The organism is Brochothrix campestris FSL F6-1037 (assembly GCF_000525915.1).
GTDB classification, from domain to species: domain Bacteria; phylum Bacillota; class Bacilli; order Lactobacillales; family Listeriaceae; genus Brochothrix; species Brochothrix campestris.
Genome location: NZ_AODH01000001.1, coordinates 57,672 through 102,121, shown reverse-complemented (window position 1 = coordinate 102,121; position 44,450 = coordinate 57,672). Strand labels below are relative to the sequence as shown.

Here is a 44,450-nt window from a genome sequence, read left to right as displayed (position 1 = left end):
GTAAGAACAAGCGTATATTAGGACAATCAATTGAAAAACGTCCAGACATCGTTGATGTCCGAGAAGAATTAGGGCATTGGGAAATTGATACTGTTGTTGGTCTGAAAAATAAAGCAGACGCTGTTTTATTAACATTGACTGAGCGTAAAACACGATTTGAATTCATACTCAAAGTCGAAGGAAAACAAGCATCTTTTGTGAATAAAGCCCTCTTACAACTAAGGAAACAGTGTGGATCATATTTTGGAGCCCTCTTTAAAACCATTACTGCGGATAATGGCAAAGAATTTTCAGGCATCAATGAGTTGCTCAAAGATACACTGGCTATTTATTTCACACATCCTTATTCCTCTTGGGAAGGTGGCACCAATGAAAATCATAATGGAATCATTCGAAGATTCATTCCAAAAGGACGTTCTGTCAGTGATGTAAGTGATCAACTTGTCCAACGGATTCAAATAGGGATGAATAATTTGCCACGTCGGATTTTAGGATTTCAAACACCAAAAGAGCTATTTTTAGAAGAAATTACAAAACTTCAGCTGTTCACAAATTAAAAAGTAAACTTACTATCATGATTCGGCACGTGGTGGCTAACTTATGCCTGCAATTCATGAAACTTTTATTTTTACCTGTTTATTGGCAACAAGCTATTCCTAAAATTGGTGTCAATATGGTGTATGCCAGAGAACTGCTATTGCTTTATAGCGTTTCTTGGTTATTATTACAACGGCGAGATGTATTGGTGGTGAGGCGAAAAAAATGACACGATCGTCTTGTATGGTTTGTTATTTGCGATTAGTTTAACCGAACAACAACTGCCCGGCCAAGGAATTATTACAACAGGTGCGATTTTTTTCAGGACAGATTTTTACTAATAGATAACATCCTCTGGCTAGGTTATCTGCTAACTAGTGGAATCGTTATTTTTAAAACATCGATAAATAGTGAAAAACCTGTGTGTTTAATACGCTTTCGACATCGAACCGCGTTATTTTGGTACGTGACAACCCACAGATTGATGGATGTGTTCATCTGCTTAATCCCTAATGGAATCGTACGCGTGATCACAAGTGATATAACGTTAACAACGGTTAAAGGAAGTTTACAATTTGGATTAGTATTATGCGCACTTATGTTGCTGATTTCATTGGTTAATGGCCTTGAAAAATGGTGTTTTCGAGGTGTTCTTTTGGTGAGCGTGATGATAAGTTGGGTGCATCAATCGGCGGATATTACGTCACAGCCCTCGGTTGCGTTAATTTTGAGCGTGGGCGTGTTATTAGAATTATCTTGGGTTGTTTTTTTTAACCAAAGATATCTAAAAACAACAAAAAAAGGAACTTCTAGCAATAGAAGCTCCTTTTTAACTGTGCTCTTTTCGTTCACGTCGTTGTTCAATGTAGCGTAATAAACTGATGATAAAACCCATCTTAGCAACAAATAGAACTGAGCGGCCCCACCAACCTTGAATATAGTTAGCCATATCAAAGCAAAGATGAAAGACGATAACAGCTCCGGTTAAACTGAGCCATAGCAATGTTTTATTCAAGTTAAAAGTGCTCCTTTCGTTAGTTAGTATGGTTCATCGTTAGCGAGGCTTAAATAAACGACCAAAGCTATCACAAAGATGAGCTGTGCACTATAAATAACGATCGTGCCTACTCCCCCTGGTATGAGCTGATGAAGGTTGAACAAAAGATGGTAGCTGAGTACGGCTGTACTAATAATGAGTAATCCTACGACTGTTTTTTTCATTAAGACACTCCTTCTTGCTATGACCAACTAGTACTGTTCATTTGCATCATTTTTGGCACAGGTAGCAGTTCCCCAGCAATCGAGCTGTTCAATTAAGGGAAATAAGCTTAAGCCATCAACGCTCAAACGATATTCAACTCGGGGTGGACTTTCATGGTAATCAATTCGTTCAATTAATTGATGAGAGGCAAGATCTTCTAACGAGCGGGTGAGGACGGTATTGCTAATACCAGTCACCTGACGTTTTAATTCGTTATAACGGATTGAACCTTTTCGACCGATACACCAAATGATGTTTATCCGCCATTTCCCACCAATTACAGCAAGGACTTTAGTAATCCCATCAGCTGTTGCTATAGAAGTTGGATGCATGAGTAGCTCCTTTGGGCTAGTTTAATGTAACGCTTAAACCTATTACTTAAATATAATATTAATAGTGCTAAAATGCAAATTTATTCCGCGTGTTACAGGCACAAATAAGTGCGTACTTGTGAGATTGTACACGTGAGAGTATACTTTATTCGTAGTCTTGTCGGACTAACTTTTTGAAAGAAGTCGGTGTTGTTATGGAGTTAAAGGCGAGTATTAAAGGGAGGTCTGCTGTTCGTCATTACGATGAACAATTTGCCATCCCGCAGATTGAAATTGAACGGTTGTTGCAATTGAGTTCACAATCACCATCGGGACATAATTTACAAAGTTGGCGCGTAGCGGTCGTTACCAATCAAGAAGTGCGTGAAAAAATCAAGCCGTTTGCCCATAATCAAGCACAGATTGTAACCGCTTCAGCCTTACTTGTTTTTTATGCAGATACACATTCGGCTGAGCGAACAACTGAGATTTACACCCAAGATATGGTCGAAGGCTTTATACCTGAAGCTCTACTCCAAGGAAAGATTGAGGCAGCTGACGCGTATCACGCGACATTGTCGGCTGCGCACCTCGCTGAAAATGCCGTCATTGATACCAGTTTGTTCGCGATGAATTTTATGCTCCTCGCTCACGAGCAAGGCTATGATACAGTCCCGATGCGTGGTTTTTCACAGGCAGCGATTACTGAGCTTATTGCTGTGCCAACGCATTACAAACCAACTTTATTGATGGCGCTAGGAAAAGGGATAAAAGAAGCGCATCAAACGTCACGACTCAGTGTCAATCGCTTTACCCGTTATATTGAATAATAGTAATCAAGCAAGTCCTCGCAAAAATGCCTCGCAAAGCCCCGTGTAAGCTGAAAGTGAAATCAGCTCGTTCAACTTTTCCATGAAATATCATAGAAGTTAGCTGATTAAACGAGAGGATATAACAACGTTTCTTTTCAGTCAAGTCATCTTGCAGCCAAAGTCACTTGAACTAACTTTCAAAGTAAAATCAGTTTAATTAGACTTTGTCTACAATCCGGGACCGGTAACGGTCCTTTTTTTATTGTTTAGGGTGAAAAAGTCGAATTATCATGAACATTTAGACAAGGTAATTGTCTTTACAGTTAAATACATGTAAAATAAGGGTATGCGTTAAGATTGAGGTGAAAGTGATGCTTGAAAAAACAACCCGAATTAACATGCTCTTTGCATTTTATCAACGACTTTTGACAGAAAAGCAGAGCATTTATATGACCTTATACTACGAAGATGATTTCTCACTTGGTGAAATCGCCGAGGAATATGAGGTGTCACGTCAGGCGGTCTATGATAATATTAAGCGAACCGTCAAAATTCTAGAAACGTACGAAGAAAAACTTGGCCTCGTTGGTATTTTCAAACAACAAAATGAACTTGTGGCCACGCTGCGGGCTCGACTGGTCGAAAAAGACGTCGCAGACACCGAAATTACAACCTTATTAAATCAATTAGATGAAATCAATTTATATTAGGAGGTCCGACAATGGCTTTTGAAGGATTATCAGAACGATTACAAAATACAATTGCAAAAATGCGCGGCAAAGGAAAAATTACTGAAGCCGATGTGAAAGAAATGATGCGTGAAGTACGTCTGGCGTTACTTGAAGCCGATGTTAACTTTAAGGTCGTAAAAAGCTTTGTTAAAACAGTGGGCGAACGTGCCATCGGACAAGACATTATGTCGAGCTTAACACCAGGGCAACAAGTTGTTAAAATTGTTAACGAAGAATTAACAGCGTTAATGGGTGGGGCCGAAAGCAAATTAACGATGAACAATCAGCCGCCAACCGTTTTAATGATGGTCGGCTTACAAGGTGCGGGTAAAACAACTACTACTGGTAAGCTGGCATCACTCTTACGAAAAAAATACAATAAAAAACCGTTGCTTGTGGCAGCCGATGTGTACCGTCCAGCGGCAATTCAACAATTGCAAACCTTAGGAAAACAACTTGATATGCCAGTTTTTACATTAGGTGATCAAGTTAGCCCAGTTGAGATTGCCAAACAGGCGATTGCCCATGCCAAGGCAGAACATTTAGATTATGTATTAATCGATACAGCGGGTCGTCTGCATGTGGATGAAACGTTAATGAATGAATTAATCGACGTTAAAACAGTCGCTCAGCCCGATGACATTTTACTCGTTGTCGATTCGATGACAGGACAAGATGCAGTTAACGTAGCGAAAAACTTTGATGAAACACTCGACTTAACCGGTGTTATTTTAACTAAATTAGATGGCGACACCCGTGGTGGAGCAGCACTCTCAATTCGTTCAGTTACTGGGAAACCAATTAAATTTGTCGGTATGGGTGAGAAATTGGATGCGCTTGAACCGTTCCATCCTGATCGCATGGCTTCGCGTATATTAGGAATGGGTGACGTCATGAGTCTCATTGAGAAGGCGCAAGCGAACGTTGACGAAGAAAAGGCAATGGCACTTGCGAATAAGATGAAAGACAACTCCATGACGTTTGATGACTTCCTCGAGCAATTGCAACAGGTAAAACAAATGGGACCATTAGATGATCTCTTGAAAATGATTCCCGGCATGAATAAAATGAAGGGCGTCGAAAACATGTCAATCGATGATAAACAAATGGCCCACATTGAAGCGATTATTAAATCGATGACGACAAAAGAACGAGCAGAGCCAGCGATTTTAAATGCGAGTCGCCGTCGCCGTATTGCGACTGGTAGTGGACGACCAGTGCAAGAAGTGAACAAACTCGTGAAACAATTTGAAGAGATGAAAAAAATGATGAAACAGATGAGTGGTATGGGCGGAAAAGGCGGTAAAAAAGGGATGAAGGGACTTATGAGTGGTCTCGGAAACAATTTCAAAATGCCTTTTTTAAAACTTTTTTAACTTTTTTTTTAAGATGTAAAGAAAAAATACTTTACAAGCAGAAGAATTGGTGGTAATATTAATTCTTGTGAGATACAAATTATGGAGGTGTTATTCAAATGGCAGTTAAAATTCGTTTAAAACGTATGGGTTCGCGTAAGTCACCTTTCTACCGTGTCGTAGTTGCAGATTCACGTTCACCACGTGATGGTCGCTTCATCGAAACAGTAGGAACTTTCAATCCTTTAACTCAACCAGAAACAGTTGTAATCAATGAAGAAGCTGTTTTATCATGGTTAAGCAAAGGTGCGCAACCTTCTGATACAGTACGTACTTTATTATCTTCAAAAGGAATTTTAGAAAAATTCCACAACGCTAAATACTCTAAATAAGATATTAAGCAATCATATTTAATGAAATCGTCCACATCATTTATATTAATTTATGATGTGGGCGATTTTTTTAATTTAACCAAAGAGGTGATCGGATGGATATTTTACAACGGATTCAAGTTAAACGGGTTTTGACGACAGAATCACTCGAACGTATTCAACTATCTTTTGAGCTAAAACGAAAGCAACTGCAGATGGAAATCGAGCAATTACGGTTTCAACAAAAAAAAGCAACTACATCTTTCGAAGCATCCGCAAGATAAAATCACGGCCTACTTTGCTAATGAAATTACTAAACGTGAAGAACAGGCAGCAATTGTGTCTTATGAGACAGAACAACTCGCCGTACTGCCGCTCGGTACAGAAATTATCGAACGCGAAGTTGAGGCGCTTGTGCCGATTGCTGTCGGTGACACATGGTCCCAAGTGCTACAAGAGCAAGAAATCATCATTAAGGATGATATTATAATTGAAATTAGAACGAGGTGAGACACGATGACAGAATATTTAAATGTAGGTAAAATTGTAAATACACATGGTGTTCAAGGAGAATTACGTGTGCTTAGTGTGACCGATTTTGCGATGGAACGTTTTGCACCAGGCAACGAATTGGCCTTATTTAAACCAGGCGAACAAAAACCAACGAGGGTCAAGATTTTGACACACCGTCAACATAAAAACTTCGACCTCATTACGCTTGAAAATGTGTACAACATTAAGTTAGCGGAAGAATTGAAAAACAGCGAGCTTAAAATCGAACGTGATCGCGTACAGGCTTTGCCTAAAGGTGAATACTACCATCATGAAATTTTAGGTTGTCAGATTGTTGGCGAAGATGGGACGGTTGTTGGTGTCATTAAAGAAGTGTTGTCAACAGGGGCGAACGATGTGTGGATTGCTAAAGGTGCTAATGGAAAAGAACAGTTAATTCCGTTTATTCCATCGGTTGTGTTAGATGTCAATGTCGCAGACAAAATCGTCACGATTGAAATCATCGAAGGACTGTTGAACTGATGAAAATTGATATTTTAACGCTTTTCCCCGAAATGTTTAGCGGCGTTACTGGCTCTTCAATCATTAAAAACGCGATTGAAAAAGGGTTGGTTAATGTCGATGCAACGGATTTTCGTCCGTTTTCAACCCATCGTCAAGGTCATGTTGATGATTATCCTTATGGTGGTGGGGCCGGAATGCTCCTAATGGCACAGCCTTTATTTGACGCTGTTGCGCATTTGAAAGCAGAAGGTGTCAAACCACGTGTTATTCTGTTGGATCCCGCTGGCGTGCCTTATACGCAGAAATTAGCAGAAGAACTCGCGCAAGAGGAACAACTGATTATGATTTGTGGGCATTACGAAGGGTATGATGAACGCATTCGCGAACATTTGGTGACCGATGAAATTTCGATTGGTGATTATATCTTAACAGGTGGTGAAGTTGGGGCAATGGCGATTATGGACAGTGTTGTCCGCCTTCTTCCAGGTGCTTTAGGCAATGATCAGTCAGCGGTTACCGATTCGTTCTCAACTGGCTTGCTTGAACACCCTCATTACACACGTCCAGCCGATTTCCGCGGTTTAACAGTGCCTGATGTCTTAATGAGTGGTCATCATGCCAACATTGAACGTTGGCGTCATGAGGAGTCGCTTCGCCGGACAGCATCGCGTCGTCCGGATATGTTGGATGTGTATCCTTTAAGTGACGCTGATTTAACCTTTTTAAAGGCTGAAGTACTATATGATCCGAACAAAAAAGAGCAATAAAACTGAATTTTTTTTTACTTTGAAAGAAGATATACTTGTCAGCTGTTAAAAACTGTGATAATATAATATGGTGACTGAAGATATCAGTCTATTAACGATGTTCCGCTGTGCATATTTAGGGTGCAAGAATGTCCGTTGAGGAGGAGAAATAATAATGCATATATTAGAAGAAATTACTCAAGGTCAATTACGTACTGATGTTCCAGATTTCCGTCCTGGGGATACTGTCATCGTACACGCGAAAGTTGTCGAAGGAACACGCGAACGTATCCAACTTTTTGAAGGTGTGGTTATTAAACGTCGTGGTGCTGGAATCAGCGAATCTTTCACTGTTCGTAAAATTTCTTACGGCGTAGGTGTTGAGCGTACATTCCCTGTACACACTCCACGTATTGCTAAATTAGAAGTTAAACGTCATGGTAAAGTACGTCGCGCTAAATTATACTACTTACGTGAATTACGTGGTAAAGCTGCACGTATCAAAGAAGTACGTCGTTAAGAAGTGCTCTTTTGAGAAGACTCCTTGTTTACAAGGGGTCTTTTTTTTGCCTTTTGATAGTGCTAAATGACTATTTTGGTAAGCATGTTTGATAAGCCTTTTTTAATTCGTTTCGCTAAAATATAAAAATGAAAAATGAATGGATTGACACGTTTTTTACTGGTAAAATAGTTGAGCAGTCTACTATTAAATTTAGCTAAAAGGTATATAATAAAGACATAGTTACAAAGGTGAGATAAAGTCAGTTTATTGGTGCTGAATTGTAAATCGACGTAATCACTGCTGTAATCAAGCTTGTAAACACGTGATTATGTTGTTTTTATGAACGATAATAACACAGTGTCATTAAACTAGTTAATTGTGACTGCTTCGGTGGCGGTTAACTAAGGGAGGCTCATCATGTCATTAGATCATCATACACTCGAAATACCAGCAAATCTACAAGACTTACTCATTACAAAGTCAGAAGCTATCTATCGCAATGTCCGCTCATCTTACATGAAGGTTGGCACACCTGAATTGATTTTTATGGCGACATCGACAGCAGATGTTGCCAATGTTGTTCAGTACGTTGCCAAATTGAAAAAAACAGACGAACATTTAGCGTTTTCAATACGCAGTGGCGGACACGGCATGTCAGGTTCATCAACAAATCAGGGTGGGGTCGTGCTTGATTTATCAAAAATGCGAACTGTGGAGTTGATTGATCGAGAGAAAAAGCTAGTGCGCGTGCAAGCAGGTGCAGATTGGGGCACTGTGGCAAAAGCGTTGGCACCTGAGGATTTAATTATCTCAAGTGGTAACTTTGGTGATGTCGGTGTCGGCGGCTTAGCAGCTTCAGGCGGCATTGGTTATTTTACCCGCAGCCATGGCTTAACGATTGATCACATAAAAGCAGTGGTTTTAGTAACGGCTGACGGAACAGTACATACGGTCGATGCAACGCATGAGCCCGATTTGTTTTGGGCTATCCGTGGTGCAGGTTCTCAACTTGGTGTCATCACTGAATTTGTTTTTGAAGCGACACATTTACAATCTGATACGAAAGATGCAGCTGTTATCTATCAACGATTGACCTATACAACCGATGATGTTGCTCAATTTGTGACGGATTGGGGAAAATGGGCAACAGCAGCACCGCGTGAAATGACGAGCTTCTTAATGATACAAAAAGCAGGAGTTGGTAGTTTCAATATTAGTGCGAGCAATGTGTGGTCGACAACCGATACAGTGAAGGCAACACCTGTGCTAGAGAAAGCAGCGGCAATTGCACCTTTAATTGAACATAACGCCACCATTACTCCGTATCCGACAATTATACCTCATCCGCAGTCCGAACACGGTGGTCAACAACGGATTCAAATTTGGAATGGGTTGATTGATAAAGCCGACCAACAACTCGGTGAAGCGATTGCTGAAGCCTTTAAAAATCCATTAACATTAGTAATGGAACTACGCTCAATCGGAGGGGCAATGAATGATGTTGCCGTTGAGGAGACCGCTTGGGCTGCAAGATACCAAGAAGCCTTTGTGAGTGTGTGGATGATGCCGGGAGAAGAAACAGAGCAAACAAAAGCCTTTGCACCAATTGAAAAATTAAGTACCGGTGTTTACGGTGCCTATTCGTCAAATACGAGTCTTGCGATGGCGGATAAAGCTTGGCCAGGACAAACGGGTGAACGCCTGCGACAACTAATTGCAAGATACGACCCGCAACGGTTATTTAATCAAGGGATTCATTTGTAAGTGAATGAGTTGATTGAGAGATCCTTCTTGGTCATAAAAACTAAAATGAATCGACGACTTTATCTCCTCTCAACTCGGATGCTCATTTTTATTAGGCGAAGCTGAAATTATCCTGAGAGTAGTAAATGAATTTTTCTAGCATCGGATCCGTAAATCGTTAGTGATTTACGGTTTTTTTAATTTCCACCGTTTGTTACTAAGGACAATTTGACAGCAATACTTTTTTTGAATGAGTCAAAAACAATTTGTTAGATGGCCTCTAAAACGAGACTTTTGGTCAGTAGATTCCTTTTAAATAGGTCAATAGATTTATCGTTGACACCTCATTTAGCCGCATGTATAATCTTCATTTAGTAACAATTATCCGATTGTTTAAACGATAAAGGTTTATTATATTCGTGAAATTTGTTTGCTATTATACATAATTTGATGAGAAGAGGAGAAAAAAGGATGAAATTTTTTTTCAAGGCAATAATTATTTTTATAGTGACATTGGGGGGATTAACTGCTCCATTGGTAACTGCATCTGAGACAATTATCATCAGCAACACAAAGACTGAAATGCCAAATAAAGCGGTAAACAGCGAACGTTTCGAACAAAAAGGTGCAGCTGAACGAAGGGCATTGCCAGCAAATGAACGAGTGGTTGTCGAAGAAATTGAAAAGTATTTAAATGATGCGGATGTAACAATACCAAAATCACGCTCTGTTAGTTCCGCGGTAGAAAAAGTAATTGCAGGGTTAGCGTTTGATGTGGCAGTGAGACGTAACAATAGCGTTATTAGTGTAACTGACTTTTTTGGTTTAACATCAGGGGTAAAAGAAAATAAATGGTTTGAAGGATTAAAAAACAAAAGCGATCGCTACCAAACGGTTTTTGATAAACCGACCAATAAGAATATCAAACTACATGCGTATTACATCGATAATAAATCAGCTAAAACGGCTTTAGTTCAACACGGTTATCGCTCACAACCGATAAATATTATGGCTGAAGCTAAATTATTAAGTGATTTAGGTTACAATGTTATCGTTCCAGATGCTCGTTCACATGGTAAGAGCCAAGGCGAATACATAGCTTTTGGTGCATATGAAAAAAATGATGTGAATGGTTGGCTAGAACAGGAAGCAGCGATAAAACCTAATCAAGAATTTGTTTTGTTAGGCGTATCAATGGGAGCAGCAACGGTAATGATGAGTCAAGATACCATTAATCCTAACTTAAATGTTAAAGCGATTATTGAAGATTGTGGTTATTTTTCAATTGAGGAACAAGCACATGATGTTATGCACATGGTTACAAAATACCTCCAATATATTCCACTTGTAAATATGGTGGACTGGTATGCTTTTGAAAATCGTCTAGTCGATTCGTTGAATGATAATTATGTCAAACCAAAGTTAAAAATTGATTTATATGATATTTCCCCACTCAATTCAGTTGAAAATTCGACAGTTCCGAAATTATTTATTCATGGAACAAAAGATACATTCATTCCACCTAAGGCTAAAACGGTCTTGTATGGAGCTGCGGCTGGCTACAAAGAACAATTAGATGTCGTAGGTGCCGGACATGCAGAAAACCTTGAAGTTTCGGGTCAAACTTATATCGCGAAAGTAACGGTTTTTTTACAAACAGTGGACAATATATCGACTTTACGTGCTGAAATTGCTCCGACAATCAATCTATTGAAAAACAGTGCACTTGTTACATCTCAAACAGGAATACCAAACTGGTTAATGAGTAGTGATAAGAAAAACTATCGGAGTAATGTAGACTCGAAAATAAAGATATCTAAAGAACAGCTGTTCACATTAGATGCGAACAAAGATAGTCAGATAACAAAAATGACAAATGGATCATTACGTATGTTTTTATTTAAGCAAGACATTGGTGCATTCTTAAAACAAGATTTAGCAGGTGTTGCGGGTGAGAATTATTTGTTAACTTTCGATTCACTGAATCCAAATACGGCAGAATTCAATACTCAAACAATGAGCTTTGGTTTAGGAGACCAATCGAAAAATAAAAATCCAACAACTAAGGGAACTGTGAAACAAACAATGAGTTATACAGCGAAACAAACAGGGATGATGCCTATTTATTTTGGAACTCACTATACAAAATTTAATTTTTTAGGTAGCGGTTATGTCCAAATATATTTTTCTAATTTGAAAGTCATCAATACCGATATTATACCTCCACGTCCAGTAACGATTGATTCAGTTATAAATCAATCAAATCAAACAATTATAACTGGTGAAGGCGAGAGAAATACGGTAGTGAAACTAGTGAATGAAGATAAAAAAATCGTTAGTGAGGTAACAACAACAGCTGAAGGTGAATTCTCAATAACGCTACCAAAACAAACGGCAGGTACAATTATGCATCTCGTGAATCAAGATGTAAAAGGAAACCGTAGTGAGTCTAAAGTTATCGTCGCAGTAGAATAAAGCCTCTGCTATTTGTACAAAAACAGACGAGCAATGTTAGAAAATTAAGAGTGGCAGCTGTATACCGAGGTGAATTGGGTGCGGCTGTCTTTATTTAAATGAACAATTCAATTGCAATAATTGTGGAAAATACCACAAATTTTGCGAGGGTATCCATTTCGAGCGTGGAATCCATGAAACCTTACAGGCACAAGGGATTTGAACGGTTTATCTAAAAGGAAACCGTAGGTACTACACCTACTAATTAGCGTTCTTTTATGATATGCTCTAACTTAACAGTTAAACAAACCATCAATCAATCGTGCTACAGGTAAATGATACTTGATAGAAATGTGCCAAACATTTATGACAGAAAATTCAAAAAACAATCATTTGAAATGATTAACAGAGAGACTAGCAACCTGGGATTTCCAAATCAAACACTGGTAATTAGAAAAAATTCAGTCAGATTGATGTTTAATATTCAGACGATGAATCCCTCCTTCATTCTATCCCAGACAAAAAGAGCAGTTAACGAAGAACTGAAGTATTTCAAAGAATGAACTCTAATATAATGATTACCTAAAATAATACAAAAGTAGATACCATCATATATATTTATCGTACGATTAAAAAAAGTTGTTTCTCAAGTAGAAATAAAAGTTTTATACTCACTTCATAACACGTTGAGGGTAGGCATCAAATAGTTAAATTAAATAATAGATATAAATAATTAATTTTTCTGGGAAAGGACGAGACGAATGCTAGATAATCGATATTACACATTTTTTAAAAAGTATATGAAACATTGAACTATACTAGGACAGCAGAAGCCTTACATGTTACACAGTCAACAGTATCACAACATATCGCCTATTTAGAGAAAAAAAAATGGTGTAAAGTTATTTCAAAATATTAATCGTAGAACGGTTGCTTTACCTGCTGCAGACTATTTATACGAACGAACAAAACAACTGGCAAAAATATCGATGGAATTAGTCAACAAAATTAATACTACGACTGAAGAAGCCAATCGACAATCTTAATTAGTTAGGACGTAAAACTTTACCGCGGTCAGTTATTGCCGTTTCAAATGCAACTCGTTTACCAAAGCAGTAAAGAAAATCAGCAGGGATATAAGCATTTCTGGTGAATCCTATGATATGACTAATTGAATTGACATTTAATGTTATATACAAACTTTGAGATAACTATTTACACCTAACCTAAAAGCGTTTGTCACTCAATTATAACTAAAAAGAATAGTATCATAAGTAATGATTGTTTTTGTAAATAGTTATAGTGACTTATACTGATGTAGAAGCTATTAATGTAACTAGGTAAAAGAATAGCTCTCTATGTTGTTCGATAACAATACGTTAAAGTAAGCTAAGGAAGGGAGGACGTTGATCAATCGTAGAACATAGAAAAACACTAAAAGGAGCAATATAAAATGACGAAGAAAAGATTTAAGAAAAAAATGACAAAAGTAGGAGCAGCGACACTCGCAACTGTAATTGGTGTGAGTCCCTTAGTACCGTCTGCATCTGTCAATGCAAACGAGACTAAACAAACACCGATAACAACGACACAAAAGAACACTCAAAAAAATGAGGCGAAAAACAAAGGTGCTTGGTCGTGGTGGGAATTACAACGAATCGGTAGTGGTAACATTACTTTTACAGAAGGACATACTGGTGGGATAATATTTGAAAAATGGTTTAAGGTAGTAGATGTCTTTACCGGTTCAACAACACCACCACCAATTAAGAAAAAGTGGTATGAAGGAAACATTGATTTTAATAAGCCGGGTACATATCCTATTACAATGCATGTCTCGTTTACTAATTTACAAGCTAATCAGAAAATTGCAGTAAATATTGTGATTGTCGAATCAGCAGCATCTAAAAAAGCAGAGACAGCAGTAAAAGCGTTATATACGAATAGTTCAATGACTTCGATACATGGTAATCTCACACAAGCACTTTTAGATCAAGCAACGACGTTAGCAAATGCCGTTCCAGTTGACTCGAAAAAACAAACGTTCCTAGCGAACATCGCCAAGGCACAAAATCAATACAATGTTGATCTAGAAAAAATTGCAGGCTTAAAAGATGAAAGTAATGAATACTTCACATCGACTGACAAAACACAAATTAAAAGTGAAGTAACGCTTGAACAGTTAAATGGATTTAAGAACAAGATTGCAACTGTTATAAATAATAACGAACGCGCAGCATTGATGGCGGAACATAGTAAACTAGTTGAATTGTATGACGCAATGCAGGCAAATAACTTGTTAGCTGCAACAGATAAAGTAAATGAATTGTTCTCAGATGATGAACATTCAACAATCGGACAAGATGTAGATCAAGCAACAATTGATACTGTGAAACAACTTGTTGCGGATACGATTGTACCAGGATCAAATAAAGATAAGTTAGAAGCTGAAATTGCAAAAGCACAACAATTACTCGATGATAAAAAGGCAAATATAGCAGCACATGAAAAAGCCAAAGCAGCGATAGCGGCTTTATATGCCGATGAGAAACAGACTTCAATTCACGGTAAACTTACACAAGACATGATTAAATCAGCGTTAGCTTTAACAAATGAGTTGCCAATGAGTGATGTGAAGACGTCGTATTTAGAGGCTATTGTAAAAGCACAAGAACAGTATGATTTAGATATGAAAAACATCGAGCAAAACAAAGCAGTAATTGCTGAATACTTTACATCGAATGATAAAACGGCAGTAAAAGAGTCAGTAACTAATCAACAATTAGAAACGCTTAAAGCAAACATCATGGAAGTGAAAAATGATGCGGCAAGGGCTTCGTTAAATGCAGACCACTCACTGTTAGAAAAATTATTTTATTCACAACAAATCGAAATTGCGAAGGCAGCAGTCGACGTCCTTTTTGCAAACGATGCGCATACTGAATTAGCAATAGAAGCAACACAGGCAATGATTGATAAGGCTCAAGAAATTTTAGATAATACAACGATGACTGTAACTGTTCATCAAAAATTGACTGCAGACATTCAAACGGCTCAAACGTTATTAAATGAAAAAACACAGGCAGCAGCTGACATGAAAGCAGCACAGGAGGCAACTGATGCCTTGTTCGCAGACAAAGAGCATACTCTTTTAGCTGATAATGCTACTCAAGAAATGATTGACTCGGCCAAAGAATTAGCTGACAAATTGCCAGTGGGTAAAGATAAAGAGGTCTTGAAAGAGGAAATTGCAAACGCTCAAACTTTATTAGATGAAGCCATTCAATCATCAACAGACATGAAAGCGGCACAAGAGGCAACAAATAATCTCTTTGCAGATGAGGCTAAATCTTCTTTAGCGGATGATATTTCACAAGCAATGATTGACTCGGCTAAAGAGTTGGTTAATAAATTGCCAAATGGTAAAGAGAAAGAGTCATTATTAGCTGATGTTACTCAAGCCCAAGCATTACTAGATGAGGTGACGCAAGCAGCTGCCGATTTGAAAGCCGCACAAGAGGCAACAAATAACCTCTTTGGTGATGAAAGTAAGACAATATTAGGAGAGCAAACATCTCAAGAGATGATTGACTCGGCTAAAGAATTAATCAACAAGTTACCTGAAGGTAAAGATAAAGAAAACTTAGTAGCTGATATTGCTAAAGCTGAAACATTATTAAAAGCTGCTATTGAATTAGCTAATACGAGTATTAATGCCATTGATTTTAAAATTGGTGAAAGTCGTTATGTAACCGGTAAATTAACGGGTACATTAATTAAAAAAATCGCAATTGAAATTAACGGTGTCTTAACGAAACAAATTAATGTGCAAGGGGATTCCTATCAATACTGGGCATCGAACTTAATCAATGCGGCATCAGATAAGGTAGCCATTGTTGGTTTTGATGCGAAAGGCAATGAAGTGAAACGTGCGGTTGTAAACGTAACAGAAAATACAGCAGATGATGCATTTGTAGAAGCTACTACGTTTGTTATTGGTAAAGATAACTATGTGTATGGAAGCTATACAGGAGCAGTCTCACATGTGGCATTACGTATTAACGGTGTGTTAACACAAAAAGTAAAAGTAAGTGATAATACAATTAAATACTATGCTAAAGATAAAATTACAGATGCCGATGCTAAAGTGGAATTGGTTGGTTATAATGTAGCTGGTCATGAAGTGAGTGCACAACTTGTTAAAATAAGTACAACTATTGCAACGTTATCTGTAGACGGATACCGTATGGGTGCAAGTCACGTGACAGGTACGTATACAGGTGATGCGAAATATATGGCGTTAATTGTTAACGGCAAGATGACACAAATGATTGGTATTAAAGATCAAACTTTTAAATACTATGCAAAAGATAAGATTAAGAGTGGAGACGATGTTCGTGTTGCAATTTATGATGTAAACAAAGTTGAGATACGTAACAACAACTTAAGTGTCATTCAATCGGAGGGTGATCTGCGTTTATTAGATTATAAATTCAATAACTCTCACATCGAAGGGACGTATTCGGGGGATGTTGTGAAAGTGCAAGTCAAAGTTAACGGAGTGATCCAATCAACGATTCCTGTAAAAGAAGGTGCCTTCAAGTATTACGCTCGTAATCTTATTACAGACTTATCAGATAAGGTCACGGTACTCGGTTTAGATTCTGGGAATAATATCCTTACAGAGAAACAATTAAATGTTATTAAGTAAATACAGCTAGATATAAGCAAGTGGCACTACTTCCCAGACTCATTAGCATTGTTGCAGATAAAGACTGCCGTAGTTCAGTCTTATCATCTCGTAAACAAAGTCATAGTAATAGAATTCAACAGAAAATGAGGTCTGTTTCGACTTTTTCTACAATCCGAAAGGGATGATGTGACTAACACATCATCCCTTTTTGATAAGCTCATCACAGTCTATATGTATTTGTATTTCTTATTGTTATATGATTAATCATTATTTTACATTATTCATAATCAGAAATATAATTAAGTGGTACCCCTTATTTAAAAAGTGCTACTGTTCAATCAATGTTTATAAAAAGAATGGAGTGAAGAAATGAGTAAAAAAACGATACTGCTTGTATCATTGCTATGTTTGTTCTTGTTATCAGCCTGTGGAGTTACTTCTGAAAAAAAAGAACAAAAGAACATTGCAGCGGAACAACAATTTAAAACAAAGACGATTGACAACATCGAAATGAAGTTGAAAAAAATCAGAACCACTGAATCAGGTAAGAATGATAAGAAAAACATTGTAATGTTCACCTTATCTTTCAAAAACAATGATCAGATGGCAGTAGGTATCGGTGGAGGCGATTTTAAGCTTAAAGTTGGTAAAGATACATACAACGTGTATGCACCAGGAAATAGTATTGGTCAAGAAATCGCAGTGAATGATAAGGTTTCAGGAGATGTTTATTTTGAAATTCCAACTTCTGTGACGGAGGCAATCTTAGTGTATATGCCAATGAAAGAAATTTTAGGAGAATGGAAGGTTAAAATACCTGAATCTGAGTAAACAATTTTTAAAGTAATGTCACATCTGAAATGATGACATTACTAACTTTTAAAGACAAAAAAACTATAGAATATGAGGATGTAAAAATGAAAATAGTAACAATGGGATTAGGATATATTGGATTACCTACGGCTGTTATGTTTGCAAATCATAACCAAGATGTTGTGGGGGTAGATGTTAATTGTCTGACTGTCGAACAATTAAATCGCGGTATTTTACATATTGAGGAGCCTGGGTTGCAAGAGGAGCTCAATCATGCACTTGCCTGTGGAACGTTTAAGGCGTCATTAACGCCAGAAAAGGCAGATGTTTTCATTATTGCAGTTCCGACTCCGAATCATAACGATGACTTAAAGTCCTGTGATTTGAGTTATGTTGCGAATGCGATTAAATCGATTTTACCGTTTGTTGAAGTGGGTAACACAATCATTCTTGAATCGACGGTCGCACCGCAATCAACCGAAAATCTTGTACAACCGATGTTGGAAGAAGCTGGTTTTATAATCGGTGAAACAATCTATCTCGTGCATTGTCCTGAACGCGTATTACCAGGACAAATCATTCATGAGCTTGTCTATAACAATCGAATCATTGGTGGTGTCACAGCAGAATGTACGCAAGCTGGAAAAGAAGTCTATGAAACATTTGTTAAAGGGGAACTCATTTTAACAACTGCCAGAACAGCAGAACTTTCTAAATTAATGGAAAATACGTTTCGAGATGTCAATATTGCATTAGCGAATGAATTGGTTAAAATTTCAGCTGATTTAGATATTGATGCCTTAAAAGTAATTGAAATGGCTAACAAACATCCTCGTGTTAACCTTCATCAACCGGGGCCAGGTGTTGGGGGTCACTGTTTGGCTATTGATCCTTATTTTATAGCAGCAGCTTCACCAGATTATTCGCCTCTAATTCAGTTGTCACGTGAAATAAATACATCAATGCCTCAGTTTGTAATAACAAAGACAAACCAGTTAATGCAACAGTATTCAGGAAAAAAAAATAACAGTTTTTGGTCTTACATATAAAGGAGATATCGATGATGTTCGTGAAAGTCCTGCAATGGAAATTTATGAACACTTAACAGCGCAACAATGTTTTGAGGTAGTGGCCTATGATCCTCATGTTGAAGCAGCCTTCGTGGAAAAAAATCTTGCTGTGGCAATTAATAACGCAGATTTAATTCTAGTATTAACGGATCATAGTGCGTTTAGAGAGATGGACTCAACAACATTTGAAAATATGAACCAAAAAAAATATCCTCGACACAAAAAACATTCTTAACGTGTCCGCTAATGACATTAATTATATCAACCTAGGGAACCTTGCTCGCATAGAAAAAGTGATTGAGCAAACAACTCAACTGGCATAATTAGGAAAGGTGTACCGGTTTGGTAAAAAAAATATTAGTGCTAACGCAAAATTTTTATCCTGAAATCGGCAGTGCTGCCAATCGCCTTAAAAATATTGCTGCCTTATTAAGTGAAGATCATCAAGTTGATGTTCTGACATCGGCACCGACCTATCCGAATAAAGAGATTTACCAACAAAATAAATTTTGGGATGAAGCACCTGCCAATGTGACACGTGTGACAATTCGTACACAGTATTATACAAGCAATTTATTTTTTCGTTTACTGTTATATTTAGAGACAATTATCAAATTAACTTTTCGGATAATTTTTTCAAAAGAGAAATACGATATTGTGTTAATCTCAACACCGCCAATTTTCATCTCAATACCTGGCATTATCGCTAAATGGAAATGGAAAGCACGCTTAATTGTCGATGTGCGGGATTTATGGCCTGATGCCTTAGAGGGATTGGGAAGAAAACAAACAGTTTCAACATGAAAGCTGCATACTGGTTAGAAAATAAAGTCTATCAAGCGTCTGATGAAATTTTAATTAATAGTGAGGGCTTTTTAACATACTTACAAGATAAAGAAATAAATCCTTCTAAAATTAGTTTTATTCCCAATGGTTTAACAGAACAAGAGCTGAAAAAGACCATAAAAAGACAACGAAAAAAATTCACAGTCATTTATGCAGGGAATATTGGTCTTGCGCAAAATCTAGATGTCTTTTGTGAATTAGCGAAGGCAATGGCAGGTGATTGTGAAATTAAGTTTAAAATTGTCGGTTATGGTTATAAGAAAACACAATTAGAACAACGTATTTTAGCTGAAAATTTAGCTCAAAACACAAGCATCCTTCCACCTGATACACGTAAAAATGTATTGGAGATGATTCGTGATGCAGATATAGCCTTTCTAAGTCTAACTGATCATCAAGCATTTCATAAGGTAATACCAGGAAAGTTGATTGACTACATGGGTTGTTCTATTCCAACAGTTGCAGTTGTTTCAGGCTATAGTAAATCTATTATTGAACAGGCACACTGTGGTTTTGTCTTTAAGGAGGAAGAGATTAAGTCGATCAGAGATACGATTACACTATTGAAAAATTCACCGCAATTACGTCAGGATTTAGGTAATAATGGTTGGCAATTTGCGATGAAATACTACAATTGGGATTTGAATAAACAAAAATTAAAAGAGGTCTGTCGAGATGAATAATAAAGTAACGATGCTTGTTTGGAATCACTTTACGAATGATGCGAGGGTATTGCGAAGTGTGGGTACGTTAGCCGAGGCGGGGAATCAAGTGCTACTTATTGCAATCCAACCCTCTAAACCACAAAGCTTGCTTCCTCAGAATGACATTAATAATCTAACAGTGACACGTGTAAAGGGAACACTTCCTATTTTGGGCCAGTTAAATCAATTGAAAAAATCCATTTTAGCGTTTGTTTTAGCGAGCATTTTACTCGTCATCGGCTATTATTCGATTCCTGTCGTAGGCCTTTCTTTAATCCTATTATTATTTCTTTATGAAAAAAAAACGTTGGCTTCGTATCGGGTATATCTTTTGGCAAATGACTTTAGTCGCTTTAAAAGCACCAGGTGACATCGTTCACAGCAATGATTTGAACACCTTATTGCAGGGGGTAATCATCAAAAAAGTAACACGTACAAAACTCGTTTATGATTCACATGAAATCCAAACGAGTCGTACCGGTTATAACAGTAAATGGTATGAAGTGGTTGAACGGAAATTACTAAAACATGTTGATGTTTACATTCATGAGAATATAACGCGAGCAAACTATATCGAGCAACTCTACGGAAGGCGTCCAGCGGTGATTCATAATTATCCAACGGTTACAAAGAATGCTAGTAAAAACAATTGTAATTTATATCAGCTTTTAAATATCCCTCCTGAAGAACCTATTCTTCTATATCAAGGAGGTATACAAACGGGACGGGGATTAGATAAATTAATTGAGGCAGTCCCTTTATTTAATAAAGGTGTTCTTGTGCTGATTGGTGATGGGAAAATGAAGTTGGAACTAGTGACTCGTGTTAAAAAAGAACAGTTATCTGATCGAATAAAATTTGTAGAAAAAGTGCCATTAAGTGATTTGCCAACCTATACAAAACAAGCTTATTTAGGGTTTCAAGTGTTAAATAACGTCTGTTACAATCATTTTTCTGCCTCATCTAATAAGCTATTTGAATACATGATGGCTGGTGTTCCAGTCATAGCCAGTCGATTCCCTGAAATGAAGCGGGTTGTTTTAACGGAGAAAACAGGGATTTTGGTTGATTCCCATTCAGCAAAATCGATTGCGCAAGCTGTTAATCTATTAATTGCGCATCCAGAATATCGTGAATGCTTAAGGAACAATGCGTTAAAGGCAAGTAAACGATACAATTGGGAGCATGAAAGTAAGCAATTGCTTACTGTCTATAAAACAATCAAATCCTAAGCAGAGCGTTAGGTTAAGGAAGGAGAAAACCACATGAAAACAGAAGGAAGTGCACTAGTTTCAAAAATCAAACAATTGGAACAACAGGTGACAGAGCAAATAGCTGAGATGGCTAAAATGAAGATAGAACGCGATGAAGCAATACACGCTCTTGAACATTATAAGGCAGAACAACGTGATTTTCAGACAAAAATTGAAGCAAGTCGTGTAGAAAAAAGAAAAAACGCATTCAATTTCAGCGTACCGTTTTTCAAGTGTTAGAACAACAAAAAAAACTTGATGGAAATTACAGAAACACAGCTAGCTGAATTAAGCTCTTTACATGAGAAACTTAAGCAAGCACACGCAATTTTAGTTGCAGAAGTAAAACGTAAAGATTTAGAACTGAAACAGCTGAACGAAAGATATCAACGATTAAACAATACTAAAATCATTAAATTGATGAGGAAATATTGGGTTTTAAAAAAGAAACGAGTGAAGGGAATAACGTAAATGAAAACTTGGAAAGTTGAAATTGAAGAACTACAGCAACAAATTTTAAACCAAATCAACCCTGTTTTATTATCCAATACAGCGATTATGAAACTAGAAAATTGGTTTAGTTCACATCCGACAGTCCATAAATACAGTCAAGATAATAACTTAATATTTTCCAATACAACCGACAAAGCAAATTATATTTCGCTCTTGGAGAAAAATACCTATTTTAAAAGTTTTCCTCAAGAGCTTATTCCAGTATTAGAAAACGAACATATCCATTTACACTTTGATGCGGAGGTGATTGGTAAGGCCTCTGTTCACATAGCAATTATTGAATATAGTCATGTTGAAAAACGAACATCGACATTATATTCAATCCAAGCGCCAATTACCCATACATTATCTGATATGACAAAAGAAATTAGAATAGCAATGAAAATAAGTGGTAAAGGCATGGTTATCCTCAAAAAAGGTGAAATTAAGCGAATCGATCAAGTGAACAAAAATAAGGATATAAGTAAAGCTGCGCCACAACAATTATTAAAAAAAAGTAACAAAAATCAATGACTTAACTGAGTTGAAGATGGCCGTCATTTTTGATGAGTTTACGATGAGTTGTTATCAAGAAGAAGTTAAACTGATTACATTTTCGCCAGAAAACTTCAAAGCGGTTTTAGAAGAACAACAACCGGACTTATTATTCGTGGAAAGTGCATGGCGCGGAAATGGTGGTAGTTGGGAATTTAAAATTGCTAAATATGCGAATCAAGATAAAGAAGCATTACATCAATTGTTGCAATGGTGTAAGAGCAGAGGTATTCCAACGGTTTTTTGGAATAAAGAAGACCCTATCCATTTTGAAAAATTCATTGAAACGGCAGAGTTATTTGATTATATCTATACTACAGATGCCAATATGATTGAAAACTACCAGAACCGTGCAAAGCATAAGAATGTTTACGCACTCCCTTTTTCTGCCCAACCGAGATTACATAATCCGATTCGTTTGAAAAATGAGCGGAAAGATGGGGTATCTTTTGCAGGTTCGTATTATGGAAATCGTCATGTAGAACGACGCAATGATATGGAAGAAGTTTTGGAGGTTGCCACGATTCAAGGATTGGATATTTTTGATCGTAACTATGAAAAGAACAAAGAAGGTCGAACAGACTTTTCATTTCCAGAACGCTTCCAAAAAAGTGTACAGGGTAGTTTACCTTATAAAAAGATTCCACTTGCGTATAAAGGTTATAAATATATGGTTAATGTTAACAGCATTAAATACTCACCAACGATGTTTTCACGAAGAGTATTTGAAGGACTTGCCTCAGGCACACCTATTATAAGTAGTTACTCGGAGGGAATCAAACGCTTCTTTGGAGATATTGTTATGATAGGTGACGATACTTCTTCGTTAGAAGAAAAATTCCGTGTTGTTTTAGATAATGACCAACTTTACGAACAAAAAAGACTAGCAGGGATACGAGAAGTGATGCTTCACCATACGTATCAGAATAGGCTCTCTTTAATTTTAAAAAACATCGGCATTACATACACTTATCAAAATGACGTCACGATAATTGTACGGGCTAAAAATGAGAAAGAAGCAGAAAAAGCAAAATTATTATTTGAAAGTCAGCTTTATCCAGCGAAAAAACTTATTCTTCTGACAACAATTAATGCAGCTAATGCCCAGTTGATGAATCAGTATAACACATCAACTTGTCGAATTTATCACTATCCTTATTTAAAAAACATCCCGTCTCTATCTGATCTTATTGATACTAAATACAGTGCCTACATTGATTTACAACATTTTTATGGCAAGCATTACTTAGAAGATATGATTGCGAGTGCTATATATAGTGAAGCGGATATTATTGTCAAAAAAAATCATTTTTTATTTAAGAAAAATCAATTAATTGAACAAGAGAAAGGGTTAGATTATCAATTCGTAAGTGATGGTGGATATGGACAAATTCTCTTTAAAACGGAAATGGTAACATCAGATAATGTGTTTGAATTGTTTGAACGTATGGCTATCGATGACTCGTTAGCATCTGAATTTAGTGCGGGTAAGCGACTATTTAGCAGCGATCGCTTTAACTTCATTAAACAAGGGGGACAATGTCCAATGAAATTTAAAAATCAGGTTGAAAAATAGATTAGGAGGACTTATGCGTCAGTTAAATGTTTTAGTATATGGTGATGTGGATTTGAATTTTATTGATGGGTCGGCAGTATGGCTCACTTCAATGGCAAATATGTTAGCAGTAGGTAAAAATGTGAATGTCGAAATTTTATTGAAAGCTAAAATTAAACATAAACATCTAATTAGTGAAATGGAGCAATTGGATAATGTGGCTGTGATTGACACCTTTACAGTTTATGAACAACATTCATTTGAAAATCGTAATCGCATGTCGATTTCTGAGGCCATTGCATTGATGAAGGAGCGGGATGACCTACTTAAGTACGATTTGATTATTGTACGGGGATTAGATTTAGTAGTGGCGTTACAAAACGAAAAGGAATTAGCAGCTAAAACAATCCCTTATATTACAAATTTTGAGCATCGGCAACAGTATTCGAAAAAAGGAGAACGGCGACGATTAAAGGCAATTTATCAAGACTTTCCAAAACTATTTTTGCAAACTGAAGAGATGAAAAAAGCTTTCTGTGAATTAACAAAAGAAAATGGATCGAAAATTGAACTTTTAAAGCCAATGATTCCAAATATTACAGAACAACCACGATTTAAGAATAACAATAACAAGCTCATTTACACCGGTAAATTTGCCGAAGAGTGGTACATTGAAGAACTGTTAGATATCGTTGATGGTCTAACGCAAGCTAAAGTATCGATTGACCTTAGCATTGCTGGTGATAAATTCCAAGGACCGCTTAATGATCGAAGAGCAGAACTTATTGAACGTTTCGACCAAATGGAGGCTGTTAAATGGCATGGTGCAGTTTCTCGGAAGCAAGGACAGTTGTTAATAGAATCAGCCGACTTAGGTATGGGGTTTAGGTCTGAATCAATTGATAATAATGAAAGTGTTGAGTTATCAACTAAGTTATTAGAGTATAGTCGAGCAGGTAAACCAGTCATTTGTCGTCCAACAAAATTACATCGGAAATTGTTAGGTAACAACTACCCTTTATTTGTTAATTCGACAAGGGATTGTCAAACTATCATTAAAAATGTAATAGCGGATAGTCAGCTTTATGAACGAGCTGCAAAAATGGCGTTTGATGCTGTTCGGCCCTATACTTTTCATGCAAGTTATCAGCGTTTGAAAACAGTACTGTGGGCGTTCAAAAAAGAGCCAATAAAACTGTTAGTTGCAAGTCATGATCTGAAATTTTTGAAGTTGGCAATTAAACAGTGGGAAGCAGATTCACAATTTGAAGTGAAAATTGATCAGTGGTCTGGTCATAATCAGCACGACGAAAGTAAAAGTCGTGCATTGTTAGACTGGGCGGATGTTATTTTTTGCGAATGGGGATTGGGTAATACTGTTTGGTATTCAAAAAACAAACATCAACATCAACATTTAATTGTTCGCGTTCATGCACAAGAAAACAAAACGGTTTATCCTGCCCAGTTTAATTATAGGGCAATTGATAAAATCATTGCTGTTTCGCCACACATATACGAAGTTTTTCAGCAAAAATGCGGGATGCCACGTGAAAAAATGATAATGATTTACAACATGATTGATACTAAAGTCTTTGCGAAACCGAAAGAAAAAGGTGCGGCGTTTAATATAGGATTAGTTGGAATTTTACCGCAGTTGAAACGGTTGGATTTAGCTTTGGACGTGTTGGAACAATTGATTGAAAAAGATCCACGCTATCGTTTGTTTATTAAAGGAAAGTTACCTTCAGATTTAGAATGGATGAAAAATCGTCCTGCTGAGATGGCATACTACGATGAACAATTTGAACGTATAAGAAAAGGGCCATTAAAAAAAACATGTAATTATTGATAAACATGGTGCAGATATGGGCGAATGGTTTAAAAAAATCGGGTACACTTTATCGACAAGTGACAATGAGAGCTTTCATTTAGCACCGATGGAAGGCATGGCATCAGGTGCATTTCCTTGTATTTTAAACTGGGAAGGTGCGGAATCAATTTATCCAGAATCTTCTATAGTACCGACTATCACTGATATGGTCAATTTAATTGAGATGACTGATAGCACTAAGATTAGTCATTTGTCACGTTATCCAATGGAATATTTTGACTGTGTTAAGATAACAGCCGAATTAACTCATTTAATTATCAAAGTCAGTCAAGAATAGGAGTATTGATATGTCAGAAAAAGATCCACGCGTTGAACATTTAGATACTGTGTTCCTTTCTACAAGTGAAGCATTGGCGTGTTTGCAAATTTCAAAACAAGGGTTTTATTCATTAATTCAGCGTGGAAAAATTACACGTATAAAAAAGGGGTCTGCCGTTCTTTTTTTTTCGTGATGAAATTGAAAAAAGAAAAGCAGTTTCGCCTTCATTACGTAAAAAATACGGTGCTAAAAAGTAAAAATATAAATTAAGAGGTGTGTAGATGAACGGACAATTACGTATTAATTCCCCCGGATTGACAGGGACCACAGTCACTTGGACAGGTGAATTGTTAAATATAACAGACAATGCGGAATATAATTACGCCTATTATGTAATCGTTAACAATGGGATAATGTACCGCAGCAACTATAAAATGGTAAAAAATAGTCAATTGACTGTTTCATTTGAAACAATCGAAAGTGGTGCTTATAAAATCCAGTTTTTCGTAAAACGTAACGGCAAACTTATAATTAATAAAATGAGTGAAACCGCCTACGTTGATAACCATACAGGAAAGTTATTGGAAGCTAAATTTTATAAGGAAGATATATATTTTAATGATTTAGCTGTCAAGTACGTTTTTCATGAGGCGCCATCAGATCATTTAGTGGTTATTTTTCCGGGAATTTCGACGCATGAATACAAAGGTAAACCACCAGTCTATAATTACATTCGTACCTTAGATGGTGTTGCGGTAAATCGTTTGTATATTTTAGACTCGTACGAGGATCAATTTTGTTTCTGCCTAGGAAGAGAAGGAGCGCGTGATTATGAACGGACGGTCGTGGCTCTAATTACTAAAATTGCGAATGAATTAAACATTAGTCCCAACCATATTATTACAGCAGGTTCGAGTAAAGGTGGCTCAATTGCCCTCTATTATGCCCTAACCTATAGTTATGGAAAAACTTTGGTGGGGAATCCACAAATTTACATTAGTACTTGTACAGAAGGTTTGTGTAAAAATAAATATGTTAAGGCTGCCTATGAAAAAATGGTAGGTAATCGACCTGAACAAATGCATCATCATCTCAACAATATTATAAAAAGTCGATTTTTAAGTTGTAAAAAAATACCAGAAATGTATTTTCATGCGGGTCGTTTCGACTATCATTACACAGAACATTTAAAACCGTTTTTAGATGGTTGCGATGCCAAGAAAGTGCCTTACATGCTTGATATAGCAGATTACGAGGATCATTCCTTAACAGGTACCTATTTTGGCCCATTGATGCGTCAATGGGTAGAGGAATTCGTTGCGGGAGAAACAGGTGAATGAGAGCCTCTTTCAATGTTTTAAAGGTCCATTTTTTATATTTTCGTATTATATTACGATTAGCTCAGTATGATCGAAAAGCAACCTACCATTTATATAGACTAGGTTTTTGGTGGGAATTACTCAGTCCTTTAATCCAAGTTTTGGTATATTATCTTATTTTCGGTGTTTTTGTAGCACGTGAAAGTATCGGTGTTAGCGATATTCCTTATATCAGTTGGTTATTAGGAGGTATCATTCCTTGGTTTTTCATTAGTGCCACAGTTATTCAAGGTGCAAAATCGATACATACTCAACTGCCCTTAGTGGTGCGTACAAATTTTTCGACAACGATTTTACCAAGCATAGCACTTGTGAGAAACTTACCGGCATTTGTAATAATGTCTCTGCTTTTATGTTTGATTTTGACAGTGACGGGTACATCCTCAGCTGTTAATGGCTGGAGACTAAGTTATGCTTTTTTTGAAATGTGGTTATTTTTAGGTGCGATTAATTTGTTGAACGCTAGTATAACTGTACGGTTCAGAGATTATCAATTGATGATTAATGCATCGATGCGTTTGTTATTGTTTTTGTCAGGCGTCATTATTCAGTTGGATTTTAGTCAACATCAACTGCTTGCCAAGTTAATGCATTTAAATCCGTTACTTCATATTATCGAAGGGTTTCGATCTGGTTGGTTTGGGATTGATAACGGTCGTAGTTTGATTGTGGATAGTTGTTATTTTTGGAGTATCACGCTCATAATATTTGCCTGCGGCGCTTATATTCATCAACGCTATCAAAAAGAATATGTGAATTATATGTAAATGGAGGAGTCAATGAATAAAATTGCAATTGAATGCATTAATGTTACGAAACGGTTTGAATTGAAAAAAAGACGAATAAATAAGCCATTAACCGCACACAAAAGAATGCAGTTCAACGGGCTTGAGAATGTTTCCTTCAGAGCTCATCAAGGAGATGTTGTCGCAATACTTGGTCTAAATGGATCCGGAAAGTCAACGTTATCGAATATCATAGCCGATGTAACGACACCTACATCTGGCAAGGTGAAACGCTTAGGAACGGTTTCTTTATTAGCGATAAATGCTGGCTTGAAACCTGCGTTATCAGGATTTGAAAATATGCGTTTGAAATGTTTGTTTCATGGTCTCAGTGAGAAAGAGAGTGGCGTACTGTTATCGCAAATGGTTGTTTTTTCTGAGCTTGGTGATTTTTTATATCAACCGGTAAAAAGTTATTCGAGTGGAATGAAGGCAAAACTCGGTTTCAGTGTCGCGATTCATATGAATCCAGATTGTCTAATTATTGACGAGGCATTAGCTGTTGGTGATCAAACCTTTTATCAAAAATGTATTGATAAAATTAACGATTTTAAAGCCGAAGGAAAAACAATTTTTTATGTCAGTCATTCGCTCGCTCAAATCCGCCAATTATGCAATAAAGCCTTATGGTTAGAAGGTGGTCGTGTAAGAAAATATGGTCCTGCAAAGCAGGTATGTGATGAGTACCAGCAGTTTGTTAATGACATTAAACAACTAGCAGTACCAGTAAGAGAAAATCAACAACATCAGCAAATGCTCAAGCAAACAATTCCTTACGAAAAAATCGAACGTAAAAAAATACAAGTGAAGTGGTATACATGGTTGTATTTGTTATTTATGACCACTTTTCTAATAACGAGTATTTATTATTTATAAGAAAAGGAGCAGTGAAATGAAAAAAATAAAAGTTATGACGATATTTGGTACACGCCCGGAGGCAATAAAAATGGCGCCGCTAGTATTAGAACTTGAAAAACAATCCAATCGGTTTGAGTCAGTAGTAGCGGTCACAGCTCAACATCGTCAAATGCTCGACCAAGTGTTGCATCAATTTGGGATTTCCCCTGATTACGATCTCGATGTCATGAAAGATAAACAAACACTAGCAAAAGTAACAGCCAATGTTTTAACAGGACTTGAAGAAGTAATGTTGGCGGAAAAACCTGACGTAGTACTTGTACATGGTGACACGACAACGACTTTTGCAGCGTGTCTTTCTGCTTTTTATAATCAAATAAAAATCGGGCATGTTGAAGCAGGTTTGCGAACCTGGAATAAAAAATCCCCTTTCCCTGAGGAAATGAACAGACAAGTTGTAGATGTTTTATCTGATTTTTATTTTGCACCTACCGATGCAAGTGCTCAAAATCTTCTTAAAGAATCGCATCCTAAAGAGCACATTTATGTGACTGGAAATACTGCAATTGATGCACTTAATTATACTGTATCTGATGATTACTCTCATTCAGTTTTGAATAAAATTCAATCGGGAAACCGGCTGATTTTATTAACAATGCATCGTCGTGAAAATCAAGGGACACCAATGCGCCGCGTTTTTAAAGCAATACGTGAAGTGCTTGATCTGTATTCTGATGTCGAAATTGTTTATCCAGTACATTTGAATCCTGTTGTGCAAGAGGCGGCCAAAAGTATTTTAGGCAATCATCCACGTGTTCATTTGATTGAACCACTTGATGTCATCGATTTTCACAATATAGCAGCTCGTAGTTATTTTATCATGAGTGATTCAGGTGGTGTTCAAGAAGAGGCGCCATCTCTAGGTGTACCTGTGCTCGTATTACGTGATACGACTGAGCGTCCAGAGGGGATAGAAGCAGGAACATTAAAACTCGTAGGTACAAAAGCAAACGAGGTGAAATGGCATATGATTGAATTGTTGGATGATATTGAAGAACAACGTCGAATGTCTCGCGCGGATAATCCGTATGGTGATGGTAGAGCGTCGAAAAATATCCTAGAGGCTCTGGCCTATGAATTTAGTTTAACGACGTTTCGACCAGACGATTTCAAATAACAAGTAATTGAGGCGACCACGTAATTTAGAGCTATATTCTAGCTTATGCTGGTCGCTTTTTGGTTAGTTAGACGGAAATGAGGCAATGACCAATAAAAAGAGTGGCATTTGAGCCACTCTTTTTTATTTGCATTTTAATAGAGAAGATGTATTTTGGTTAATCAGTGAATTGTTCTCTCATTTTCAAAATGAAATCGGTCGTAGGGTTATCTGAGAGATAGACAAAATTCATTTGTTTCGGTTTGAATTCACGACTTAAGTTGAGTTTTTTGAGGGTTCCTCGGGCTAATTCATCTTGGACACAGACGTCAAACATAAAAGTAATCCCGATATTTTGTTCAACGACACGTTTGATGAGATCGATACTACCTAATGTGGTTTGATGTTTAAAACTAGCTAAATCAATTTGTTCCTCCGATAAGTGCGACTCTAAGGATTTCCGTGTCCCTGAACCTAATTCACGAACGATTAACTCGTAATCGAATAAATCTTCAAATGAAAGAACGTGATCAGCAAGTTCAAATTCAGGTGAGCAGACACCGATAATAGTAGCTTTTGAAAAGGGTATACTTGAAAAAAACTTTTTTTATTGAAATCTCCCTCAATAAAAGCAGCGTCAATTTTACCTTGTGCAAGATAACTCAATAAGGTTTTGGTATTTTCAACTAATACATTAAGTTTAAATTCATTTTGTTCTTTAAACATCTCAACGAAAAAAGAAGGGATAATATAATCGCTTACAGCCAGCGTACAGCCGAGGTTTATTTTTGTATAATTCATCGAATTGAGTTCATCGAGTGTTTTGTTAGAATAGTTCATCATGAATTGTATTTTATCGTATAACAACTTCCCTTCATCTGTTAAAAAAAACTTTTTTTGTTTTTATGAATAAATAATTTAGTATTCATTCGCTGTTCTAAAAAAGCGATGTGATTGCTAACGGCCGGTTGGCTCATATTCATTAATTCAGCAGCACGTGTATAATTCAGTGTTTTGCATACGGTTAAGAATGTTTCATAATGATAATCTAACATCGTTTTGACATTAGTGAATTGGTTCGCATCACTAATTCCTCCTATCTACGGTTATATACTATAAGTATAGAATGTTTTGACGATTATTACAATCTTTGCACTAGTTAGAAAGCGAGTTAAATTCTAAGAGTACAACTGCATTCGCGTCTAACGTGAGTGATAGAGACTTTTTTGGCGAGCATCTGAAAAGATAGTTTTTCAATTGTAAATGGGTCGCTGCATTAATGTATGTTTGCGTCTCATAATCAAGTGAGGGTGCCTCTTGAAATTTATCATAAGCATAGAAAAGAGCTCCGTGATGACGATTAAATTCGAGTTGTTTAACTTGATAATTTGCTTGTTTTAGATTATTCATTGTGATTGAGAAAGACATGGCGTGACCGGCAACAAAAATTTCTTCAGACGAATAGACAGGGTTGAAATAGGTTGTATGCCAAAGTAAGAGCTGGTAGTGACCGTTGTAACCTGTAAGAAGATAGTTGTCGCCTTGTGAAATGATTTCTCCCTCAAGTCGTTGTGTTAGCTCTAGACTAAAATAGGTTGGACGTTTACCACTGAAATAATGAAATAATTCTAAACCATCAGGATGGACATTATTCGAACGTCCATGTTTTTCATAAATCTCAATATTGAGCCAGAAACCATAACCATCTACTAAATGATTTAAAGCTATTAAATCATTTACAATGATTGCACCTCGGAAAAAATAGCCGTTAGAACGTCTAGTGTTCCCTGTCAAAGTATTCCAATCGCTCAAATAAAGTGGACAGTCAATACCATGAAGTTGCATTTGTTGTTTGATGAATCGGGTTTTTTCGATAACATAACGTTGGTTTGATTGTTTATCTTTAAAATTATCGGCATTGAAAAAGACATGGTTAGGATCTGCCACAAAAGATAGAAAATCACACTTCACGAAAACCTTAGTATAATACATTGGATTGATGTAATTGGTAGTAAAAGGATCGTCAATCGGCATTTCTGCTCCCACTCGACACGAGGGCAGGTGGTTTTTTTAGAATAGTAGCAACATCTGTAAACATTTCAGTATTTCTAGATAGCGAATTTAAATCGAGTAGACAATTAAAATGCCATAGGGGTTGTTGTTTTTGAATTCTTGTTCGATTATAGTGTTGTATGAATTCCAAGATGTAGGTGCTTTCTTTATGATTACGTTGACTATAAACTGTTAATGAAAAGTTGTAAAACAGTTCTAACTTGTATTCATCTAAAAAAGCAAAGCTATTATCTAATTCCTCAAACTGTGGGAAGGCATTGATACGTTCTTCTTGATAAATTTGACTAGCTATCGGTATTTCATTGATGAGTGAGTGGATGCCAATATATTTGATATTGGCAATTTTAATAAGCGCACATATGTCAGCTTGAACACTTTTTCGAGACAGGCATTCAAGCGATTCGATGTTAATAATCACTCCGGGTTTTTCTAGTTTAGTTGGTGCTTTTGGAGTGATTGTTAATTGTTGATGTTTTGATGTCGTTAATAATGGGAGTTCTTCGTTTGAAACAATATCTGCGTATCGGTAAAGCGGGGTTAAAATTGAAGCGTTTTTTGTTTCAGTAATCATAGAAACAGTAGAATTTGGTTGCTGCTGTTGTTTCTGGCGATAAGTTGTGGGGGGGACACCAATGATTTTTTTTAAACTGTTGTCTGAATGTTTTTGCTGTTTTAAAACCATTATCAATGGCGATAGTTTCAATGCTTTTTTTTGTTATAGAGCAGTTCTGTTACGCTTGCTCTTATTTGAATTAGTCGTAAGTAGTCAGAAAAAAAATAACCAGTTTCACGTTTGAAAAGTTTAGATAACGTTGACTTCGCCATAAAAAAAAACGTTTGCAACCGTATGGAGGTCCAGTTGTTCTCCAAAATGGTCTTCGATATAAGTCATGATGTCATTGATTTTTTGATTATTGTGTAGAGCGTTTACGTGCGTATTTTCTTGTTTGAATTGTTGTGTCATAGTAAGAATGACTTGAAGGAGGGCGATGGTTTGTTTTGTTTTTTTTTAATGAGTCTGAAGAAAAGTCAATCAAACAAAGTTCAGCCATCTGCTTGCGTAAGAGAACGCAGCTCATTGATTCACCTATGAAAAAAGCTGTATGGAAAAAGGCTGGATACTGTGATGCGAAAAAGATACTATTAATCGCTAATTCGACATAAACCGCTTCTTCGTGATTTAGTGGCGTCTTTTCGATACGATCATTGATATTGAGAATAAAACAATCACTCTCGCATAACTGAACGGCTTCAGATTCACGTGTGACAGCCATTTTTCCTTTTAAGACGAGTAATAATGTTGTTTCGTTGTAAAAACAATGTGTGTGGCTAGTTAAGTAGTGATAATTCAACCGATAATTTATAGTGTCAATGACAAAAACCCCCTCCGAGTAGTTAAAATATACCATAAAAAGGGCTGATAAGTTCTTTTTATGGTCTTTTTTTTTCAGTTTTAAATCAAAAAAATGAAAAGGCTGTCTATTAGAAAGAAACGACCTTGTTAAGGGTGTGTTTTTACTTTAAATTTAAAGTATCAGTTGAGAGGAGAGAAACATTATGACTACATTACAAGCGCAATTATTTACCTTACTTAACGAAAAAGAAGCTGAGATGATCAAAATTCGTCGTCATCTTCACAGACATCCCGAATTATCATTTCAGGAGACAGAAACAGCCAAATACATCGCTGCCTTTTATGAGGGCAAGGATTGTGTTGTAAAAACGCAAATTGGTGGCCAAAACGGAGTATTAATTGATATTAAGGGTGGTTTACCAGGACCAAGTCTAGCGATTCGGGCTGACTTTGATGCCTTGCCGATTAAAGAAGCAACTGGCTTACCGTTTGCCTCTGAGAACGAGGGTGTGATGCATGCCTGTGGCCATGATGGTCATACAGCTTACATGATGGTGTTGGCCGATTGCTTAATTGAGCTGAAGGCGCAATTGCCAGGTTCAGTTCGAATTATTCATCAACCGGCCGAAGAAGTACCACCAGGTGGTTCAATCGGAATGATTAAAGCCGGCTGTTTGGAAGGCATTGATAATGTCTTTGGGATTCATGTTATGAGTAACATGGAAGTGGGCACAGTTGGGATTCATCCCGGCTCAGTTCACACCGGCCGAGCAACCTTTAAGGTAAAGCTACAAGGTAAAGGCGGGCATGGTTCAACACCTCAAGATGCGAATGATACAATCGTTGCGGGTGCCCAGTTTATTAATGCCATCCAAACCATTGTCAGTCGTCGTGTGAGTCCGTTTGATTCCGCTACTGTTACAATTGGGTCCTTCGATGGAAAAAGGCTCAGCCAATGTCATTAAAGATAGTGTCACTTTAGAAGGTGATGTCCGTGTGATGAAAGAAGAGACACGAGCTGTTGTTGAACAACAGTTCAAACAAATTTTAGCTGGGATTAGCGATGCCTTCGGACTAACTTACGAGTTAGATTATGCCAATGATTATCCGGTCTGTGTTAATGATGCCGAAATGACGCAACTTGTAACGGAGGCCATTCGAGCTGATAATATACCTGAAGTGACACGTGTGTTTGATTGTGGTCCGCAAACACCGTCAGAAGATTTTGCTCATTATGCTGAAGAACGTCCGAGTTGCTTCTTCTTTGTTGGTGCCCATACACCTGGAAAACCAGTATATCCTCACCATCATCCTCATTTTGATATTGATGAAAACTGTCTTTTAATTGCAGGTAAGGTGATGAGTAGTGCAGTCGTTCATTATTTAACAGAAGGAGGCACACATCATGAGTAATTCAACACAACAAGCGACACAGGATTTTAAGGGAACGAATAAATTATTAGTCGGGATTGTCTTTTCGGTCTTAACTTTTTGGCTCTTTGCCCAATCGTTACTGAATATGGCGCCAGATGTACAAAAGGATTTAGGGGTATCATCAGGGATATTAAATATTGGTATTTCAATGACCGGTTTGTTTTCAGGTATTTTCATCGTTGTTGCTGGTGGGTTAGCTGATAAACTCGGGCGGGTGAAATTGACTTATGCCGGTCTCGCTTTTAACATTATTGGTTCATTGGCCCTCGTATTAGCCAATGGTTCGGTACTCTTTATTAGTGGTCGGATTTTACAAGGGTTAGCTGCAGCCTGTATTATGCCGGCAACAATGGCCCTCGTAAAAACCTATTATGCTGGAAAAGAACGTCAACGTGCCCTCAGTTTTTGGTCAATTGGTTCATGGGGTGGTTCAGGTTTATGTTCATTTTTCGGTGGCGCAATCGCAAGCTCACTCGGGTGGCGTTATGTCTTTATTTTTTCAATTATCATTTCGTTAATTAGTGCCCTGTTAATAATGGGCACACCCGAAAGTAAGGTTATTACAACGGTGAAGGCTAAATTCGACTCACTTGGTTTGACACTGTTTGTTATCTCAATGATCGCCTTGAATATTTTAGTCTCAAAAGGGAGCGAATTTGGTTGGTTAAGCGGTACAAGTATCGTGTTAGCGTTTGTCATTATTATCGGTGTGACACTGTTTGTTAAGGTTGAAAAAAGCAAAAGTAACAGCTTCATCGACTTTAGCTTATTTGAGAACCGCGGCTACACAGGGGCTACCATTTCGAACTTCTTGCTCAATGCTGTGGCAGGGACAATGATTGTTATTAATACATACATGCAACAAGGCCGGGGGCTATCAGCCGCTAAGACAGGGATGCTCTCAATTGGTTACCTTTGTTTAGTATTAATTACCATTCGAATTGGTGAAAAATTATTACAAAAAATCGGCGCGCGTAAACCGATGCTACTCGGTACATTATTATCAGGTTTTGGGGTAGGGCTGATGGCATTAACGATGGTCGATGGTATCGCCTATCAGATTCTTGTTTTCATTGGTTATAGTTTCTTCGGAATGGGGCTCGGTATTTACGCGACGCCATCAACCGATACTGCAATTTCAAGTGTACCGAATGAAAAAGCAGGTGTGGCGGCCGGACTTTATAAGATGGCTAGTTCACTCGGTGGTGCCTTAGGTGTTGCCATTTCAGTGGCAATCTACAATGGTTTAAGTGCTAGTGTTAGCTATACAACAGGGGCAACAGTTGGTTTGCTTACAAACATTCTGTTCTGTGTGTTGGCGATCATCTCCATTTTATTCGTCATCCCCAAAAAACAAAACTAAATAACATAGCAACGCTTAGGTTCCACAGAGATGTGAAGTCTAGGCGTTTTTTTTGTAGTGCTAACTGACTATTTAAAGTATAATTAATAGGGAGTATCAGATAGACAGAAGCGAGGGTGTTTATGATAATTATGCGCACAGAGCAATTGACGAAACGTTATGGTGAAAAAAAGGGCTGTCAACCAACTGGATTTGACGTTAGAACGCGGACAGTTAACTGCCTATTTAGGAACGAACGGGGCTGGTAAATCGACTACGATTCGGATGATGATAGGAACGTTGACACCGACGAGCGGCCGGGTGCTCTATAACGAGAACGACATTGCACAGCTTAAACAAACAGAGTTCAACATCGGTGTCGTCTTTCAAGAAAGTATTTTAGACGAAGAATTAACGGTACGGGTGAATTTGTACCTGCGTGGACAAATGTACGCAAATGTTAGTAAGGAGACCATCGAACAATTGATGATCAAGACGGGAGTGTCGGCTTATGCGGAACAACGGTATGGTAACTTATCCGGTGGAATGAAACGAAAGGTCGATATTACACGGGCGCTTATTAATGAGCCACAGGTGTTATTTTTAGATGAGCCGACTGCAGGTCTCGATGTGCAAGCGCGAGCAGAAATTTGGCACCTCCTTAACTATTTGAAAACGTCACAACAATTAGCGATTTTTTTAACGACCCATTATATCGAGGAAGCCAACGAAGCGGATCAAGTGTACGTGTTAAAGGCGGGTGGAATTGTTGAACAAGGGTCAGCCCGAGCATTAAAAGCTAAACACGGCGGCTTAACATTATGGTTACAGCTAACAGATGCAACGCGCATACAGGCGGAATATCGTGATAATCTCCGCCATGATGAGCATCAGGGGATTGGGATCCGCGTTGAATCGCCGCAAGAAGCACTGGCGCTGTTAGCGACTTATCACGACCTCATTACGGACTTTAGTTATCAACCCGTGGATATGACCGCCGTTTTTCTTAAGTTAACAGGGGGTGAGCAACAATGACAGCAATATTGCATCGAAATCTACTGTTGTATTTTAAAAATAGAACCAATGTGTTCTTCTCCTTATTGGGGGCGTTAATTGTATTCGTTTTATATGTGTTGTTTTTACGAAAAAACATGTTGACGACCGTTGTGTCTATCCCTAATGGGGCAGAGTTACTGGACCGTTGGTTGCTCGGTGCAATTTTAACAGTGACGGCCTTAACCACATCTTTTTCGGCATTAGGCCAATTAATAAAAGATAAAACGAGTCATAAATTAGTTGATTTTTCTATTACTGATTTACGAAGCTATCAGTTGCTGAGCGGTTATTTTTTGAGCGCGATGGTGATTGCGACACTGATGCAAGTCGCGGTGTTTGTCGTATGTTATGGGTATTTTTATTTAGTCAATGGGATGACCATTGCGGGGAGCGAAATCGGAAAATTATGTGGTTTGATGGTCTTGACAGCTCTTTGTGCTAGTGCTATCAGTTTGGTGATTTGTCTCCTCATTCAAACAGAGGCGACCTTGCGGACAGTGGGGAGTATTCTCGGTGCGCTAGCAGGCTTTATTACCGGTGCTTATATTCCGATTGGCAATGTCTCGGGTGTGGCTGAATGGGCGATTAAGGCTAATCCATTATCTTATGCTTCGTCATTGTTTCGTCATGTTTTAATGGATGCTAAATTGGCAAAGCTACCGTCAGACGAAGCGGTCTACTTGAAAACGTATTTAGGAGTAGCGTATGAGTGGCAAGGACAGCTGACCACACCAATGGTTGAATTAGCTGTCTTAATCGGTGTTTGTGTCGTTTTTACCGGCCTAGTTTTGTTGCTCAGCAAGAAAATGACGATAAATTTAAAAACTTAAGAGTGATTTTTTTGAACGAAGTAGGCGATTTATAAAAAAAGGGTATGGTTTAAATACAATTAAAGAGTTGGAGTGGATAAAATGAAACACCTATTAACGATAGACATCGGTGGCTCAGCCATCAAATACAGCCTATGGCAAGCTAATAGCTTAGGGGAAATTGAAAGTGAACCAACGCATCGCAGTTGGTCAGAAATGAAAGCGTTTTTCCTCGTGTTGAAAGAGCGGTATAACGGAATAACAGGCGTTGCAATCAGCTGTCCTGGAGCCGTTAATACGGCAGAAGGTGTCATCTATGGCTTAAGTGCGGTACCTTACATTCATCGGTTCACGATTAAAGCTGAACTTGCAAACTTATTCGGTGTACCGGTGACGATACAAAATGACGCCAATTGCGCAGCTTTAGCTGAAGTGTGGCGGGGCAATGCAAACGATGTAAACAATAGTTTGTTAGTCATTTTAGGTTCTGGCATCGGCGGTGCAGTAGTGACCAACAAACAATTGCATGTAGGAAAACATTTATTTGGTGGTGAATTTGGTCTCATGATTTTAAACAGTGAGACAGGCGAAACATGGAGCCAACTCGCAAGTCCAGTTAACCTTGCTCGGGCCTATTCTGCTTGTAGTCAGCAATCCACATCAGGTAAAGAACTGTTTGACTTAGCCAGTATCGGTGATGTTCGAGCGACAGCGTTTGTTGAACGATTTTATCATCAAACAAGCGTAGGCTTATTTAACTTAATCACCGCCTTTGACCCAGAGCGAGTCTTAATTGGCGGTGCTATTTCGAAACGCCCGGGTTTGATAGCCCGTTTAACCACTGGGGTTGAACAACTCATCACAACTAATAACGCGAGCGGTCTTACGGTTGATATTCAACCCTGTCGTTATTTTAACGACGCAAATTTAATTGGTGCAGTCGCACAGTATCGCTTGGAAAGTGGTGATCCAGATGAATAAGACGGTCAAATCGATCTTGGAAATAGTTAAAATTGTCGTGATTGCCTTGGCACTTACCTTTGTGATTCGTACGTATCTTTTTGCCGTTGTTAAAGTCGATGGTGCCTCAATGGATCCAACCTTACATGACGGACAATATTTAGCGTTAAACAAGTTGAAAACGGCTAATCGTTTCGACATTGTCGTCTTTCCGGCACCAAATGAGGGTAAAGGGGATTACATCAAGCGAGTAATCGGTCTGCCCGGTGATAAAATTGTTTATAAAGATGATAGGCTCTATATCAATGATAAAGCGTACCAAGAACCGTACCTCGATGAGTTTAAAGCGAAAGTCAACGGAAGATTGACCGATGATTTCGTCATTGATGAACTGCCAGAGGATAGCTATTTTTTAATGGGCGATAATCGGCGGATAAGCAATGATAGCCGTCGTTTTGGTCCGGTTGAGCAAACGGACATCGAAGGTGTGATACTCAATTGGTTGATTCGTTCGTAAAAAAATAAACCTTAAACGTCATCGGAGTGAAATATTTATATTAAACTAATAATTTATTAAAAAAAGGTGGATAAAGTGCTCCTTTTTGTTCGATTATTACAAGAGTATTTGCTATAATAAACAGGTAAGTTGATTAAAAAGGAGGATGGCCAATGAAAAAAGCAGGTGCTTTTATTTGGGACATTTTGAAAGTTGTTATTGTAGCGCTGATAATTACAATGGTCGTTCGAACCTATCTCTTTGCAGCAGTTAAAGTCGACGGCGCTTCAATGGATCCGACGCTTTATTCGGGTGAATATTTATTTATTAATAAATTAAAAACAGCAGATCGTTTTGATATTGTCGTTTTTCCAGCACCGGATAATAAGTCGCAAGAATACATTAAACGAGTGATTGGTCTACCTGGTGACAAACTTGAGTTCAAAGACGACACCCTTTATATTAATGATAAAAAATATGAAGAACCGTATCTCGATGAATTCAAGGCAAATGAAGCTGGTAATTTAACGCCTGATTTTGTCGTAGAGAAGATTCCAGCCGGCAAATACTTTTTAATGGGAGATAACCGTCGCGTGAGTAATGATAGTCGCTATTTTGGAGCTGTTAACGAAAGCGATATTGATGGTGTCGTCATTAAATGGGGTAAAAAAAACTTATAATTCAGGACTGAATAGCAGACATAATCAACACTTCGTGCATCGTACGAGGTGTTTTTTGTTAACGTTCTTTAAATAACTGCTATCTAAAACGCGTTGAATAATGCTATAATTAGTAAGGTGTCTTTAGAGTGTAGCACGTGATTAATAATGAATGAGGCTAAGGGTGATTGCTTGTCTCTTGGCGAGGAGGATTAGCAATGAAGCGGTTATCAAGAGATTCGAAATATAGCATAGTTAGATGGTTACGCTTAAGTTTGATTGCGTTGCTTATTTGCCTTATCCTCCGTTTTTTTATGTTTATTCCTGTTACAATTGACGGTTATTCGATGATGCCAACCTTGAAAATGGGAGAAGTCGTGTTAGTTAATCGCTTGAGTGATGTCAAACGATTTGACACAATTGTCTTTAACATCGAAAAACAGCAGTACGTCAAGCGTGTCATTGGTATGCCAGGTGATCATCTGGTCTATAAAAATGACCAACTTTATATTAATGGTAAGCTTAAAGCCGAGCCATACTTACAACAATACCGCGAAAAATTAAATGAAAATGATACGTTCATGAGTGATTATGATATTGTGGTTGATGATAATACGTATTATGTCTTAGGTGATAATCGTGACAACAGTAACGACAGTCGTTATTTTGGGACAGTGACAAGCGACCATATCATCGGTGTTGCCAAATATGTCTATTTACCAATCAATCACATGAGAACGATCAAATAGGAGGAAAAAATGCCAATACAATGGTTCCCAGGGCACATGGCTAAAGCACGTCGCCAAGTGACAGAAAAATTAAAGTTAGTCGATATTATTTTTGAGTTGGTAGACGCTCGTCTGCCAATTAGTTCAGCCAATCCGATGATGCACGAAATTATTCATCAAAAGCGTCGGGTGTTGATTTTAAATAAGGCCGATATGGCTGATCCGAGCATGACTGAAAAATGGTTGGCTTACTACGAAAAACAAGGCATTCGTGCAGTGGCTATTAACTCAAAAGATGGGCAAGGCTTACATAAGTTAACAAAGGCCGCTCAAGCTGAAATGAGTGAAAAAATCGAGCGTAACCGTCTCCGTGGGATGAAACCGCGTGCGATTCGTGCGATGATTTTAGGTATTCCAAATGTCGGTAAATCGACGTTAATTAATCGCCTCGTTAAAAAGAACATCACACAGACGGGTAACCGTCCCGGCGTAACAAAGGCACAACAATGGATCAAAGTCGGTAAAGAACTTGATTTATTAGATACACCTGGTATTTTATGGCCGAAATTTGAAGACAGCGATGTCGGCTTCCGTCTGGCTTTAACCGGTGCAATTAAAGATGATATTTTGGACTTAACTGAGGTCGCAGAATACGGTTACGATTATGTGGGTGCTTTTTATCCAACGTTCCTCACCGATTATTTAGGAACTGAAGAACCGTTAACAGGCAAAGAAATGCTTGAACGTATCGCTAAAAACCGTCAACTGATGGATGAAGAGTTTATTGACTACAGCCGAGCAGCTGAACATTTCGTCCGTGATTTCAGAGCGCTCAAAATGGGCCGTGTCACATTAGACCGTCCCGATGAATACGAAGAGGTGGCAACCAGTGAGCCATCGTGACAGTATCGCTGCCATTAAACAGGCGCTACAAACAGTGAAAGAACCGACTGATAGCTTGCTCGAAAGATTAAAAGCAGACGAACGCAAAGGTGTACAACTCGCTTTAAAACAATGGTATAACAGGTTCGATGCAGCCCAACAGCTCATTGCCAAACGTGAAGAAATGTTGACATACGAACGAGCGTTTCAAGTGAAAAACTATCAGGTGATTGCAGGTGTCGATGAGGTGGGTCGTGGCCCGCTAGCAGGTCCAGTTGTAGCTGCAGCTGTTATTTTGCCACAGAATACACAATTAATCGGTATTGATGACTCGAAAAAGTTAAGTTTTGCTAAAAAACAGGCGTTATACGAGGCAATCAAAGCAGAAGCATTAGCGATTGGTGTCGGTATTGTCACTGAAAAGACCATTGATGAAATTAATATTTATGAGGCCTCAAAAGTGGCAATGCTCGATGCCCTTGCCCAGCTTGAGGTACAACCTGAGGCTGTTTTGGTCGATGCAATGCCGTTGATCTATAAAGAAACAGCTGTATTATCGCTCATTAAAGGCGATCAAAAAAGCATTTCAATTGCAGCAGCTTCAATCGTCGCGAAGGTTGTGCGTGATCAAATGATGACAGATTATGCGGTTACTTATCCAGGGTATGATTTCGAACATAATTTTGGCTATGGTACTGCGAAGCATTTAGCAGGTTTAGAATCGCTTGGTGCGTGTCCGATTCACCGTTTAACGTTTTCACCGGTTAAAAAGGTACTTCGTTAAGTAACGTTAGGCAATAAATATCAAAGTTCTCGCCTCTTTTTCTTTTACACTAGAGAAAAGGAGGCGTTTTTATTGTGGACGGAACGAAAAAAATGGTTATTTGAACAGTCGCATCAATTCCAGTCACGAACAAGATTACGGCAAAGCTTATCGAGACTATCAGCTACGAGAATGGTTGCGATACCAAAGCTTGCGCTCGATTATAAAGCAGAGGGCATTGTTTTTATTACTGAAACCGATATGGCTTATCCCGCCGCATTTCGAACGATGCATGATGCCCCACTTTATTTTTATGCTGTAGGGAACTTAACCTTTTTAAGTAAGAAAATAATCGCAATTGTCGGTTCACGACAGTGCTCATCATCTGCTGAAGCGGTGATGAAGCCAATTATAACCGCATTAATGAGCGCAGAAATTGTTATCGTAAGTGGGTTAGCGCTTGGTATTGATGCATGGGCGCATCGTCTTACACTACGAGAGAAAGGGGCAGCAATCGCGGTGCTCGGTAGTGGCATGTTTCGTTTTCATCCCCGAACAAATCAACGATTATTTGAGCAAGTATTGACCAAAGGATTAGTGATTAGCGAGTATGCTCCAACGAATGTAGCTCGTCGTTGGACATTTGTCGAACGTAATCGACTGATTAGTGCTCTAAGTCAAGGGGTATGGGTAGTAGAAGCAACATTAAAAAGCGGTAGTTTAACAACTGTGGATTTTGCTTTAAATGAAGGTAAAAATATTTATGCCTCACCTGGCTCACCGTTAAATCGACACGCCGAAGGTTGCAATCAGTTAATTCAAGATGGCGCTTTTAGTGTATTACGGGCAGGCGATATTCTAGAAACGCTAGGCTGAATTAAAACACAGTAAATATTAATGCTTATTTCTTCTATTATAAAGATGTTTTTCTGCTTTTTTAAAAGAGGATGGCTTTCATTTTAAACCGTTGTCATGTTACAATTCGAACAGATGCTACTGTATACGCATTAAAAAGCTTGTAACTGTAGTGAATATCTATTATAGTATGTTATGTTAACTTAACACCAAATATACCCTTACCATTAACATGTAATGGAAGTGAAAGACGAGAGGACTGAAAGTCTATGGCTGATTATCTAGTCATTGTTGAGTCACCAGCAAAAGCGAAAACAATCGAAAAATATTTAGGTAAAAAGTATAAAGTGCGTGCGTCGATGGGCCATTTACGTGATTTGCCAAAAAGTACAATGGGTGTTGATACCGAAAATAATTATGAACCACGCTATATTACCATCCGTGGTAAAGGTAGTACTTTAAAAGAATTAAAACAAGCAGCAAAAAAAATGAAAAAAGTTTATCTCGCAGCCGATCCAGATCGCGAGGGGGAAGCAATTGCTTGGCATTTAGCTAATAGTTTGAATTTAGACTTGAATGACGACCTCCGTGTTGTTTTTAACGAAATCACCCGCGATGCGGTGAAAGATTCGTTTAAACATCCACGTAAATTAGATATGGATTTAGTTGATGCGCAACAAGCACGACGTATTCTCGATCGTTTAGTCGGCTATAACATTAGTCCGGTTCTCTGGAAGAAGGTCAAAAAAGGCTTAAGTGCTGGCCGTGTGCAATCAATCGCCTTGAAATTAATCATTGAACGCGAAAAAGAAGTGAATTCGTTTACGCCTGAAGAATACTGGAGCATTGATGGTCAGTTTATTAAAGGCAAGAAACAATTTCAAGCTAAC

General features: G+C 37.8%; 48 protein-coding genes and 3 pseudogenes (1 of these 51 only partly in view). 43 read left to right on the top strand and 8 right to left on the bottom strand.

Annotated elements, in window-relative coordinates; translation table 11 throughout:
* Positions 1-557: IS30 family transposase (locus BCAMP_RS00515; RefSeq protein ID WP_035312806.1), on the top strand; the 557-nt coding region annotated here is incomplete at its 5' end.
* An 809-nt stretch (positions 558-1,366) separates the two neighbouring features.
* Here BCAMP_RS00515 and BCAMP_RS00510 read toward each other — a convergent pair.
* Genes BCAMP_RS00510 through BCAMP_RS00500 form a run of 3 tightly spaced genes read right to left on the bottom strand, consistent with a single transcriptional unit; the run spans position 1,367 to position 2,130 of the window.
* Positions 1,367-1,552 (bottom strand): hypothetical protein, encoded by a 186-nt coding sequence (locus BCAMP_RS00510; protein ID WP_035312804.1) that lies wholly within the window; start codon positions 1,550-1,552, stop codon positions 1,367-1,369.
* Positions 1,553-1,575: 23 nt separating this feature from the next.
* On the bottom strand, positions 1,576-1,758 hold the full coding sequence (locus BCAMP_RS00505; protein ID WP_035312803.1) for a hypothetical protein: 183 nt from the start codon (positions 1,756-1,758) through the stop codon (positions 1,576-1,578).
* A gap of 27 nt (positions 1,759-1,785) precedes the next feature.
* The gene (locus BCAMP_RS00500) at positions 1,786-2,130 is read right to left on the bottom strand and encodes a winged helix-turn-helix transcriptional regulator (RefSeq protein ID WP_035312801.1); all 345 of its coding nucleotides are present in this window, start codon (positions 2,128-2,130) and stop codon (positions 1,786-1,788) included.
* Between the two features lie 173 nt (positions 2,131-2,303).
* Between BCAMP_RS00500 and BCAMP_RS00495 the strand changes: the two genes are divergently transcribed.
* The 30 genes and pseudogenes from BCAMP_RS00495 (at position 2,304) to wecB (ending at position 30,170) form a co-directional block, all read left to right on the top strand.
* A complete protein-coding gene (locus BCAMP_RS00495; protein ID WP_156921071.1) occupies positions 2,304-2,939 on the top strand; it encodes a nitroreductase family protein in 636 nt (211 codons plus the stop codon).
* Between the two features lie 353 nt (positions 2,940-3,292).
* A complete protein-coding gene (locus BCAMP_RS00490; RefSeq protein WP_035312798.1) occupies positions 3,293-3,631 on the top strand; it encodes a putative DNA-binding protein in 339 nt (112 codons plus the stop codon).
* Positions 3,632-3,642: 11 nt separating this feature from the next.
* Positions 3,643-5,028, top strand: a complete 1,386-nt coding sequence (gene ffh / locus BCAMP_RS00485) for a signal recognition particle protein (RefSeq protein WP_035312796.1) — start codon at positions 3,643-3,645, stop codon at positions 5,026-5,028.
* Positions 5,029-5,126: 98 nt separating this feature from the next.
* Positions 5,127-5,399, top strand: a complete 273-nt coding sequence (gene rpsP, locus BCAMP_RS00480) for a 30S ribosomal protein S16 (protein WP_035312794.1) — start codon at positions 5,127-5,129, stop codon at positions 5,397-5,399.
* A 95-nt stretch (positions 5,400-5,494) separates the two neighbouring features.
* On the top strand, positions 5,495-5,662 hold the full coding sequence (locus tag BCAMP_RS14860; RefSeq protein ID WP_156921070.1) for a YlqD family protein: 168 nt from the start codon (positions 5,495-5,497) through the stop codon (positions 5,660-5,662).
* 1 nt (position 5,663) lies between these two features.
* Positions 5,664-5,888, top strand: coding sequence for a YlqD family protein (locus BCAMP_RS14855; protein WP_084038378.1), 225 nt, complete (start codon positions 5,664-5,666; stop codon positions 5,886-5,888).
* Between the two features lie 6 nt (positions 5,889-5,894).
* Positions 5,895-6,413, top strand: a complete 519-nt coding sequence (rimM, locus tag BCAMP_RS00470; RefSeq protein WP_035312792.1) for a ribosome maturation factor RimM — start codon at positions 5,895-5,897, stop codon at positions 6,411-6,413.
* A complete protein-coding gene (trmD, locus tag BCAMP_RS00465) occupies positions 6,413-7,162 on the top strand; it encodes a tRNA (guanosine(37)-N1)-methyltransferase TrmD (RefSeq protein WP_035312790.1) in 750 nt (249 codons plus the stop codon). Before rimM ends, trmD begins: the two co-directional genes overlap by 1 nt.
* A gap of 154 nt (positions 7,163-7,316) precedes the next feature.
* Positions 7,317-7,661 (top strand): 50S ribosomal protein L19, encoded by a 345-nt coding sequence (gene rplS / locus BCAMP_RS00460; RefSeq protein WP_035312789.1) that lies wholly within the window; start codon positions 7,317-7,319, stop codon positions 7,659-7,661.
* A 399-nt stretch (positions 7,662-8,060) separates the two neighbouring features.
* A complete protein-coding gene (locus tag BCAMP_RS00455; protein ID WP_035312788.1) occupies positions 8,061-9,407 on the top strand; it encodes an FAD-binding oxidoreductase in 1,347 nt (448 codons plus the stop codon).
* A 450-nt stretch (positions 9,408-9,857) separates the two neighbouring features.
* A complete protein-coding gene (locus tag BCAMP_RS12235; protein WP_051456759.1) occupies positions 9,858-11,861 on the top strand; it encodes an alpha/beta hydrolase in 2,004 nt (667 codons plus the stop codon).
* A 787-nt stretch (positions 11,862-12,648) separates the two neighbouring features.
* On the top strand, positions 12,649-12,759 hold the full coding sequence (locus BCAMP_RS14940; RefSeq protein WP_084038374.1) for a helix-turn-helix domain-containing protein: 111 nt from the start codon (positions 12,649-12,651) through the stop codon (positions 12,757-12,759).
* A gap of 534 nt (positions 12,760-13,293) precedes the next feature.
* Positions 13,294-16,551: a toxin Cry1Ac domain D-VI-related protein gene (locus BCAMP_RS00445; protein ID WP_035312787.1), complete on the top strand. Its 3,258-nt coding sequence runs from the start codon at positions 13,294-13,296 to the stop codon at positions 16,549-16,551.
* A gap of 351 nt (positions 16,552-16,902) precedes the next feature.
* Positions 16,903-17,364, top strand: a complete 462-nt coding sequence (locus BCAMP_RS00440) for a DUF4352 domain-containing protein (protein ID WP_035312786.1) — start codon at positions 16,903-16,905, stop codon at positions 17,362-17,364.
* 86 nt (positions 17,365-17,450) lie between these two features.
* Positions 17,451-18,739, top strand: a pseudogene (locus tag BCAMP_RS00435) (nucleotide sugar dehydrogenase).
* Positions 18,740-18,758: 19 nt separating this feature from the next.
* Positions 18,759-19,220 carry a glycosyltransferase gene (locus BCAMP_RS12900; protein ID WP_084038372.1) on the top strand — a complete coding sequence of 154 codons (462 nt, stop codon included), beginning with the start codon at positions 18,759-18,761 and terminating at the stop codon, positions 19,218-19,220.
* A complete protein-coding gene (locus tag BCAMP_RS12895; protein WP_084038370.1) occupies positions 19,217-19,945 on the top strand; it encodes a glycosyltransferase family 4 protein in 729 nt (242 codons plus the stop codon). The genes BCAMP_RS12900 and BCAMP_RS12895 overlap by 4 nt, the downstream gene beginning before the upstream one ends.
* Positions 19,938-20,336: a hypothetical protein gene (locus BCAMP_RS14850; protein ID WP_332248486.1), complete on the top strand. Its 399-nt coding sequence runs from the start codon at positions 19,938-19,940 to the stop codon at positions 20,334-20,336. Before BCAMP_RS12895 ends, BCAMP_RS14850 begins: the two co-directional genes overlap by 8 nt.
* The gene (locus tag BCAMP_RS00425; protein ID WP_332248485.1) at positions 20,260-21,198 is read left to right on the top strand and encodes a glycosyltransferase family 4 protein; all 939 of its coding nucleotides are present in this window, start codon (positions 20,260-20,262) and stop codon (positions 21,196-21,198) included. The genes BCAMP_RS14850 and BCAMP_RS00425 overlap by 77 nt, the downstream gene beginning before the upstream one ends.
* A gap of 33 nt (positions 21,199-21,231) precedes the next feature.
* Positions 21,232-21,459 (top strand): hypothetical protein, encoded by a 228-nt coding sequence (locus BCAMP_RS00420; RefSeq protein ID WP_035312785.1) that lies wholly within the window; start codon positions 21,232-21,234, stop codon positions 21,457-21,459.
* 18 nt (positions 21,460-21,477) lie between these two features.
* The gene (locus BCAMP_RS00415) at positions 21,478-21,690 is read left to right on the top strand and encodes a hypothetical protein (RefSeq protein WP_035312784.1); all 213 of its coding nucleotides are present in this window, start codon (positions 21,478-21,480) and stop codon (positions 21,688-21,690) included.
* Positions 21,691-22,245, top strand: a complete 555-nt coding sequence (locus tag BCAMP_RS00410) for a hypothetical protein (RefSeq protein WP_035312783.1) — start codon at positions 21,691-21,693, stop codon at positions 22,243-22,245.
* Positions 22,246-22,288: 43 nt separating this feature from the next.
* Positions 22,289-23,842, top strand: a complete 1,554-nt coding sequence (locus tag BCAMP_RS00405) for a CgeB family protein (protein ID WP_198015659.1) — start codon at positions 22,289-22,291, stop codon at positions 23,840-23,842.
* Between the two features lie 13 nt (positions 23,843-23,855).
* Positions 23,856-25,670, top strand: coding sequence for a glycosyltransferase (locus tag BCAMP_RS12230; protein ID WP_051456757.1), 1,815 nt, complete (start codon positions 23,856-23,858; stop codon positions 25,668-25,670).
* A 16-nt stretch (positions 25,671-25,686) separates the two neighbouring features.
* Positions 25,687-25,989, top strand: a complete 303-nt coding sequence (locus BCAMP_RS12225) for a hypothetical protein (protein WP_051456756.1) — start codon at positions 25,687-25,689, stop codon at positions 25,987-25,989.
* Positions 25,990-25,999: 10 nt separating this feature from the next.
* Positions 26,000-26,164 (top strand): helix-turn-helix domain-containing protein, encoded by a 165-nt coding sequence (locus BCAMP_RS00395; protein ID WP_232217867.1) that lies wholly within the window; start codon positions 26,000-26,002, stop codon positions 26,162-26,164.
* 88 nt (positions 26,165-26,252) lie between these two features.
* The gene (locus BCAMP_RS00390) at positions 26,253-27,311 is read left to right on the top strand and encodes a hypothetical protein (protein ID WP_035312781.1); all 1,059 of its coding nucleotides are present in this window, start codon (positions 26,253-26,255) and stop codon (positions 27,309-27,311) included.
* Entirely contained in the window at positions 27,308-28,117 is an 810-nt protein-coding gene (locus tag BCAMP_RS00385) for an ABC transporter permease (RefSeq protein ID WP_051456755.1), read from the top strand. The genes BCAMP_RS00390 and BCAMP_RS00385 overlap by 4 nt, the downstream gene beginning before the upstream one ends.
* Positions 28,118-28,129: 12 nt before the next feature.
* On the top strand, positions 28,130-29,011 hold the full coding sequence (locus BCAMP_RS00380) for an ABC transporter ATP-binding protein (protein WP_035312779.1): 882 nt from the start codon (positions 28,130-28,132) through the stop codon (positions 29,009-29,011).
* A 16-nt stretch (positions 29,012-29,027) separates the two neighbouring features.
* The gene (gene wecB, locus BCAMP_RS00375) at positions 29,028-30,170 is read left to right on the top strand and encodes a non-hydrolyzing UDP-N-acetylglucosamine 2-epimerase (RefSeq protein WP_035312778.1); all 1,143 of its coding nucleotides are present in this window, start codon (positions 29,028-29,030) and stop codon (positions 30,168-30,170) included.
* A 157-nt stretch (positions 30,171-30,327) separates the two neighbouring features.
* Here wecB and BCAMP_RS14935 read toward each other — a convergent pair whose 3' ends face one another.
* The 5 genes from BCAMP_RS14935 to BCAMP_RS00355 all read right to left on the bottom strand — a co-directional run bounded on the left by BCAMP_RS14935 (position 30,328) and on the right by BCAMP_RS00355 (position 33,496).
* On the bottom strand, positions 30,328-30,738 hold the full coding sequence (locus BCAMP_RS14935) for a LysR substrate-binding domain-containing protein (protein ID WP_084038368.1): 411 nt from the start codon (positions 30,736-30,738) through the stop codon (positions 30,328-30,330).
* 292 nt (positions 30,739-31,030) lie between these two features.
* The gene (locus BCAMP_RS14930; protein WP_084038366.1) at positions 31,031-31,204 is read right to left on the bottom strand and encodes a helix-turn-helix domain-containing protein; all 174 of its coding nucleotides are present in this window, start codon (positions 31,202-31,204) and stop codon (positions 31,031-31,033) included.
* A gap of 100 nt (positions 31,205-31,304) precedes the next feature.
* Positions 31,305-32,183 (bottom strand): hypothetical protein, encoded by an 879-nt coding sequence (locus tag BCAMP_RS00365; protein ID WP_035312776.1) that lies wholly within the window; start codon positions 32,181-32,183, stop codon positions 31,305-31,307.
* Positions 32,173-32,904: a hypothetical protein gene (locus tag BCAMP_RS00360; protein ID WP_035312774.1), complete on the bottom strand. Its 732-nt coding sequence runs from the start codon at positions 32,902-32,904 to the stop codon at positions 32,173-32,175. Before BCAMP_RS00360 ends, BCAMP_RS00365 begins: the two co-directional genes overlap by 11 nt.
* Positions 32,905-33,133: 229 nt before the next feature.
* Positions 33,134-33,496 (bottom strand): hypothetical protein, encoded by a 363-nt coding sequence (locus BCAMP_RS00355; RefSeq protein WP_156921066.1) that lies wholly within the window; start codon positions 33,494-33,496, stop codon positions 33,134-33,136.
* Positions 33,497-33,779: 283 nt separating this feature from the next.
* Here BCAMP_RS00355 and BCAMP_RS00350 point away from each other — a divergent pair.
* From BCAMP_RS00350 to topA, 12 genes and pseudogenes are all read left to right on the top strand, one after another.
* Positions 33,780-34,989: pseudogene (locus BCAMP_RS00350) on the top strand (M20 family metallopeptidase).
* Positions 34,982-36,373 (top strand): MFS transporter, encoded by a 1,392-nt coding sequence (locus BCAMP_RS00345; protein ID WP_035312770.1) that lies wholly within the window; start codon positions 34,982-34,984, stop codon positions 36,371-36,373. The pseudogene BCAMP_RS00350 and the gene BCAMP_RS00345 overlap by 8 nt, the downstream one beginning before the upstream one ends.
* A gap of 159 nt (positions 36,374-36,532) precedes the next feature.
* Positions 36,533-37,387, top strand: a complete 855-nt coding sequence (locus BCAMP_RS00340) for an ABC transporter ATP-binding protein (protein ID WP_198015658.1) — start codon at positions 36,533-36,535, stop codon at positions 37,385-37,387.
* The gene (locus BCAMP_RS00335) at positions 37,384-38,238 is read left to right on the top strand and encodes an ABC transporter permease (RefSeq protein ID WP_035312768.1); all 855 of its coding nucleotides are present in this window, start codon (positions 37,384-37,386) and stop codon (positions 38,236-38,238) included. Before BCAMP_RS00340 ends, BCAMP_RS00335 begins: the two co-directional genes overlap by 4 nt.
* An 81-nt stretch (positions 38,239-38,319) precedes the next feature.
* Positions 38,320-39,198, top strand: a complete 879-nt coding sequence (locus BCAMP_RS00330) for an ROK family protein (RefSeq protein ID WP_035312767.1) — start codon at positions 38,320-38,322, stop codon at positions 39,196-39,198.
* Positions 39,191-39,694 (top strand): signal peptidase I, encoded by a 504-nt coding sequence (gene lepB / locus BCAMP_RS00325; protein ID WP_035312765.1) that lies wholly within the window; start codon positions 39,191-39,193, stop codon positions 39,692-39,694. The genes BCAMP_RS00330 and lepB (BCAMP_RS00325) overlap by 8 nt, the downstream gene beginning before the upstream one ends.
* Positions 39,695-39,846: 152 nt before the next feature.
* On the top strand, positions 39,847-40,353 hold the full coding sequence (lepB, locus tag BCAMP_RS00320) for a signal peptidase I (protein ID WP_035312763.1): 507 nt from the start codon (positions 39,847-39,849) through the stop codon (positions 40,351-40,353).
* A gap of 197 nt (positions 40,354-40,550) precedes the next feature.
* Positions 40,551-41,081, top strand: coding sequence for a signal peptidase I (gene lepB, locus BCAMP_RS00315; RefSeq protein WP_051456753.1), 531 nt, complete (start codon positions 40,551-40,553; stop codon positions 41,079-41,081).
* A gap of 9 nt (positions 41,082-41,090) precedes the next feature.
* Positions 41,091-41,963, top strand: coding sequence for a ribosome biogenesis GTPase YlqF (ylqF, locus tag BCAMP_RS00310; protein WP_035312762.1), 873 nt, complete (start codon positions 41,091-41,093; stop codon positions 41,961-41,963).
* Positions 41,950-42,726, top strand: a complete 777-nt coding sequence (locus tag BCAMP_RS00305; RefSeq protein ID WP_035312761.1) for a ribonuclease HII — start codon at positions 41,950-41,952, stop codon at positions 42,724-42,726. The genes ylqF and BCAMP_RS00305 overlap by 14 nt, the downstream gene beginning before the upstream one ends.
* A 72-nt stretch (positions 42,727-42,798) precedes the next feature.
* Positions 42,799-43,581, top strand: coding sequence for a DNA-processing protein DprA (gene dprA / locus BCAMP_RS00300; RefSeq protein WP_051456752.1), 783 nt, complete (start codon positions 42,799-42,801; stop codon positions 43,579-43,581).
* A 248-nt stretch (positions 43,582-43,829) separates the two neighbouring features.
* Positions 43,830-44,450, top strand: a pseudogene (gene topA, locus BCAMP_RS00295) (type I DNA topoisomerase) (it continues 1,459 nt past the right edge of the window).

Coding starts and splice junctions, on each gene's coding strand:
- BCAMP_RS00505 (WP_035312803.1), bottom strand. CDS start 1,758: ATGAAAAAAACAGTCGTAGGATTACTCATTATTAGTACAGCCGTACTC.
- BCAMP_RS00415 (WP_035312784.1), top strand. CDS start 21,478: ATGGAAATTACAGAAACACAGCTAGCTGAATTAAGCTCTTTACATGAG.
- rpsP (WP_035312794.1), top strand. CDS start 5,127: ATGGCAGTTAAAATTCGTTTAAAACGTATGGGTTCGCGTAAGTCACCT.
- BCAMP_RS00365 (WP_035312776.1), bottom strand. CDS start 32,183: ATGCCGATTGACGATCCTTTTACTACCAATTACATCAATCCAATGTAT.
- BCAMP_RS00360 (WP_035312774.1), bottom strand. CDS start 32,904: ATGGTTTTAAAACAGCAAAAACATTCAGACAACAGTTTAAAAAAAATC.
- BCAMP_RS14850 (WP_332248486.1), top strand. CDS start 19,938: ATGAATAATAAAGTAACGATGCTTGTTTGGAATCACTTTACGAATGAT.
- BCAMP_RS12230 (WP_051456757.1), top strand. CDS start 23,856: ATGCGTCAGTTAAATGTTTTAGTATATGGTGATGTGGATTTGAATTTT.
- BCAMP_RS00420 (WP_035312785.1), top strand. CDS start 21,232: ATGAAAACAGAAGGAAGTGCACTAGTTTCAAAAATCAAACAATTGGAA.
- BCAMP_RS00385 (WP_051456755.1), top strand. CDS start 27,308: ATGAGAGCCTCTTTCAATGTTTTAAAGGTCCATTTTTTATATTTTCGT.
- lepB (WP_051456753.1), top strand. CDS start 40,551: ATGAAGCGGTTATCAAGAGATTCGAAATATAGCATAGTTAGATGGTTA.
- lepB (WP_035312765.1), top strand. CDS start 39,191: ATGAATAAGACGGTCAAATCGATCTTGGAAATAGTTAAAATTGTCGTG.
- rplS (WP_035312789.1), top strand. CDS start 7,317: ATGCATATATTAGAAGAAATTACTCAAGGTCAATTACGTACTGATGTT.
- BCAMP_RS12225 (WP_051456756.1), top strand. CDS start 25,687: ATGGGCGAATGGTTTAAAAAAATCGGGTACACTTTATCGACAAGTGAC.
- BCAMP_RS00390 (WP_035312781.1), top strand. CDS start 26,253: ATGAACGGACAATTACGTATTAATTCCCCCGGATTGACAGGGACCACA.
- BCAMP_RS00380 (WP_035312779.1), top strand. CDS start 28,130: ATGAATAAAATTGCAATTGAATGCATTAATGTTACGAAACGGTTTGAA.
- BCAMP_RS14930 (WP_084038366.1), bottom strand. CDS start 31,204: ATGTTAGATTATCATTATGAAACATTCTTAACCGTATGCAAAACACTG.
- BCAMP_RS00440 (WP_035312786.1), top strand. CDS start 16,903: ATGAGTAAAAAAACGATACTGCTTGTATCATTGCTATGTTTGTTCTTG.
- lepB (WP_035312763.1), top strand. CDS start 39,847: ATGAAAAAAGCAGGTGCTTTTATTTGGGACATTTTGAAAGTTGTTATT.
- BCAMP_RS12235 (WP_051456759.1), top strand. CDS start 9,858: ATGAAATTTTTTTTCAAGGCAATAATTATTTTTATAGTGACATTGGGG.
- wecB (WP_035312778.1), top strand. CDS start 29,028: ATGAAAAAAATAAAAGTTATGACGATATTTGGTACACGCCCGGAGGCA.
- ffh (WP_035312796.1), top strand. CDS start 3,643: ATGGCTTTTGAAGGATTATCAGAACGATTACAAAATACAATTGCAAAA.
- BCAMP_RS00335 (WP_035312768.1), top strand. CDS start 37,384: ATGACAGCAATATTGCATCGAAATCTACTGTTGTATTTTAAAAATAGA.
- BCAMP_RS00410 (WP_035312783.1), top strand. CDS start 21,691: ATGAAAACTTGGAAAGTTGAAATTGAAGAACTACAGCAACAAATTTTA.
- BCAMP_RS00340 (WP_198015658.1), top strand. CDS start 36,533: ATGGTGAAAAAAAGGGCTGTCAACCAACTGGATTTGACGTTAGAACGC.
- BCAMP_RS00500 (WP_035312801.1), bottom strand. CDS start 2,130: ATGCATCCAACTTCTATAGCAACAGCTGATGGGATTACTAAAGTCCTT.
- BCAMP_RS14860 (WP_156921070.1), top strand. CDS start 5,495: ATGGATATTTTACAACGGATTCAAGTTAAACGGGTTTTGACGACAGAA.
- BCAMP_RS00455 (WP_035312788.1), top strand. CDS start 8,061: ATGTCATTAGATCATCATACACTCGAAATACCAGCAAATCTACAAGAC.
- BCAMP_RS00405 (WP_198015659.1), top strand. CDS start 22,289: ATGAGTTGTTATCAAGAAGAAGTTAAACTGATTACATTTTCGCCAGAA.
- BCAMP_RS00445 (WP_035312787.1), top strand. CDS start 13,294: ATGACGAAGAAAAGATTTAAGAAAAAAATGACAAAAGTAGGAGCAGCG.
- ylqF (WP_035312762.1), top strand. CDS start 41,091: ATGCCAATACAATGGTTCCCAGGGCACATGGCTAAAGCACGTCGCCAA.
- BCAMP_RS00345 (WP_035312770.1), top strand. CDS start 34,982: ATGAGTAATTCAACACAACAAGCGACACAGGATTTTAAGGGAACGAAT.
- BCAMP_RS00425 (WP_332248485.1), top strand. CDS start 20,260: ATGAAAAAAAAACGTTGGCTTCGTATCGGGTATATCTTTTGGCAAATG.
- BCAMP_RS00330 (WP_035312767.1), top strand. CDS start 38,320: ATGAAACACCTATTAACGATAGACATCGGTGGCTCAGCCATCAAATAC.
- trmD (WP_035312790.1), top strand. CDS start 6,413: ATGAAAATTGATATTTTAACGCTTTTCCCCGAAATGTTTAGCGGCGTT.
- rimM (WP_035312792.1), top strand. CDS start 5,895: ATGACAGAATATTTAAATGTAGGTAAAATTGTAAATACACATGGTGTT.
- BCAMP_RS12895 (WP_084038370.1), top strand. CDS start 19,217: ATGAAAGCTGCATACTGGTTAGAAAATAAAGTCTATCAAGCGTCTGAT.
- BCAMP_RS00355 (WP_156921066.1), bottom strand. CDS start 33,496: ATGGCTGTCACACGTGAATCTGAAGCCGTTCAGTTATGCGAGAGTGAT.
- BCAMP_RS00490 (WP_035312798.1), top strand. CDS start 3,293: ATGCTTGAAAAAACAACCCGAATTAACATGCTCTTTGCATTTTATCAA.
- BCAMP_RS00395 (WP_232217867.1), top strand. CDS start 26,000: ATGTCAGAAAAAGATCCACGCGTTGAACATTTAGATACTGTGTTCCTT.